The organism is Streptomyces sp. NPDC002785, from assembly GCF_040295565.1.
Taxonomy (GTDB): domain Bacteria; phylum Actinomycetota; class Actinomycetes; order Streptomycetales; family Streptomycetaceae; genus Streptomyces.
In genome coordinates, this window is record NZ_JBEOVN010000024.1 from 1 (window position 1) to 55,296 (window position 55,296).

At 68.1% G+C, this 55,296-nt stretch carries 48 protein-coding genes and 2 pseudogenes; 27 read left to right on the forward strand and 23 right to left on the reverse strand.

The features are described 5' to 3' along the window. The first annotated feature begins 824 nt into the window (after positions 1-824). The 3 genes from ABTZ94_RS37790 to ABTZ94_RS09260 all read left to right on the forward strand — a co-directional run bounded on the left by ABTZ94_RS37790 (position 825) and on the right by ABTZ94_RS09260 (position 2,326). Positions 825-1,478: a DUF6907 domain-containing protein gene (locus tag ABTZ94_RS37790; RefSeq protein WP_502967211.1), complete on the forward strand. Its 654-nt coding sequence runs from the start codon at positions 825-827 to the stop codon at positions 1,476-1,478. A 49-nt stretch (positions 1,479-1,527) separates the two neighbouring features. Next, complete coding sequence (locus ABTZ94_RS09255; protein WP_351199057.1) at positions 1,528-1,842, forward strand: DUF6907 domain-containing protein; 315 nt, start codon at positions 1,528-1,530, stop codon at positions 1,840-1,842. 193 nt (positions 1,843-2,035) lie between these two features. After that, positions 2,036-2,326, forward strand: a complete 291-nt coding sequence (locus tag ABTZ94_RS09260) for a hypothetical protein (protein WP_351199059.1) — start codon at positions 2,036-2,038, stop codon at positions 2,324-2,326. A 552-nt stretch (positions 2,327-2,878) separates the two neighbouring features. On the opposite strand, the gene ABTZ94_RS09265 is transcribed toward ABTZ94_RS09260, so the two are convergent. From ABTZ94_RS09265 to ABTZ94_RS09285, 5 genes are all read right to left on the reverse strand, one after another. Beyond that, entirely contained in the window at positions 2,879-3,082 is a 204-nt protein-coding gene (locus ABTZ94_RS09265) for a cold-shock protein (RefSeq protein ID WP_351199061.1), read from the reverse strand. 259 nt (positions 3,083-3,341) lie between these two features. Then, positions 3,342-5,294 carry a DUF3732 domain-containing protein gene (locus ABTZ94_RS09270; RefSeq protein ID WP_351199063.1) on the reverse strand — a complete coding sequence of 651 codons (1,953 nt, stop codon included), beginning with the start codon at positions 5,292-5,294 and terminating at the stop codon, positions 3,342-3,344. 35 nt (positions 5,295-5,329) lie between these two features. Then, entirely contained in the window at positions 5,330-5,806 is a 477-nt protein-coding gene (locus ABTZ94_RS09275; protein WP_351199065.1) for a three component ABC system middle component, read from the reverse strand. A gap of 2 nt (positions 5,807-5,808) precedes the next feature. Beyond that, the gene (locus ABTZ94_RS09280) at positions 5,809-7,008 is read right to left on the reverse strand and encodes an ABC-three component system protein (protein ID WP_351199067.1); all 1,200 of its coding nucleotides are present in this window, start codon (positions 7,006-7,008) and stop codon (positions 5,809-5,811) included. Positions 7,009-7,459: 451 nt separating this feature from the next. Further along, the gene (locus ABTZ94_RS09285; RefSeq protein ID WP_351199069.1) at positions 7,460-7,945 is read right to left on the reverse strand and encodes an ATP-binding protein; all 486 of its coding nucleotides are present in this window, start codon (positions 7,943-7,945) and stop codon (positions 7,460-7,462) included. 256 nt (positions 7,946-8,201) lie between these two features. On the opposite strand from ABTZ94_RS09285, the gene ABTZ94_RS09290 reads away from it, so the two are divergent. Continuing rightward, a complete protein-coding gene (locus ABTZ94_RS09290) occupies positions 8,202-8,438 on the forward strand; it encodes a DUF397 domain-containing protein (protein ID WP_351199071.1) in 237 nt (78 codons plus the stop codon). Positions 8,439-8,525: 87 nt separating this feature from the next. Next, the gene (locus tag ABTZ94_RS09295) at positions 8,526-9,425 is read left to right on the forward strand and encodes a helix-turn-helix domain-containing protein (protein WP_502967212.1); all 900 of its coding nucleotides are present in this window, start codon (positions 8,526-8,528) and stop codon (positions 9,423-9,425) included. On the opposite strand, the gene ABTZ94_RS09300 is transcribed toward ABTZ94_RS09295, so the two are convergent. The 4 genes from ABTZ94_RS09300 to ABTZ94_RS09315 all read right to left on the reverse strand — a co-directional run bounded on the left by ABTZ94_RS09300 (position 9,422) and on the right by ABTZ94_RS09315 (position 12,415). Beyond that, a complete protein-coding gene (locus tag ABTZ94_RS09300; RefSeq protein ID WP_351199075.1) occupies positions 9,422-10,231 on the reverse strand; it encodes an SAM-dependent methyltransferase in 810 nt (269 codons plus the stop codon). The genes ABTZ94_RS09295 and ABTZ94_RS09300 overlap by 4 nt on opposite strands. A gap of 146 nt (positions 10,232-10,377) precedes the next feature. Further along, positions 10,378-10,905 carry a sigma-70 region 4 domain-containing protein gene (locus ABTZ94_RS09305; protein ID WP_351199077.1) on the reverse strand — a complete coding sequence of 176 codons (528 nt, stop codon included), beginning with the start codon at positions 10,903-10,905 and terminating at the stop codon, positions 10,378-10,380. Beyond that, positions 10,902-11,981 (reverse strand): helix-turn-helix domain-containing protein, encoded by a 1,080-nt coding sequence (locus ABTZ94_RS09310; RefSeq protein WP_351199079.1) that lies wholly within the window; start codon positions 11,979-11,981, stop codon positions 10,902-10,904. Before ABTZ94_RS09310 ends, ABTZ94_RS09305 begins: the two co-directional genes overlap by 4 nt. Positions 11,982-12,142: 161 nt before the next feature. After that, complete coding sequence (locus tag ABTZ94_RS09315) at positions 12,143-12,415, reverse strand: hypothetical protein (protein ID WP_351199081.1); 273 nt, start codon at positions 12,413-12,415, stop codon at positions 12,143-12,145. Positions 12,416-13,432: 1,017 nt separating this feature from the next. On the opposite strand from ABTZ94_RS09315, the gene ABTZ94_RS09320 reads away from it, so the two are divergent. Then, positions 13,433-13,678 carry a hypothetical protein gene (locus ABTZ94_RS09320; RefSeq protein WP_351199082.1) on the forward strand — a complete coding sequence of 82 codons (246 nt, stop codon included), beginning with the start codon at positions 13,433-13,435 and terminating at the stop codon, positions 13,676-13,678. A gap of 1,042 nt (positions 13,679-14,720) precedes the next feature. Here ABTZ94_RS09320 and ABTZ94_RS09325 read toward each other — a convergent pair. Both ABTZ94_RS09325 and ABTZ94_RS09330 read right to left on the reverse strand, forming a co-directional pair. Continuing rightward, positions 14,721-15,215, reverse strand: coding sequence for a hypothetical protein (locus ABTZ94_RS09325; RefSeq protein ID WP_351199084.1), 495 nt, complete (start codon positions 15,213-15,215; stop codon positions 14,721-14,723). A 74-nt stretch (positions 15,216-15,289) separates the two neighbouring features. Then, positions 15,290-15,979 carry a restriction endonuclease gene (locus tag ABTZ94_RS09330; RefSeq protein ID WP_351199086.1) on the reverse strand — a complete coding sequence of 230 codons (690 nt, stop codon included), beginning with the start codon at positions 15,977-15,979 and terminating at the stop codon, positions 15,290-15,292. A gap of 520 nt (positions 15,980-16,499) precedes the next feature. Between ABTZ94_RS09330 and ABTZ94_RS09335 the strand changes: the two genes are divergently transcribed. Continuing rightward, the gene (locus ABTZ94_RS09335) at positions 16,500-16,895 is read left to right on the forward strand and encodes a hypothetical protein (RefSeq protein WP_351199088.1); all 396 of its coding nucleotides are present in this window, start codon (positions 16,500-16,502) and stop codon (positions 16,893-16,895) included. 558 nt (positions 16,896-17,453) lie between these two features. Beyond that, positions 17,454-18,707 carry an IS256 family transposase gene (locus ABTZ94_RS09340; RefSeq protein ID WP_351199090.1) on the forward strand — a complete coding sequence of 418 codons (1,254 nt, stop codon included), beginning with the start codon at positions 17,454-17,456 and terminating at the stop codon, positions 18,705-18,707. A gap of 24 nt (positions 18,708-18,731) precedes the next feature. Here the strand turns inward: ABTZ94_RS09340 and ABTZ94_RS09345 are convergent, their stop codons facing one another. Continuing rightward, the gene (locus ABTZ94_RS09345; RefSeq protein WP_351199092.1) at positions 18,732-19,535 is read right to left on the reverse strand and encodes an aminoglycoside 3'-phosphotransferase; all 804 of its coding nucleotides are present in this window, start codon (positions 19,533-19,535) and stop codon (positions 18,732-18,734) included. Between the two features lie 459 nt (positions 19,536-19,994). On the opposite strand from ABTZ94_RS09345, the gene ABTZ94_RS09350 reads away from it, so the two are divergent. Next, positions 19,995-21,809, forward strand: coding sequence for a tetratricopeptide repeat protein (locus ABTZ94_RS09350; RefSeq protein ID WP_351199094.1), 1,815 nt, complete (start codon positions 19,995-19,997; stop codon positions 21,807-21,809). 200 nt (positions 21,810-22,009) lie between these two features. Here ABTZ94_RS09350 and ABTZ94_RS09355 read toward each other — a convergent pair whose 3' ends face one another. The 4 genes from ABTZ94_RS09355 to ABTZ94_RS09370 all read right to left on the reverse strand — a co-directional run bounded on the left by ABTZ94_RS09355 (position 22,010) and on the right by ABTZ94_RS09370 (position 28,857). Beyond that, complete coding sequence (locus tag ABTZ94_RS09355) at positions 22,010-22,258, reverse strand: hypothetical protein (RefSeq protein ID WP_351199096.1); 249 nt, start codon at positions 22,256-22,258, stop codon at positions 22,010-22,012. Between the two features lie 32 nt (positions 22,259-22,290). Further along, complete coding sequence (locus tag ABTZ94_RS09360; RefSeq protein WP_351199097.1) at positions 22,291-24,558, reverse strand: DEAD/DEAH box helicase; 2,268 nt, start codon at positions 24,556-24,558, stop codon at positions 22,291-22,293. A 115-nt stretch (positions 24,559-24,673) separates the two neighbouring features. Next, complete coding sequence (locus ABTZ94_RS09365) at positions 24,674-27,703, reverse strand: AAA family ATPase (RefSeq protein ID WP_351199099.1); 3,030 nt, start codon at positions 27,701-27,703, stop codon at positions 24,674-24,676. Further along, entirely contained in the window at positions 27,703-28,857 is a 1,155-nt protein-coding gene (locus tag ABTZ94_RS09370; RefSeq protein WP_351199101.1) for an exonuclease SbcCD subunit D, read from the reverse strand. The genes ABTZ94_RS09365 and ABTZ94_RS09370 overlap by 1 nt, the downstream gene beginning before the upstream one ends. A 664-nt stretch (positions 28,858-29,521) precedes the next feature. On the opposite strand from ABTZ94_RS09370, the gene ABTZ94_RS09380 reads away from it, so the two are divergent. From ABTZ94_RS09380 to ABTZ94_RS09400, 5 genes and pseudogenes are all read left to right on the forward strand, one after another. Beyond that, on the forward strand, positions 29,522-29,803 hold the full coding sequence (locus ABTZ94_RS09380; protein WP_351199103.1) for a hypothetical protein: 282 nt from the start codon (positions 29,522-29,524) through the stop codon (positions 29,801-29,803). A 176-nt stretch (positions 29,804-29,979) separates the two neighbouring features. Further along, positions 29,980-30,717 (forward strand): HNH endonuclease family protein, encoded by a 738-nt coding sequence (locus tag ABTZ94_RS09385; protein WP_351199105.1) that lies wholly within the window; start codon positions 29,980-29,982, stop codon positions 30,715-30,717. A 208-nt stretch (positions 30,718-30,925) separates the two neighbouring features. Further along, positions 30,926-31,123 (forward strand): annotated as a pseudogene (locus ABTZ94_RS09390) (IS21 family transposase); the annotation flags it as partial. 160 nt (positions 31,124-31,283) lie between these two features. Further along, the gene (locus ABTZ94_RS09395; RefSeq protein ID WP_351199107.1) at positions 31,284-31,628 is read left to right on the forward strand and encodes a trypco2 family protein; all 345 of its coding nucleotides are present in this window, start codon (positions 31,284-31,286) and stop codon (positions 31,626-31,628) included. A gap of 128 nt (positions 31,629-31,756) precedes the next feature. Beyond that, positions 31,757-35,671, forward strand: a complete 3,915-nt coding sequence (locus tag ABTZ94_RS09400; protein ID WP_351199109.1) for a hypothetical protein — start codon at positions 31,757-31,759, stop codon at positions 35,669-35,671. A gap of 28 nt (positions 35,672-35,699) precedes the next feature. On the opposite strand, the gene ABTZ94_RS09405 is transcribed toward ABTZ94_RS09400, so the two are convergent. Continuing rightward, positions 35,700-36,023, reverse strand: a complete 324-nt coding sequence (locus tag ABTZ94_RS09405; RefSeq protein WP_351199145.1) for an integrase core domain-containing protein — start codon at positions 36,021-36,023, stop codon at positions 35,700-35,702. 12 nt (positions 36,024-36,035) lie between these two features. Further along, positions 36,036-36,641 (reverse strand): annotated as a pseudogene (locus tag ABTZ94_RS09410) (IS6 family transposase); the annotation flags it as partial. On the opposite strand from ABTZ94_RS09410, the gene ABTZ94_RS09415 reads away from it, so the two are divergent. Continuing rightward, positions 36,640-37,044, forward strand: a complete 405-nt coding sequence (locus ABTZ94_RS09415; protein WP_351199111.1) for a transposase family protein — start codon at positions 36,640-36,642, stop codon at positions 37,042-37,044. The pseudogene ABTZ94_RS09410 and the gene ABTZ94_RS09415 sit on opposite strands and share 2 nt — an antisense overlap. Before the next feature lie 14 nt (positions 37,045-37,058). Here ABTZ94_RS09415 and ABTZ94_RS09420 read toward each other — a convergent pair whose 3' ends face one another. Together ABTZ94_RS09420 and ABTZ94_RS09425 are read right to left on the reverse strand one after the other, a co-directional pair. Beyond that, entirely contained in the window at positions 37,059-37,694 is a 636-nt protein-coding gene (locus ABTZ94_RS09420) for a hypothetical protein (RefSeq protein WP_351199113.1), read from the reverse strand. A 142-nt stretch (positions 37,695-37,836) separates the two neighbouring features. Further along, positions 37,837-37,992 (reverse strand): hypothetical protein, encoded by a 156-nt coding sequence (locus tag ABTZ94_RS09425; RefSeq protein ID WP_351199115.1) that lies wholly within the window; start codon positions 37,990-37,992, stop codon positions 37,837-37,839. Between the two features lie 245 nt (positions 37,993-38,237). Between ABTZ94_RS09425 and ABTZ94_RS09430 the strand changes: the two genes are divergently transcribed. Further along, complete coding sequence (locus ABTZ94_RS09430; protein ID WP_351199117.1) at positions 38,238-38,537, forward strand: hypothetical protein; 300 nt, start codon at positions 38,238-38,240, stop codon at positions 38,535-38,537. 976 nt (positions 38,538-39,513) lie between these two features. Here the strand turns inward: ABTZ94_RS09430 and ABTZ94_RS09435 are convergent. After that, the gene (locus ABTZ94_RS09435; RefSeq protein ID WP_351199119.1) at positions 39,514-40,437 is read right to left on the reverse strand and encodes a macrolide 2'-phosphotransferase; all 924 of its coding nucleotides are present in this window, start codon (positions 40,435-40,437) and stop codon (positions 39,514-39,516) included. A 117-nt stretch (positions 40,438-40,554) separates the two neighbouring features. Here ABTZ94_RS09435 and vioD point away from each other — a divergent pair, with 117 nt between their 5' ends. The 10 genes from vioD to ABTZ94_RS09485 all read left to right on the forward strand — a co-directional run bounded on the left by vioD (position 40,555) and on the right by ABTZ94_RS09485 (position 51,421). Continuing rightward, positions 40,555-41,760 (forward strand): capreomycidine synthase, encoded by a 1,206-nt coding sequence (gene vioD / locus ABTZ94_RS09440; RefSeq protein ID WP_351199121.1) that lies wholly within the window; start codon positions 40,555-40,557, stop codon positions 41,758-41,760. Continuing rightward, the gene (locus ABTZ94_RS09445) at positions 41,757-43,580 is read left to right on the forward strand and encodes an amino acid adenylation domain-containing protein (RefSeq protein WP_351199122.1); all 1,824 of its coding nucleotides are present in this window, start codon (positions 41,757-41,759) and stop codon (positions 43,578-43,580) included. The genes vioD and ABTZ94_RS09445 overlap by 4 nt, the downstream gene beginning before the upstream one ends. A 74-nt stretch (positions 43,581-43,654) precedes the next feature. Beyond that, a complete protein-coding gene (vioC, locus tag ABTZ94_RS09450) occupies positions 43,655-44,683 on the forward strand; it encodes an arginine beta-hydroxylase, Fe(II)/alpha-ketoglutarate-dependent (protein ID WP_351199123.1) in 1,029 nt (342 codons plus the stop codon). 6 nt (positions 44,684-44,689) lie between these two features. After that, on the forward strand, positions 44,690-45,445 hold the full coding sequence (locus tag ABTZ94_RS09455) for a hypothetical protein (RefSeq protein ID WP_351199125.1): 756 nt from the start codon (positions 44,690-44,692) through the stop codon (positions 45,443-45,445). A gap of 62 nt (positions 45,446-45,507) precedes the next feature. After that, positions 45,508-46,560, forward strand: coding sequence for a Gfo/Idh/MocA family protein (locus tag ABTZ94_RS09460; RefSeq protein WP_351199127.1), 1,053 nt, complete (start codon positions 45,508-45,510; stop codon positions 46,558-46,560). Next, positions 46,557-47,552, forward strand: a complete 996-nt coding sequence (locus ABTZ94_RS09465) for an NAD-dependent epimerase/dehydratase family protein (protein ID WP_351199129.1) — start codon at positions 46,557-46,559, stop codon at positions 47,550-47,552. The genes ABTZ94_RS09460 and ABTZ94_RS09465 overlap by 4 nt, the downstream gene beginning before the upstream one ends. Further along, entirely contained in the window at positions 47,549-48,217 is a 669-nt protein-coding gene (locus ABTZ94_RS09470; protein WP_351199131.1) for a PIG-L deacetylase family protein, read from the forward strand. Before ABTZ94_RS09465 ends, ABTZ94_RS09470 begins: the two co-directional genes overlap by 4 nt. A gap of 54 nt (positions 48,218-48,271) precedes the next feature. Next, a complete protein-coding gene (locus ABTZ94_RS09475) occupies positions 48,272-49,525 on the forward strand; it encodes an ATP-grasp domain-containing protein (protein ID WP_351199133.1) in 1,254 nt (417 codons plus the stop codon). A 73-nt stretch (positions 49,526-49,598) separates the two neighbouring features. Beyond that, on the forward strand, positions 49,599-50,333 hold the full coding sequence (locus ABTZ94_RS09480; protein WP_351199135.1) for a methyltransferase domain-containing protein: 735 nt from the start codon (positions 49,599-49,601) through the stop codon (positions 50,331-50,333). Between the two features lie 38 nt (positions 50,334-50,371). Further along, positions 50,372-51,421 (forward strand): glycosyltransferase family 2 protein, encoded by a 1,050-nt coding sequence (locus ABTZ94_RS09485; RefSeq protein WP_351199137.1) that lies wholly within the window; start codon positions 50,372-50,374, stop codon positions 51,419-51,421. Here ABTZ94_RS09485 and ABTZ94_RS09490 read toward each other — a convergent pair. Then, entirely contained in the window at positions 51,409-52,290 is an 882-nt protein-coding gene (locus ABTZ94_RS09490) for a GNAT family N-acetyltransferase (RefSeq protein WP_351199139.1), read from the reverse strand. The two genes, ABTZ94_RS09485 and ABTZ94_RS09490, sit on opposite strands and share 13 nt — an antisense overlap. Positions 52,291-52,530: 240 nt before the next feature. Between ABTZ94_RS09490 and ABTZ94_RS09495 the strand changes: the two genes are divergently transcribed. Beyond that, complete coding sequence (locus ABTZ94_RS09495; RefSeq protein WP_351199141.1) at positions 52,531-54,234, forward strand: carbamoyltransferase family protein; 1,704 nt, start codon at positions 52,531-52,533, stop codon at positions 54,232-54,234. On the opposite strand, the gene ABTZ94_RS09500 is transcribed toward ABTZ94_RS09495, so the two are convergent. After that, positions 54,154-55,092 (reverse strand): helix-turn-helix domain-containing protein, encoded by a 939-nt coding sequence (locus ABTZ94_RS09500; protein WP_351199143.1) that lies wholly within the window; start codon positions 55,090-55,092, stop codon positions 54,154-54,156. The two genes, ABTZ94_RS09495 and ABTZ94_RS09500, sit on opposite strands and share 81 nt — an antisense overlap. Between the last annotated feature and the right edge of the window lie 204 nt (positions 55,093-55,296).

Below are 55,296 nucleotides of genomic sequence, written 5' to 3' on the forward strand. Positions count from 1 at the left end.
CAAACGGCCCGCCCCTGGCGTTCGAGTTGGTCGCCCGTTCCGAATGCCTTGTCAGCACTTGCTGAGAAGCGAGGCCTGACAGTGGGTTGGGTTGGTGGGCGGGGGTTTACCCCTGGCGGGGCAAAGGGTTTGTGTTCTGGCCTGGCGGGTTGTGGGGGTGTCATGCCTGACGGCATGACAGTGGGTGGTGTGGTGTTTGCCCCTTCCTTGCCGGTCAGGGGAAGGATTGTGTGTGCGCCTGTCGGCGCTGGTGATGTCATCTTGGTTTTTGGGCAGGAATTTGATTTGGTGTCTCACTCCTGTCGGTCCCTGTGAGGGCTCGTCATGCCCGTGGTGGGGTGGGCGGTTCGGGTTGGCCTGGCGGCCTGCCAACTTCGGGCGTACAAGTACCACGGTTTTGTACGTTGAGTGGTGGTGTGCTGGATTTCCGCCCTGCTCAGGGTGGCCTGGGGTGAGCCTGAGGTTGCGGGGCTACGCCCTCGCGAGTCATGGGATTACTTGTCTTCTGGGCTGTGCTGGCAGGTGTTCGTTGGGGTTCGGGTATATGGCCTCGTCTCCTGCGGTTCGGACTGCTGTGGCTGGCCCCAGTGGTTAGCCCCCTCCTCAAGTCATCCTTTCGGCCGGAAGTCTTCTGATGTCCCTTGCTGTTTCTGAGCCAACTGCCCGTGAAGCGGGCTGTTCTGGATTGACTCTGTACGGCGGGCTGCGTGTGAGCATGGCCGCCCGCTCCTGCCACGTCTGTCTGGTCTGGGCGTGCGTCTGTGCCGTGTGCTGCCGGGGGTGGGTGGCATGCCGGGGATGGTGCTTCGTCTGGACGAGGAGCAATGGGTTCTCGTCCTTTCCCCTCTCATCTTTGTGCCGAGGATCAGGAGCGGGTTGTGTCCGCTCTCTTCGCGAAGGAGCTGGGGGTGGACGCTGAGCGTCCGCTGGTAATCGTTCGTCGTGAAGCCAGCTTCCAGGGCCCTCATCTGACGCGGTGTCCCGCCGGGTATGTCACTGATCATTCGGACGATGTACGGCGGGGAACCTTCCTTGCTGACCTGTCTCACAGCATCGTCGCCGCAGCGACGATGACTCTTGCAGTGTGGGACGCGCAGCAGAGCACGGTGGAAGCTCCGGTCCTCTCTGGGCAGATCGGTGTCGAACCCTATTCCGAGGACCCCGAGCGAGCTGTGCCGCACGTCAGACTTCAGGTGTTCGAGGACGAGTGGATGGAATGCCTCGGGCCGCAGGAGCTGGGTGCGGTGATCACGAAGGTGCGATCACACCTGGCAGCGCTGGAAGGCCTCGCGAGAGACTTGTCGAGGCCCGCGCGAGGGTGCGCTCGTGAACAGCTGTTCCGATGGTTCGTGCCAAGCACTGGGCGGCGCCTGCAAGACAGACCACGTGAAGTACCCCCGGACCGCTCACACCGCGTTCGGGGTCGGTCGCCTTGGAAGAGCGGGACGGGGTGCGGCTGGAAGCGGCCGCGGGCATGAGCAGTTTGCAGGAGGGCATGCACACGCTTTCCTGCAGGGGTTGGCGTCCTTGGCCGAGATGCTCGACAAGGCGCAGGGTGACGGTGGGCCGGCGCTGGCAGAGGGGGTGAGCGATTTCTTCGACCCCGAAAACACGCTTGGTGTGGCCGAGGAGCCGGAGGTGTTGCTGGCGCAGGTGTTCCAAAGCCAGGGCAGCGAGGATCCTCCCGTCGTGTCCTTCCACAGCTCGGGGCTGTCAGCAGACCTGGATGCTGGCCAGACCCGCATGTTCGCCACGAAGCTGCGGCGGATGGCTGATGACGTGGACCGGTTGGCGGCGCGGCTGGACCGGCTCATCGCAGGCAGCGCACCGAGGCGGGGTTGACGGTCTGAGGCAGGGGTGAGATCCGGACAAGTCTGGCGGGGGCTGGGGGAGGCAAGGTGGGACACTTCTGAACCCTTGTGGACAACGACGGACAACGACGACCGGCAACACCCGCCGTCGGGGGCTGGCGGGACCTCGTCGCTTTGCGGTCCTCCTTCGTTTCGGACCGGCGTTAGTGCGCCACACTCCCCGTATGCCGAGCTTTCAGCACAGGAAGGCCGTCGGCGACGCCCACGAGCTGCGCGTCGCCCAAGAACTCACCTGGCGCGGATGGAGCGTCAACGCGTGGGGCCAAGGCATGTTGACCGACCCCGTTCGATTCGCACTCCGGGGAACCGACAGCGCATTGCGCTGGACACCCGACCTGATCGTTGCCAAGGGGCAGCAGGTCGCGGTGATCGACTGCAAGAGCCGAATGACCAGCCGCACCACCGACCGCCATGTCGTGGAGCGGGCCGCTGTCACAGCCGTCCTGAATGCCTGAGTAGATCACCCACATACAAGGCGGTCTGTTCGCAGAGCAGGGGCAACGATTCTGCCCTGCGATGTACAGAAGCTGAAGGAAAGTCCGTGTCGCCTATACCTTCGGATCCAAGAACACGGGGGCGCGGCGAGGAGCCCTCATAGCCCGCAGGGCTCCGCAGCCAGCGGCGGAACCCGGGATGTTGGTGCTGGGCATCCAGCTCGCTGGCACCCCATAGGGTTCATCTGGCATTCCGGAGCGTAAAGGCGATGTGGGCCTCAGTTTCCAAGGCGTCGGGGCGCGGTGAGGCCTTTGGTTCTACTGGCCGAGGCATGGTCTGGGCTGGCGGCAGCAGGAGAGTAAATCGGCTTCCGGAGGCGCAACGGCAGTCCGCCGCCAGGAGCGGGGAGGACTGTTGCCTCCCCTGCCCCGGCGGTTGCGTCTGCTGCTACCGGGCGCGATGAGCGGTCGTTCGCTCCGATCCGTGGCATGGCATGAGTTGTCACGACATGCCGACGGCTCTTGTACATGGTTGTGGACGCCGCGGCGAGGGAGATGAGCAGGGCCGGAGGCTCAGCCGCGGACGATGTTCTCAGCCTGGGGGCCTTTCTGGCCCTGTGTGATGTCGAATGTCACGGCTTCGCCCTCGGTCAGCTCCCGGTAACCGTTGCCCGAGATGTTGGAGTAGTGGGCGAAGACGTCCGGTCCGCCTTCGTCCTGGGCGATGAATCCAAAGCCCTTCTCGGAGTTGAACCACTTCACGGTGCCGCTGGCCATGCTCGTCCCCCTTGATCATATTTGGCAGCCGGTCCGGGGCCGGGGCCCGCTGCAGCGCCCTTCGTCGGGCGTTCACCCCCGTCCTCCCCCTGCCCATCCCCACCTACGCTCACCAGTCCGATCTTGTTACAGCAGCCCTCGGACAGGCTTTGTGCCACTCGGCGCGGCGCTGAAGAGGTACAGGCCACCGTGCCCCGGGTCAGGGTGCGGCATGGGTGTTTTGGGGCCGATGGGCGGGACTTGGTCGGCTGGCGTGGGGTCAGTCGAGCCAGTCGATGGGGATGAGTGCCTGGCGGCGTCCGTCGATAGGCCGCCAGTTCTCCACGATGGCGTCTTGGAACCAGGGCTCGTCGATGAGGTTGGCGTGGTCGCAGACAATGATTTGCAGGGCGCCCTCGTTGAGGTCGGCTACATCGCGCAGGAGTTCGAAGTAAGCCGTGACGGTGTTCCAGTCTGCGTCCTGGACAGTCGTGGCATCTTTGATCTTGGCGGGGAAGAAGGCCTGGGTGGGCTGGTCGAGCATGAGGAACGCGGGGACAGGCCGGTGGTGCAGCCGAAAGTAGGTGTGCAGAGCGAGGTGGGCGACCATGTGGTAGCCGATCCAGTTCTTCGCGCTGCCGATGCGGTTGAGCGGCAGGCGTCCCTGGGGTCGTCGCACCACGACGTTGAGTTGGCTGAGGCTGATGGTGACTTCGTCTGCCGCGGCGGCTTGTCCGAGGTTCAGGCGCCTGGCCCAGGCGGTCATGTTCGCCGCGATGTCGGTGAGACGTCGTTCTGTCTCGGCGGTGACATCATCTTCGTCGATCAAGGCTTGGAGGCCTGCGACGTTCTCCTGGGCCAGGATGAGGCTGTTGCGCAGTTCCCCGATGTTGCCAACGGGTGACCCGGTGCCGGCGGTGAGCGCCTGGTCGATGCGTCCTTGGATCCGGGCGATGCGTACCTGCTGGTCCTGGAGGTTGCGCATGCGTTCGTCGTTGGCGGCAAGTTCTCGCAACTGTGCCCCGTTGACCCGGAGGTGTTCGACGACGGCATCACGCTGAGCCTGCAGGGATCTGCGGTGCTCGTCACGGATCGGCTGGATGGTCTGCGCCTGGTCGAGTTCCTGTGCGAGCTGCTGGGTGAGGGCGAGAATCTCGGCCGCCGGTGCGTCGGGGTATTCCAGCGGGCGTGTGCACATCGGGCAGACGGCACTGTCATGGTCGCGTTCGGGGCCCAGGAGGTTGATGGATTCGAGGCGGCCAAGCTGAAGATGCAGCTCACCGGTGAAAGCCTCTCCTTGTTTCTGCCAGCGGTCCACCAGGGCAATCGCCTCGTCGAGCTGCTGCAGCTGCTCGCGCAGCTCCCGCCGGTCCTCGTTCAGCCCGTGGCGCCGGTCAGGCAGGTCCAGCGGGCCCACGGTCGACACCGTGGCGGTGAGTGCCCGCTCCAGCAGCCCTCGGATCTCTTCAGGGCCCGGGGCTGCGGGGACATCGTTCAGCAGGCCCTCGTTCTGGGCGAGGCGCAGCAGGGCGACGCCGGCGGCGTCCACGGCCTCACGGTGGCGGTGGGCTTCGTCGAGTTTGCGCTGAGCGGCGCGCTGGGTGCGCTGGGCATCGTTCAGGTGGTGGCGATGCAGGGCCTGTTCCGGGCCTGCGGCGCCCAGGAAGTAGGGCAGGGTGTCCTTGAGGGCTTGGTCCATGCCGTTCTCGGTCTGGCGGTGAAAGAGGGCGCTTTTGTCGGCGATCTCGTTCTGGTTCTGCAGGCACAGCAGCGTCGCCTGGGCGACGGAGATATTGAAGGCGGCGCGGGCGGCACCAGGTGGGGGCTGGAAACGGACGTCCTCGATGCCCAGACGGGCGCTGAGCTGGCTGCGCAGTGCGGCAACATTCGAGTTAGGTGCCAGTTCGTCGGCGCGGGGCAGGTCGAGGCTGTCGCCGCCGGTGCGGATCATGGCCTGGATTGTCGAGGTACCGGTGGGCCGCGGCCGGGCCAGTAGCATGCGGCTGTCGCGGAAGGCAACGAGAAGTGCGTACCAGCCGACGGTCTGATCGATGGGCTCATCGGGCAGGTTGGGAGTGCTTCGGCCCAGGCAGTAGTCGACGATGTCGAGGATCTCGGACTTCCCGGTCTCGGACTCGCCGGTGAGGATGTTGAGCGCCCCGGGGCGGAACCGCACGACCCTGGGGGTGGGCCTGCCGTCTCGGTGGTAGAGGGCCAGGGCGAGTAGCTGCATGGTGGTTCGCGAACTCCTTCGAGGAGAAAGGGGGATCAGGGACGGACGCCGAGGAGGTTGAAGGCCAGGGAAGGGTCCGCGACGGCGAGCCAGCGGCCTACCAGGCCCGCGCGGCGGGCGCAGTCTGCTACTTCTTCGCTCGGGGCTGCCGAGGCGGGTTTCGGTGTGCGCGGAGTTCGCAGTCCCGCCCCGGTGACGGTGAGGGCGTGGTGACGGACGGCGGTGCGCAGGCTGGCTCGGGTGTAGTCGGCAAGGGCGGTGGCGCGGTGCGCGAAGACCGCCTGGTGCTGCGGGTGCTCGGTCAGCCAGGCGGACATGGAGTGGACTGCCTGGGTGGGCAGATCTTTGCGGGTGTCGGCGGGCAGCACGAACGGCAGCACGAGGAAGGCGCTGGGCCACGGCAGGGGGCGACCGGCCTTCTTGGTGGCGGCGTGGACACTGGTGGCCAGGAGATAGGCGCCGAAGGCGGTATTGAGCAGGGCCTGGGCTTCGGGGACACGGTGGTTGGTCATGGTCACGCGTCCCGTGATTCGTGGTGGCTTTGGCGCAGGTCGGGGTAGTCAGGGTGCCAGCCGACGGATTCGTCGTCCTCTGCGGTGTGGCGGCCGGCAAGGCTATGCATGGTGCCGCGGCCGATCCAGCCTTCGGTGATACTGCCCGGACGGGCGGGCAGGTCGGCGACCTTGTCCATGGTGTCGTTCAGGACGCGCGTGCCAGCGGCCTTGCGTTCCGCGTCGGGGGTGTCGTCCTCGATGGTGTCGGTGTGCCGGGTGAAGACGTGGTCCCACTCGTCCCACAGGAGCCGGTCGTAGTCTTCCAGCCCCTCTTCGGTGATCTTGAAGGTGCGCAGCCACTGGGAGCGCTGGGCCCGCGCGTGGTGGTAGTCGCGCAGGTGGGTAGCGATGGTGCGGTCTTTCAGACCGATCCACTCCATTTGTGCGACGACCAGGTCGTCCTTGTAGGCGGCGATCTCGGCGGTGGTGAGGCGGCGCGATGTCTCGGTGATCGGCAAGTTCTTTCCAGCGAACCGGTCGGTGATCTCCTCCAGGCGGCACTGCAGTTCCTGGGCGGTGACCGAGGCCCGCGTCCGGCTCTTGTCCAGCAACTCGACGGCCATGCCGTACCACCACCCCTTGACATCGTCGAGGATGGCGCGGGCGTGCTGGCCAGGCCTGATCCCCAGTATCCGGGCCAGACTAGAGTCGAGGTCTGACATCAGCGGGGACGCGTCGCTGATCTCGATGGCGGCAACCAGCCGGTAGCGCTGCGCGGGCGTGAGGTCGGCAAACTTCTTACGGTCCTCGGCAGTGTTGGCGGGCTCGGTGGCCTGGGCGACCTGTTCCATGCGAGTCAGAGCGTCGGCAACGGAGCGCTCGGGGCCGGGGCGGAGCTGGTGGAGGAAGGTGCCTTCGGCCGCAACCTGGGTGGTGACCAGCCGCAGCAGCGGCATTGTCCCGGCGGACAGACATCCGAGTGCGGTCAGCGCGTCGATCCACGAGGCCACGGAGCGCCAGACGTCCTTGCCCGTCTCGCTCAACCGCCCGGCCTTTTCCCGGTGCTTGGACTGCAGCAGCTCATGTGGATCGGCCGTGGCCCCGTATAGGAACTCGATGTCATCGAGGACTTCCATACGGACTTCGACGGTGATGTCGTCCCAGCTGCGACGGGCCAGTTCCAGCAGGGCCAGTTCGCTCTGGTAGAGGTATCCGGTCATCTGGCCTGCCGCCGAATGCGACCCTGCTTGCGCCACGTTCCCCACTTGCGGTCGAGCCTGTACCTGACAGCGGTCTTCTCTCGTGCCGGACGTGACAGCCGCAACGGCGCACGCGGGGGCGACGCCTCACCTGCCGCCTCGGCATTCCCCCTGCTTGCGCAACCTAGCACCACCCCTCAGTAAGCACCCGGCGTTCGAGTGATCAAGTCCCCTCGAACCCCTGTCAGCTGCTGCAGTGCCGCCAGGCGCTGCAGTTGACCGCAGTGATCCACCCCTTTTCGGTGGCCGGACGTCATCTGTTCCCTCGCCCGGCTGTCACAGCCGTCCCGCTCCTGCCTGTCGTCATGCGGCACCACCTGCAGCACACCGTCCCCTACCGCAGAAGCGACGGACTCGGTGTCTACGCGGCTTGCGCAGAGGCCGGCTTGCCGACCAGCGGCGTACCGCCCCTTCACCATGACGGTGTGGGTACGCGTGCCCACACCGTCTTGGTGCCGGCTGGGCTGAGCGACCATCCCCACGCTGTGCTGAGTCGGGTGACGAGGAGCAGCCCGCGGCCGGTTTCGTCGAGCAGCTTGTAGGGCTGGCGTTGTGGGAGCGAAGGGCTGGGGTCGGTGACGGCGCAGACGACAGCGCCGTCTTTGCGGACGAGCCCCAGCCATGCCTTTCTCCGCGTGTGGCCGGTTGATGTCCGCAGTGCGTGCTGGATGGCGTTGGCGGCGAGTTCCCAGGCTACGGCGAGGATCTCGTCACGGCCTTGGCGTCTGGTCACGTCCCATTCGGACAGTGTCGCGTAGGTGAACTTCCGTACGTGGGAGCGGGCATCGAGGGTGTCGGTGAATGTGCTGGCGGCGAACCGTGCGGTGCTGACACCGAGTGCCAGGCCCCAGTCCGGGGGGTGGGAAACGGCGAGGTTACCGATTTCGAGTGGGATCATTTCGGCCAGACCGGACTGGATCCGGTCACTACTTTCGCAGCAGTGTGTAACCGGTGCTGGTGCGCGCACTGTTCATCCCCCGATAGGCGCTCAGTTGCTCGGATCCCTCGCGGCCTGCCGGTCGCTAGTATCCAGTCCACTCCCCTCTCGTGCAATTGCATGGACGATTTCTGCGCAAAAGAGAGACGGGGCCCCCTTGTGACGGCCTTCAGGCCTCAGCAGGGGGATTGGAGCAACAGAAGAGGGGTTATCCGTCATGGGCATCTTCCACAATGGGATTTCCGCTGATTCACTCGAAGGAGTGGACTGGAGGAAGAGTAGGCGCAGTGGACCGCAGGGGAACTGCGTAGAGTTGGCGGCGTTGCCTGATGGGGACATCGCCCTGCGCAATTCCCGTGATCCACAGGGGCCGGCGTTGATCTACTCACGTGAGGAGATTGATGCCTTCCTCGGTGGCGCCAAGGACGGCGAGTTCGACCTCCTCGGCACGTAACAGGCCTGGCCGGTAGGGCGTGTTGCCCTTACCCGCAGGCTTCCGCATGGGATAATCCGAATTAAGTGACGTCCCGCAGGAGCCCGCATGTCGGCTGTCCCCAGTGATCAGTTCCCGCAACCCCCGCTCGGACGTTATTTGTCCCTGCGGGGGTTCAGTCCTACCGCGCTGAGTATGGCGCTGGGGGCGAGGCTTCGGGCCTTGCGTACGGCAGCTGGCGTGAGTGCGAAGGAAGCTGCCACAGAGATCGGCTGTTCCGAGGCCAAGATCAGCCGGCTCGAGCGGGGGCAGTCTCCTCCCCAGGCCGGCGATGTGAGCTGCCTGATGCGGCGTTACGGCGTGGCCGACGAGATCGAGGACGCATGCGAGCTGGCCAGGAGGGCAAACCAGCCGGGCTGGTGGGAGGAGTTCAGTGCGGTTGTCCCTCCGTGGTTCGACAAGTTTCTCGGCTTGCAGGAGGCTGCGGATCTGATCCGCACCTATGAAGTGCAGTTGGTGCCGGGGCTGTTGCAGACCGAGGAGTACGCCCGCGCCGTGACCATGAGCGGTGTGCCACTGGCCGGACCGGAAGAGATCCAGGCCAGGGTCGGCCTGCGCAAGCGCCGCCAGGATTTGCTGCACAGGGAGTTCAGCCCGAAGCTGTGGGCAGTGGTTGACTGGCCGGTGCTGCACAGGCCTCTCGGCAGCTCAGGGCTGATGTGCCGCCAACTGGAGCACCTCATCGAGATGTCGCACTCACCCAACATCAAGCTCCAGGTGCTGCCGCCGGACTGTCTGGCCATCGGCACCCCGGTGACGTTGCTGCGGTTCGGGCTGCCGGATTTGCCGGACGTCGTCTACCTGGAGCATCCGACCGGGGCGAATTACATCGACAAGCCTGAGGACACAGCGCAGTACCGGTCCATGCTGGATCAGCTGTCCATGAAGGCGCTCTCGCCGGCTCAGACTCTTGCCGAGCTGAAGAAGACGGTTCTCCGTATCCGCTAGCCAGTCTTCTGACCGATTCCGCCAACCTCGTGCAGAGGTCCGGGAACAGGCCTGCCCTGCAGGTCGTCGGGCCGCCACAGGGACACGTCCGTCACGCCGGGTTCGAGCAGCTTCAAACCGTGGAAGAACGTTCCGGCCTCGAGGGCGGAGCGCACGTGTCCCCATTGTCCGCCCGTCACGTCATGCATTACTGCATCGATCCTGCTCGCCAGTTCCGGTTCATGGCTGGTGAGTTGACTGGCAACCAAGAAGCTCCCGACCGGCAGGGCATCGATCAGACGGGCCATGGCTCTCTGGCCCGCCTTGTCGGGAAGGGTGTGCAGGAGCGAAACTGCGAGTACGGCCACGGGCTTGGTGAGGTCAACCAGGCTGGTGACGTCCGGGTGTCCGAGGATCCCGGGCGCTTCCGTCAGGTCCCCCTGGACCACCGCAGTGCCGGCCTCTTCCAATAACGCCCGCCCGTGGGCAACCACCATCGGATCACGGTCCACGTAGACGAATTTGCTCGTGGACCGCGCACGGCGGGCGGCCGTGTGTGTGTTCTCCCACGACGGCAGTCCACACCCGAACTCGACGAACTGGTCGATTCCATGAGTGAGCGCCAGGGCACGGACGGCTCGAAGCCGGAACTGGCGCTGGGCGCGGGCTAAGAGCTGGGTCTGCGGAGCCTGGTCTAGCAGGCGTCGGCACGCCTCCCGGTCGGCGGGGTAGTGGTCCTTGCCGCCCAGAAAGTAGTCGTACATGCGGGGGACGCTCGCCACGTTGAGATCGATTACTTCCGGCAGGAACCCGCGTCCTCGCACCATAAAAACTCTCACCCGTAGCTGTGCATCATCTACCCGGTAACGAGCATGTCACGAACAGCTACCGCGGCGTGGGGCAAGTTGGATGCCGTGGCGGTCCGCAGCTCAACTTCCACATGCCTTTGGCATATGTCGGTGGAGTCTGATGGTCAGCGGAAAACCGGTGTGGCGTCCAGGCGGTGACGGTCCTGGGTCTGCAGGCTGTTGATGGCCTTCGCCAGCTCCAAGGCCACCTCGCTTTCCTTCATGCCCATCAACTCCGCTGTTTCGGCGCGGCTCAGGCAGAGCCGGTAGCGCAGGAGGACAAGATCGGCCTGCCCTTGAGGCAGTGCAAGGTGCGCAGCATCGCCGGGCCAGCGTCGGCGTGCCTGGTCGTCGTCGTTCAGTGCCCATGCCACCTGGTCGGTGAGCATCTTCCACGCCACGCGAGAGGGCCGGTCGCTGGCGATCACGCTGGGCCAGACGACGACCAGTGCGCTGAGCACCGACTCGACGGTCTGCCGGGCTCGGCCGGCGTCCAGTGACCTGGCCTGTGCGTAGCTCAGGTAGCGCTCCTGGTAGCGCAGGCAGAACGCGGTGAATTCGACGGGCAGAGTGAGGGTCAGGGGCGGGCGGGGATGGGTACCGGAGCCGTCGGCTGAGGCGGGAACTGGTGCGGGCCAGGTCAGCGGGCTCACTGCGGATCCTCGCAGTCGTATCGCACACCGTCCTTGCGGATCGGTTCGGGGTCGCAGGCATTGAGGAATGCGGTATAGACCGCTTCCCACAAGGGGCGGATGTCCGCGGGGCATCCGCCGACGGCGGTGACGAAGCGGCCTGTCTTTTCCCAGGTCGGAATGCGTCCGCCGTCCAGGATGCGCTCTGCGGTCTCGATGTCGATCTCGCCGCCGGACAGTTCGCAGATTCTCTTGGCGTCGGGTCGGCCCGCGACGAGGTGCAGGCCCTGCAGTGCGGCGTACAGGCGGGCGTTGGACTCGAGGAGGTCCTGCGGCGGGGCGGCCATGCCGTTCGCGCTCTCCCACATCGCCCGCAGGGCCATGGGGTCTTCGCCGAATACCTCGACCAGCTGGCACACCACCGGCCAGGAGGGGGTGCGCTGCACCGAGAGGATGCGCGAGACGTAGGAGCGGGAAAGGTCGGTGGAGTCGGCGACCTCCTGGATACTCAGACCGCTGGCCTGGTGCAGGTGGGCCAAGGCCTGGGCGAGCTGGCGGGCAGCGCGGCTCGTGGTAGCGAGAACGGGCTCGGCCTCGCGTACGGCAGAGGTCGGTGAGGTCTGGGCCTGGCGGGCACGCTGACGATCCACGGACCTCTGTGCGATGCGGCGCATCACCTCGCTCTCGCCCCAACGGGTGCGGGCGGTGCTCTCGCTCACGCATGCCGCGCGTGCGATTTCTTCCCAACTGACCCCTCTGCGGCGGGCGTCACAGGCGGCGGCACCCATGTAGTACTCCGCTTCCTTCGTGACTGCCGCGGCACGTGGCAACAGTTCCGCGACTCCTTGCCCCTCGTACTCCGCGTCAAGCAGGTCCGAGGCCAGGGTCAGCAGCTCTTCGGCAATCACCCGCGCCAGTGGCCGCCCTGCGTGAGCAGTCGCTGCGCCGGCAGCGCCCCGCCCGTCGCGGTCTTTCTGGGCCCGCTGCCTGCACGCGGTCGTGCAGTAGATCTTCTTGCGTCCGCGCCCGGCGCGCTGTTCGATGTCCTGTCCGCAGTACTGGCATTGCGAACTCCGTTCGGTCGTCCCGACCGTCATTTCTCTCACCCGCCTGATCGATCCGTTTTCTTTCCTGACTGCGCAATCCACACCCCCGCCGCAAGAGGAATATGTGTTTCCGGTCGGCGAGGAGGGCGGGCGGTCCCGCTGCTGACGGTTGCCGCGCCCCCGCAACAGGGGGCGCGGCAACCGGACTTGGGTCAGGCCAGAGAAAGACGCTGGTAGCGGAGGTAGGAACGACGCGCGCCCATGAAGAGGGCACCGATGAGAGCCGCAGCAGCGGGGTCCCGCCAGGACTCGGTGATCAGGATGACGGCTACGACGGGGACAGCGAGGAAGGCTCCCAGCTGGGCCGTGACATCCCAGGCGACAGCCGTGAGGGTTTCGCCCGCCGTAAAGCGCGGAATGTTAGCGTCGTGACCTGCCGCGAGCTGGGAATTTCTCGCGGCAGCAATGAAGCGGTCGAGGTGCATGATCTTCCTTCTGTGGAGATGCGTACTCGGTCGTGGAACACGAGGGGGCCCCGGAGTTGCTGGGTAGGCGCCTGGGGCCCCGCTCGCGTCACGGAACGCTACAGCCCCACAACAGCCGTTATCCATTTGATCGGCTAAAAGTCGCAAATCCCCGACACAGCGGTATAGAAAATACGGGGCACCCCCGGAACGAACTCCACAAGAATCGATCATTTATCGGTCGCGGTCGTTCACCGTTGCCCATTTTTGACCGTTTCAAAAATTGTTTCGGGGCATCATGCAATTGTGCGGATGCAAGGGCCACTTGCCGGGGGCGAGTGACCAAGATCTCTTACGGCACCCGGTGCCTACGCGGTTCACGCATTCGCAGAACCCTGGCCTGCAGATTCACTATCCGACCGGCACTGCGTGTCTTCACGGACGGCTGCTCGTTAATGCCGTCTTCAACTTATTGGGCGCCTAGCACACATGCGTCGTAGCAACGGGCGGTCGTGACGGCTCAGTCACACGGCCGTCATCGGCCTGAGGCAGGGCACCGACGCCTAGTTGATCAGTCGGGTGCCGGACATGACGGGAAGCCCAGAGGTCCCAGAGCCGCTCCTTCGAGCACGCGGTGAAGCCCTTACGCCCCGACAGGTGCGCCTCGGTACTCCGTCCGCAAGAAACTGAGCCGGACACCGATGGCCAGCACATCAGCCTCCTCGCATCAGTTCCGGAGGTACTGCGGCAGCAGAACTAGCTGGCCACGGACCGGGATGGGCCATCAGCCGCCGCCCCATCCGCCCCCTCCACAGCCGGAGTCGCGGCCGGGTCCTCCATCATCAGCAGCCGACGGGAAACGGGCGCACCCAGGAGTCGCTCCGGGCGCTCGGAGGGCTCCTTTCCGTGCCAGCCTCGAGCCGGGGACGGGTCTGACCACTCCTGTGCTGCGACCGATCCGACATCCCTGTCATCGCCCAGCCTCAGCCCGACTGACTCCTCCCCACCACTCGGCGACATGGCGGTCGTTGGAAAGGTATGACAACGACGGGCTCAGCACGGGTACCCGACGACTTCTCCGACGTGGTCCTCGCACGCTGCCCCGAGATGTCGGAGCGCGACGCGGAACTCCTACGGGCAAAAGTCCGCGAGGCGCTCGAGGGACATCCCGCCGACGAGTGGACCGTCAGGTTCGCCGACGTGATCATCGACCACCGGGAGGAGTCCTTCGCCAAGCCGTTCTTCGAACGGTCCGTCCAGCGGGGAATGACCAGGGATAGTTGAGCGTTCATCTGCATGTGGGTACGGAGGGGACAGTGTCCCCGGGCCTCACCTATAGCTCATGGGGAAGATCGTTCGGCTGAAGCCCCATGGAGCCCTCCGCCGAGAGGCGACCGCCCTCCGCACCCACACCTCTTACCGCCCCGGCTGGCCTCCCCCGACCAGTCGGGGCTTCACCTGCCTCGCGTGCCGTCGGACGGGCGAGAACGCTCCCCTCCGCTTCGACTCCGCGATGATGCGATTGCCAAGCCGATCGGGTACCGGTCGGCGGCTTGGTCACGTCGCCGGAAGAAGGACGGTCGGTGCGTGACGCGCCTCATGGAGCAGGAAGAAACCCATGGACAAGGCGTGGCAGTGCCTTCGAATCTCAGATGTGGGGGCGCGGTGGTGCCTTCGATTCCCGGTGTGGAGGCGGTCTTGGTGGGCTCCTGGGCATTGGGTGGTGGCCTTCCGGGCCCGAGCCCTGAGGCGCCGGTGGGCTTGGTTCTCACCGGCTCCATGAGTGTCGATTGATGCAGCCGTGCTGGTTGTTGCGTCGCCTTGATAGGGCCGCCAGCCGCAGCTCCTCGGCAAGGTGGCGAGCGGTCTCGAGGCGGGTTGGACACGCGCGCTGTTTCTTGGCTGCCGGAAGTGAGGGATGCCGCTCCAGCCAGGGTACGGGGCTCGGGACGGCATCCGGGGAGAGAGGGCGCGTGGGCGGCACCGCTCTTCTCGCGAAAAGACCAGACCGGGAAGAGCTCGCCGACGCGGCATGCAGTCGGTGGGTCAGGGGCCGGTGGCAGGAACGTGTCTGGCGGTCAGTTGCTCGTCTGCTGCAAAGGCCGTTCGGTCATGGGACTGGTGGGAGGAGTCAGGGTCTTCGGCCGGCCCAGCGGATGGCTCTGTCCTGATTGGCTTGGGTCCTGGGGGGGCGGGCTGGCGTAGTGCCGGGCCAGGACGAGGTCGGTGAAGTAGTACGCCCCCTCTTCGCCAGCCAGGAGCCCGCTCTTGCTTGCGGCTGAAAGCGTGTCACTGAGGTGGCGCAACGCCTTGCGGTCGTGACGGTTCAGGTAGATGCGGCCCAGTGGGGGGCGGCCTGTGTGCCCGCGATCACCGTGAGCAAGAGTGCGCTGCCGAGGACGGCGGATGCGGTGACGAGGGTGGTGGCTTCGGAGGTATTGGCCTGGATCGTGGAGAAGATGCAGGTCGGTGCCATACCGAACATGAAAACTGTGGTGAGCACTTCCAGGGTCGGCCATGCGCGTTGATTCTTTCCCCGGTGCAGGCGCGGGCCTTGCGCTGTGCGGTATTGCTTGGTGGCAACATCCGAGTACGCCGCCTTCGCGGGGAAGGCGACAGCGTAGAGGGCGAAGAACGGGCCAAGTGTGGCACTGCTGGGTCCTCCAGTGAGGGTGCTGAGCACCGAGCACAGGACGCAGACGACCGTCGGCGGGTGGCAACCGTTGGCGCGGCTGCCACCCCGCCCCGGCACACGGGAAGCGCTGCCCTGCACGAGTATCGCGTTCCAGCCTGACGCCGAGGGCAAGCCGATCCGGATCATGGTCTAGCTGTTGCAGCGGAGCCCCGGGCGGGAGGCCCCCTCCACTGCCTGTCGGACTGTCGGCCGCGACCGGGCTACCTGCCCTTGCGGGGTGCGGGGATCTTCGGCAGAAGCTCCCACAGAGGGCGTCCACCGCTGGCCCAGGTCGCGAGGGTTCGCCGGTCAGCCAGGTGCATGTGCAGCTGCGCGGCCAGCGGTGCGCAGCGTGTGGAGAACCGGCCGTTGGTGACGACCAGGACCACGTCGGCACCGTAGAGCTGGCGGGCGGTGCCGTTGACCCGCTGGAGGTCCGGGGTGCCGACCGCCGAGCCCTGGTCACCGGCCTTGCGGTGCTTGCACTGGATGACCCAGGTTCTGCCCATCGGGTCGGTGGCAAGGACGTCCGCGCCGTTGTCGCCGGCTCCGCCGATCTGGCGGGCGTCGGTGCAGCCGTCGCGGCGCATCAGGTCGCGTACCGCGTATTCGAAGTCGCGGTGGTGAAGGGCGTCGAGCTGCGGCAGTGCGTAGCGCAGGCCCTGCTGTCGTGCCCGCTCCCACGCCCGTTGCTGCTGGCGTCGGTGTGCCCACCAGGCCCCGCCCACCAGGGCGGCGGCTGTCAGCAGGATGAGGGCCCACGGGTTCGCCGCGAGCCAGGAGACGAGGGCCCAGAGCACCGCGAGGACCGCGGCGCAGCCGCCCGCCAGGACGAGGAGCTGGTTCTCCTGCTGCCGCTTGCTCGGACGCCGCTTTCGGGGCCGCCGTACCGGAGGACGCCGCGCGGTCATCGCTTCCTCTCGGGCGAGGGGAAGCGGATCGGGTAGGACACCGTCGGCTTCGGTAACGGCCGCGGCTTCTCCCACCCGGGGAACTTGACCGGATACACACCAGGCGTCGGCCGCGGAGACGGTTTCCCGTCGGTTCCTTTGGAGGGGGCGGTGTTCCCTCCGGCAAGGACGACGATCGCCACCGCGGCCACGATGGTCATCTCCTTGCGCGCGCCGGCGGCCCACCGGGAATGTCCTTTGACCTGCGTTCCGTCCGCCCGCTGGTACGGCCTGATCCACGGCACCTGTCATCCCCCTCGAAGCGATCCACGGCGACCGCTCATCGTCGCACCAGGCACTGACACCGCATCAGGGAATCGGGGGCCGGAGACCGGAAACGGGCAGATGATTCAGGCCGCGATCGAACAGCAACTCGATTTGAGGTAAAGGGAGTTCGGGGCCGACTGTCAGTGGTGCCGCCTAGCGTGGACGGTCGCCGGGATCCCCCGGCCCCGGCCCTCTCCCGCGAGGAACCCTCACCATGACTCACGTCCGCGCACACTGCCGTGCAGACGGAACCTACGTCCGCGCCCACACCCGGCGCTCCCGCCCCCGCCACGGCACCACGAACGCGGCACCGCGCCGTACCGCCTCCGTCCGCCCCAGCACGGTCCGCAGCATCCCCGTCCCTGCCGGGCCGACCACCCGTGTGCGGTCCTACCGGCGCGCGGACGGAACCTACGTCCGCAGCCACGACCGGGCCCTGTCCAGGTCCACCGTCGTGGCCACCGGCAGCGGGCTCGGCGGCCTGCTTCTCCTCTTACTCGTCCTCGTCGCGCTCTCGGCCGGAGGAGGGCAGGGCGCCCCCAAGGGGCGCTCCGGCCCGTCGAGCCCGGCCGCCCTCTCCCCCGGCATCGGGCCAGGGCACAGCAGGTAGCGCAGCGAATCCGTCACCCCGGTGACCGGTAAAGGGGGGCCCCGCCGCCAGGCCGGGCCCCCTTCTGTCTGCCGTGCGCAGGTCGCAAGACGTCCTACCGCTGCTGTGAGGACTGGCCAGCAGAACCGAACGGATCCAGCTCCGCAGCCGCCGCCAGCCCCGCCGCCGTGCCTCGTGGCCTGGTGCCCGCTTGACTTGACCGGCTGTCCCGCGCTGCCACAGTGAGCCGTTCGGGGCGTCGGACCACGTCAGGTTGATGACGACGTTCTCACCGGTTCTACGAGCGTCGGTTGGTATGGCCGTGCTTGTCGTTGCGTCGCCTTGGTGGCGCCGCCGGCTGCGACGGTTGGGGGGGCGCCACATCGCGGTGTAGTTGTGTGCGGAAGGTTCCCTCGACAGGGACGGCGTGTTGGTGAGAATGGAAGAGCAATGCTCAGGACTTGTGGATCGGTCTCGGGAGGAGTGCTTCGCGATATGCGGAGGGCGTACCTTCCCGAGTGATCGATTGATGGTCACCGAGTAGACCCGCGTTGCCCCGCGGGTTGGGAAGGCACGTCCGTGCTCAGCGTAGTCAACAACGACGGAACCACCGAAACCGGATCCCTGATGGACGAGATCGTCCGCGACGGGGCTCGGCGGATGCTCGCCGCGGCCCTGGAGGCCGAAGTCAACCAGTACATAGCTGAGTTGGCGGGTGAGCGGGACGAGGCCGGCCGCCGTCTGGTGGTCCGCAACGGCCGTCATCGCGCAAGGACGGTGACCACCGCGGCCGGGCCGCTCGCGGTGAAGGCGCCCCGCGTGAACGACAAGCGCGTCGACGTCGAGACCGGTGAGCGCAAGCGGTTCTCGTCGAAGATCCTCGCGCCGTGGTGTCGCAAGTCCCCGAAGATCAGCGAGGTCCTGCCCCTGCTCTACCTCCACGGACTATCCTCCGGGGATTTCGTGCCCGCGATGGAGCAGTTCCTGGGTTCCTCGGCCGGACTCTCGCCGGCGACGGTGACCCGGCTGACGAAGCAGTGGACCGACGACCACACCGCCTTCCAGGCCCGCGACCTGTCGGATTCCGACTACGTCTACGTGTGGGCCGACGGCGTTCACCCCAAGGTCCGCCTCGGGCAGGCCCATTCCTGCGTCCTCGTCCTCATGGGCGTGCGCCCGGATGGCCGCAAGGAGCTCGTCGCGCTGGCCGAGGGGCTGCGTGAGTCGACCGAGTCGTGGGCGGATCTGCTGCGTGACTGCCGCCGACGCGGCATGCGCGATCCCGAACTCGTCGTCGGTGACGGCGCGATGGGCCTGTGGAGGGCTCTCGCAGAGGTGTTTCCGCAGGCCAGGCACCAGAGGTGCTGGGTTCACAAGGTCCGCAATGTCATGAACGCGCTACCGAAGTCGGCTCATCCCGGCGCGAAGAAGGCCCTGCAGGAAATCTACAACGCCGAGGACCGCGACCACGCCGAGAAGGCGATCAAGGACTTCGAGCGCTCCTACGGAGCGAAGTGGCCGAAAGCGACCACGAAGGTCACCGACGAGGTCGACGAGCTTCTCGCGTTCTACGACTTCCCCGCCGAGCACTGGGTGCACCTGCGCACGACAAATCCCATCGAGAGCACTTTCAGCACCGTGAAGCTCCGGACCAAGGTCACCCGCGGGGCCGGCAGCCCGGCCGCGGCCCTGGCGATGGTGTTCAAGCTCGTCGAATCCGCCCAGGCCCGCTGGCGCGCGATCACCGCGCCCCACCTCGTATCACTCGTCCGCAACGGCGCCCGCTTCAAGAACGGTCACCTCGTCGAACGCCCCGAGGCTCAGGCAGCCTGAACCACGTCACCGCCCAATGCGTGCTCAGTCCGACAGTTCCCACAGCAGCCGGTAATACATGATCCGTTCCAGGTCCGGCTCGACTCCGTAGGCTTCGAGTAGTGGCTCTTCCCATCCCGGGCCGTAGTTCCACTGCGTGCTCCATGTGGCGACAGCTAGGTCGGCCCAGCGGTCGGCGACACCGAGCGTGCCGAGGTCGACATGTCCGGTCCACATGCCGTCGTCACCGACCAGCGTGTTGGGAGCGCAGGCGTCGCCATGGCAGACGACGAGCCGGTCGACGGGCGGAATATCAGCGAGCACGTCGAGCGCGCGCTCGACAGTGCCGAAGTGCTTAAGGTCCTCAGGCAAGTCCGCCGGACCGGTCATGCCCGCCGCTTCTCGTGACCGCGCATTCTCCAGGCGCTTCTCGGCCGACCAGTCGAACGGGCAGTCCGTGACGGGCAGCGCGTCATGGAGCGCCCGCAGCCCGGAGCCGACGGCGCGCACCGCGGTGCCGGGATCGCGCTTCCAGCGATCGTCCACCGCCATACGTCCGGGCAGGCCATGGGTGATGATCCAGGACCCCGCTTCGTCAGCGCCCTCACCGAGCACCCGCGGCACCACCGCGAACCTCGCCGCCCACTGCAGACGCGCCACCTCAGCCGCAAGATCGATACCGCTGCCGACCGGCGCCCACTTCACAAACTGCCGCGTATCACCCAAGCCGACTTGGAACGTCAACCCGCCGAGCTCGTTCTTCCATACGGCCCGCACCGGCAGCCCCGCCGCGAGCTCGGTGACGATACGTGGAGGCTCGACAGGTCCTTGGGGCGAAGAGGCGATCATCCGTTCATTCTCACCAAGGCAGCCGGTAGCCAGCCAACCATTTTCAGATACTTCTGTCAGCAGCCCATGCAACCAGCCGCAATTGAGCCCGGCCAATCCACAGGATTTGACAATTCCTCAATGGAAGGCCACGTCACGCAAGGGGGCAGCGTGTCAGCGTATCTTCGGCAAGGTGGCGAGCGGTCTCGCGGATGGCTGAGGTACCTGACAGCAGTGGGGACTGGTGGGGCCGCTGTGGCGCTGTCTGCGATGTGGGCGTCCGGTCCGCTGGCCGCCGGTATCGGTGCGGCCGTCACGACCGTCTACACCCTCGTCACCGACCGTGTGCGGCCGCAGCGTAGCGAGCCGAGTGATGCGGCACTCTTACGCACTGCGTCGGGCAGAATCCCCCGTCTCGATCAGGTGGATCAACCTGAGCTGGCCGGTGTTCATCCCGCAGACGGGCACCCTGATCACCAGTTGGCGCCGCCCTACGTGGTGCGTGACGCCGAGCCTGAGCTGCGGCAGGCCGTGCTGGCGAGCGGTTTCGTCCTCATCGTGGGTGAGTCGACTGCGGGAAAGACCCGGCTCGCGTATGAGGTCGCGCGCTCATGTTTCCCTCGCCATGCCTTTGTGCGTCCTCTGGCCAGGCCGGCGCTCGCGTATGCCGTCAAGGTCACCCGGCGTCGTCGCCGCGCTGTTCTGTGGCTGGATGACCTCGAGAACTATCTGGGTGCCGACGGAGTGACCGCATCCGCGCTCACCGGCCTGCTTCAGGGCCGGCCCGGGCGGGTCGTGGTCCTGGCGACGATGCGGGCCCAGGAATTCCGCCGCTACGACACCCGGGAAGAGAGCCGGCTGACGGGGTCGGACCGGGATGCATGGCGGGTGCAGCGCGAAGTGCTCCACATGGCCGTGCAAGTACGGTTGGAACGCCACTGGTCCGCGGCAGAGCAGGAGCGTGCTGACGCACACCGAGATCCGCGAGTCCAACTGGCTCTGGGCAGCTGCGACCGGTTCGGGCTCGCGGAAGTCCTCGCGGCAGGGCCGGAGTTGTTGGCGGCATGGGAGAACGCCTGGGCGCCGGGAGCTAATCCGCGGGGCGCGGCGATCGTCGCGGCAGCGGTCGACTGCCGTCGGTCGGGATTGCGGCGGCCGGCGAGCAGACAGTGGCTCCAGGACTTCCATCTGCCCTATCTCGCCGAGCGTGGTGGACCAGACCTGCAGCCCGAGCCGTTTGACGAGGCGATGCAGTGGGCGTGCAAGGCCGCATACGCCACCAGCGGACTCCTGATCGGCAACTACAGCCAGGGCTACATAGCCTTCGACTACCTGCTGAACGCCCCACGGCTTCTGCGCGTGCCGGACCATCTGTGGGAGGCGCTTTTATCGCGTGTAGGGGCGGCGGATGCGTACGACATGGGGCTTCTCGCCCATCAGGAAAATCAGCTGTCGCGGGCGACCACAGCCCTGGAGCGGGCTCGGGCCGGAGGTGTGGCGGGAGCGGATTTCCTGCTGGCGATCGCAGTCGGTGACCGCGGCCGGCCACGCGAGGCGGTCAGGAGCTTGGAAGACATTGTGCGGCGCAGGCGGGCCCAACTGGGCCCGCTTCACCCCGACACACTGGCTGCCCTCCACCAGTGGGCGTTCTTCACAGGGGAAGCCGGCGACGTGCAGGCAGCCGCGAATGCATTCGGGGACCTGGTCGTCACAGCGACCGCAGCCCTGGGGCCCGAGCACACCGACACACTCGCCGCCCGACACCAACTCGCCTACTTCACCGGTGAAGCCGGGGACACGCGTTCCGCTGTTCAGCAGCTCAGGAGTCTTCTCGAGGACAGGACACGGCTGGAGGGCCCTGACCACCCCCAGGTTCTCGCCGGCCGGCGCAGCCTCATCTGGTTCTCCGGTATGAACGGAGACTTCGCAACAGCCGAGCAGCAGGTACGGCAGCTCATGGAAGATGCCCAGCGAACGCTTGGGCTTGGTGACCCTCACGTCCTTGCCATACGCAGCACCCAAGCAGCCTTCGCCGCCCGGGCAGGCCGGGCCGTCGAAGCAACCGCGATCTTCACGCAGCTGGTGGCCGAACGCAGCAGAACCCTCGGGCACGACCACCCCCACGCCCTCCACACCCGCCTCCAACGAGCCCAAGGTCTGTTAAGCACAGGCCACAGCGAGCAGGCGCAGCGGGAGTTGACGCAGATCATCAACGACGCCCAGCGTGTCCTGGAACCAGGTCACCGCCATCTCGTCCTCGCACACCGCATGCTCGGCCAGTTGCAGCGGCCCTGAGGCGCAAGCTGTCGTTGAGCCCCGGTCGGCTGGGGCTGTGGCACCCAGGGTGGCTGGGGATGCTTCTGGTGAGCGTGGGTGTAGATCATGTGTGCGATCGAGAGCAGGGCGTCCGCCGTGGCACGGGCTCGGCGCAGGTGCCCGCCGGGGCTCATCCTGTGCGGCCGGGTCGGCCTCGGGCTGAGGCCGGCATGTGATCCCTAGCTGGGCAGGGTTATGCCCAGTTCGTTGAGATACCGTGCTGCCTTGATCTGGGTCGTGAGCCAGTGGCGGCAGACCCTCCTGTACCGCACGAGGGTGCCCGAGGGTTCGCGGAGTACGGCTTCGGCGGCCAGAGGCCGCTGGCATGCTTTCCAGCCGTGGGCGCTGCAGGCGGCGTCAGGGCTCGGTGTGCAGGTGGCGGAGTACGGCCGGATGGACTCGATGTTGGAAAGCATGGGTGCCGTCATGCCGCTGCTTCATACAAAGGCCCGGACCATGGCTACCAGCGCATGTTCAGGGCGTCGAGTGCGCGGATCCGGTCTGCGGGCAGACTTTCCTTGCGACGCCGGGCGTTACTGATCCATTGCCCGAGTCGTACGGGTTCGCCGTCGACGTGCTCGATGTGGCGCTGGGGGACGTCGAGGTGTCCTTCCCTGTGGTGGAAGGCGCGGGCGGCGGCCAGGTTCTGCTCTGGCTTGCGGACAGCCGGCTTCCGCTTCTCTGCGGGCGGCTCGGTGTTCTGGATCAGCCCGAGATCGGCCAAGAGATGCTGCCGGGTGGGGTGCAGGCGCTCGGGGTGGAGGCGCTGATTGTGCAGCCACTCCCCCAGGCGGTGTCCGTCATCGGTGACGTAGTCCTGGGGCACGTCGGGCAGGTGGAGACCGGCTGCGTGGTGTGTGCGGGCAGTGTGATAGGCGCGGTGCCAGGTCAGGGGCCAGGGCGGGTTCCAGTGCGGGTCCAGGTCCTGGAGGGCCTGAGCGCGGGTCGGAGTGAGGTGGTCGGCGCGTTTGCGTTGGGTGGCGAGCCACCGGCCGAGGGCGAAGCCGTCGTGGTGGTGGTCGACAGGAGCTGCGAGGTGACCGTGCAGGGCCGCGTAGGCGGTGGCGTGGGTGAGGCCGCGGTCGAAGGCTTGCTGGCGGAGGTCCCAGATGATGCCGAGGCGTTCGAGGGCGGTGGTGCGGGCGGGGTCGAGGGCTCCGGTGGTGTGGAGATGGCGTTGCCAGGTGAGCCAGCGGCCCAGCGGGTAGCCGTCGCTGTCTTCGTGGGTCTGGGGGGCGTCGAGGTGGTGGTGGGTGCGGTGGTAGCGGCGGGCTGCGGTGAGTCCGCGGCGCCATTCGGCGCTTTTGGGGTTGAGGACGCGCAGGGTGAGGGCGAGGGCGACTTCTTCTTGCTGGGTGGGGCGTTCGAAGTGGAGCCAGGCGCCGGGGTCGTCGGTGGTGTGGGTGGGGCGGTGGGTGCGGGGGTCGGCGAGGCGTGCGGTGAGGCGTTCGTCGTGGGCGCGCAGGGCCTGGACGGTGCGCCACAGGGGGGTGTAGGCGTCGGCGCCGAGGAGGTCGTCGGGGTTTTCGTCGGGGGTGAGGTAGACCGGGACGATCAGGGTGGCCTTTTTGCCGGCGCCGGGGGTCTGTCTGAGGGCGCGGCCGACGGCTTGGACGGTGTCGACGGGGCTGTTCTTGGGGTCGGCGAAGACGACGGCGTCGATGGCGGGGACGTCGATGCCTTCGCCCAGGACGCGTGCGTTGGAAAGGACGGCGGGCTGTTCGGGGTGGGTGTGGGTGGCGAAGTCGAGGAGGATACGGCGGCGGGTGCGGGGTGGGTGGGTGCCGCTGATCCACTGCGCCCACAGGCCTTCGGGCTGCAGGTCTGTGGGGAGGGCGGCTGCGGTGTCGGGGAGGGTGGTGGCGAATGCGCGGGCGTCAGCCACGCGGTGGTGGAAGGTCAGGACGCGGCGCAGCTGGTGGTCGTGGATGGCTCTGAGGACGGCGACCTGATGTCCGGCCAGGCGCAGGCCATCGGCACCGGCGCCTGGGCTGGTGGCGAGCCAGTCGCGCAAGTCGGCGTTCTGGATGACGGGAACGAGGATCTGGTAGTCGGCGAGGATACCGAGATCGATGGCATCGGAAAGTGTGAGACGCCAGGCGACCGGGCCGAAAAGCGCTTCGTCGTCCATGGAGGCCACGGGGATATCGCTGTGGTCGGTGTCAGGGTCCCAGATGCGGGGCGTCGCCGTGAGATAGAGGCGGCGGGCGGCGGGCACCTGTTCGTCGTGGTGGATCCCGGCCCAGGCCTTTCCGAGGCGGCCGGCCGTGCGGTGGGCCTCGTCGACGACGACAAGGTCCCAGGGGGGCAGGTGGTGGTCGCGGTGGGCGCGGATGACGGTGGGTAGGGAGGCGTAGGTGGCGTAGACGGTCACCGGGCCGGTAGGCGGGGCCAGTTCGGACAGCTCGGCCGGCTTCGTCGTCATCGGGAGGTTGCCGGCCGAGGGGTGCTCCATGGCCTGGCGGGCCGAGCACACAGCCATTGCCGGGCCGGTGTGGCCGGCGGTGTGCCAGGAACGCACCGTCTGGGACAGCAGGTCCAGGGTCGGGACCAGGACCAGGACCCGCCCGCGCGGGGCCACACGGGCCGTGGTCCGGGCCGCGATCAGCGTCTTCCCAGTACCGCACGCCGCGATCACACTCGCCCGCCGATAAGTGCGCAGCACTTTGACCGCCGCGGTGACGGCTTCCTTCTGATGGGGGCGGAGCTCGATCGCGGCGGTCGGCATACTCTCCTGGCCGGTTCTTAGTCGGGACGGTGTCTTGTTTCGCGCCGCGGATGCGGCTGCCCCGGTGGGGCGGGGGTGGTGCTGGTGGGTGCTCCCCTGTCCGGTGGCTCTGACGTTACAGATCGGTGCTGATCAACGGGCGCAGTGTGGAGCCGTTGCGGTGTTTCATCACGTTGAGCTGGCTGGGGATGCGGCGGCTGAGTTCGGCGACGTGGCTGACGATGCCCACGGCCCGGTTCCCGGCGCGTAGTTGGTCCAGGACGTCCATGACTTCTTGCAGGTTCTGTTCGTCCAGGGTGCCGAAGCCTTCGTCGATGAACAGGGTTCCCAGCGGGCGGCCGCTGGCTTCCTGGGTGACGACGTCGGCCAGGCCGAGGGCGAGGGCGAGGGAGGCGGTGAAGGTTTCGCCGCCGGAGAGGGTGGAGGTTTCGCGTTCGGTGCCGGTCCAGGTGTCGAGGATTCTCAGCCCCAGGCCGGACTTGAGGCGTCCGCGTCGGCCTGCGTCCTTGTCGGCGCTGTGCTGGAGGAGGTAGCGCTCCGAGGTCATGGCCTGCAGCCGGATGTTGGCTGCGTCGGCGATCTCTTCGAGGCGGGCGGCCAGGACGTAGGCCTCGAGCTCCATGCTGAGGGTGTTGGCGGTGGTGGTGGCGGAGGCGATGCTGGCCAGGCGGTCGGCCAGGGCGTGGCGGGCCTGCAGGGGTTCCAGGTCGCTGAGGTGGCCCTCGAGGGTGGAGATCAGGGCCGTCAGGGCAGTGACACGGTGATCGGCCTGCTGACGGGCAGCTGCGGTCTTCTTCATACGGTCTTCGGCTTCGAGCAGGACTTTGGCCGCGGCTTGTGCGTCGGCGGGGGGCTGAAGGCCGGCCTCCAGCAGGTTCGGGGTTTTCAGGAGGTCGGTGACGACGGCATCGTCCTTGCCCCACTGGTCGAGTTCTTGACTCCACTGTTCAAGGAGCGCTGGGTCCTGGAGGGCGGCGGTGGCCTCGTCGAGGGAGGGGAACCCGGCGTCGCGGGCGGTGTCCGTGGCGGTGGCCGTCGCGTCACAGTGGCGGGCGGCTGCCTCGGCTGCCGTCTGGGCGGCCTCGATGGCGTCGGACAGACGCTCCGCGGCGCGGCCGATTTCGATTGCTCGCTTGCCGAGGGTGGTGGCGGTGCCGCGTGCAGCGGCCAGTGTGTCGGCCAGGGTGCTCTGCTGCTGGGCCAGGGCCTTGGTGCGTGCCTGGCATTCGGTCACACGGTCCTGGGCTTCCTGGTGTTGTTGGGTGCGCGTGTCGTGCTCTGTGCGGAGTCGGGCCAGTGACTCCTGAGCCGAGGGCAGCGCGGCGGCTGCGTCGCATGCGGCCCGGTGGGCTTTCTGGGCCTTTTTGAGCTGTGCCTTGAGCTCGTCACTGGGGGTGGGGCCTGCTTCTCCGGCCGCTTTGGCGTGCTGGGTGGCGAGGTCGTTGCGGTGGCTGCTGGCCTGGGTGTGCAGGGTGTCGGCCTGTTCGTGGAGGGTGCGGGCTTTGTCCTCGTCCTCGCGTGTGGGTTGGTCGGGTTGGCGTTGGGCTGGTTGCGGGTGGTCGGGTGAGCCGCATACCGAGCACGGGGCCCCGTCGGTGAGTTCGGCTGCGAGCTCCCCGGCCATGCCGTCCAGGCGGCGTTCGCGCAGGTCCAGCCACTGCTTTTTGGCCTCGAGGGCTTCAGCGGCGTGGTCGGTTTCCGCTGTTGCGGCTGAGGAGAGCTCGCTGGTGAGGGTGTCGCGGCGGCGTGCGGCTTTGAGGTGGGCGTTGAGTGTCTGAATGTCCTGCTCGTGTTGAGGTACCTGGTCGGCGGCCTTGGTCATGTCGCCGAGTCGGCCGGTGTGTTCGGCCTCCAGGGCAGGCCATGCGGCCAGCCATTGTCCGGCCTCCTCGAGGTCGGCGCTTGCCTGCTCTTCCTTGGTGTGGAGCTCGGTGATCTGGGCGCCGAGCTGTGTGTGGTGCTGTTCGTCGGGCAGCAGCCCTTCGACACGGCCCTTCTCTGCGTGGTGCTGCTCGAGGACGACCCGCAGCTGGGGAATTCCGGCATGACGGTGCTCGTCGGACAGCAGCATGCGGGCATCGTGCTCGGCGGTCGTGGCCGTGCCCAGGGCAAGTGAAGTGTGCTTCACGGTGTTCAGGAGGGGGTGCAGCCGTTCGGCGCGCCGGCCGCTGTCCAGTTGCTCGCGGAGCCGCGGGTGGTCGGTGGCCTTGTCATCGAGAGCTGCACGTCGCGCCTGGGCCTGCGCGTGCTGGGTTTGGTGGTTGGCGAGCTCGTGGGTGCGCTGGTGTTCGGTCTTGGCGTGCTGGTGTTCCGTGTCGCTGCGTTCCTCGGCGGCCACCGCTGCTGCGTGGGCGTTGCGGGCGTGGGTGCGCAGGTGCTGGGCCCAGGGCAGGACGTCAGCAGGGTGCTGGACGTCGGGTCGGGCTGGCTCGTCGGCACCGGTGCCCTCCCGGTGAAGGAGGGGGCCGGCTTCCTGGTGGATGCGTTCGCTGAGCTGCTGCAGGGCGGTAGTGACCTCGTCGAGGTCCTTCCTGGTGGCTTTACTTCGGTTGGTGAGCCATGCCTGCAGTTCTTGGAAGCGTCCGGTGTCAAAAAGCCGGCGCAGCAGCACGGCGCGGTCTTTGGCGTCGGACCGCAGGAAGGTGGCGAAGTCGCCTTGCGGCAGGAGGACGACCTGGCAGAACTGTTCCTTGGACAGTCCCAGGACCGCTTCGATCTCCATGGCGGTGTCCTGGTGGTTGGCGCTGACCGGTTCCCACCCTGCGACACCGTCAGTGGTGCTGGTCCGCTGGTGCAGCTCGACGGTTGCCTCGGCAGTAGCGGTGCCGGTCTTCGCACGTTTGCTGGGGTAGGACTGCTTGGGCTTTCGCGTGATCTTGAGGCGGCGGCCGGCTGCACTGAACTCCAGGATGACGTGGGTGCGGGTGTCGGTGGGGGCGTGGTCGCTGCGCAGGCGGTGGGTGGGGCGGATCCCGGGCACGGTGCCGTAGAGGGCGAAGCAGACGGCGTCCAGGATGCTGGTCTTCCCGGCCCCGGTGTCACCGCGCAGCAGGAAGAGGCCGTTGCTGGTCAGAGCGTCGAAGTCGACGGATTCTGTGCGGGCGAAGGGTCCGAATGCCTGGACGGTCAGGTGGTGGAGGTACATCAGCTGGCCTCTCGTGCGGCGGCTGCGGTGCGGACGCTCTCGAGTCCTTCTTGCAGCAGGTTCTGCTCCGGGACGGTGGCGGGGACGCCGGTGACGTGGTCGAGGAAGCCGAGGGTGATCTCGTGGTCGCTGCGGCCGTTGACGCGGGAGCGGTAGGACTCTTCCTCGGTGGTCTGCTGCTGGGAGAAGCTCAGCTTCAATGCGTGGGGGAAGCGCTGGCGCAGGCGTTCCATGGCCATGTGGGGCCGGTCGGTGTCGGTGAGTGTGATGTGCAGCCAGCATTCTTCGTACTCGGTGTGCTCGGGTTGGGTGAGCAGGTCGTTCAATGTGCCGGTCAGTTGACGCAGGCGACGGGGCACGGGGCAGAGGATTTTGCGGGCCGTCAGGGCGGAGTCGGCGTCCAGGTCGATGAGCCACGTGGCCTTGGGGTGGCCGGCCTCGGAGAAGGAGTAGGCCAGCGGGGATCCGCTGTAGCGGATGCGTTCGCTGATCTGCTGGCAGCGGTGCAGGTGCCCCAGTGCTACGTAGTCGACCCCGGCGAAGACGGAGGCACTGACCGAGGGAACGCCGCCGGCGGTGATGTCGCGCTCGCTGTCGCTGGTGTCCGCTCCGGTGACGAAGGCGTGGGCCAGGATGACGGACCGGGTGTGGTCCGGGCGGGCCGCGAGATCGGTGCGGACCTTGTCCATCGCTGCGCTGATAACCGCGTGGTGGCTGGGCTTCTCCGCCCCGAGATGTGTGTGGACCAGGCCGGGTTCGAGGTAGGGCAGGCCGTAGAAGGCGACCGGTCCGTGTTCGTCGTGCAGGACGGCGGGGCGGGCGCAGTCCTCCACGCTGGTGCGCAGGTGGATCCCGGCGCGCTCGATCAGCCGGGAGTTGACTCCCAGGCGGCGCGGCGAGTCATGGTTCCCGCTGATCATGACGAGCGGCACCTGGAGGTCGGCAAGCTCTCCGAGGACCCAATTGAACAGGTCAATCGCGTCCAGGGGCGGGATGGCGCGGTCGAAAACGTCGCCCGCAACAACCACCGCCTCGACGTGTTCCTGGCGCACCGTGTCCAGCAGGTGCTCAAGGAAGGTGCGCTGCTCCGCGAGGAGGGGCACCCGATGCAGTTGACGGCCCAGATGCCAGTCCGAGGTGTGCAAGATCCGCATAAACGCAGACGGTAACCACCTGGAAGGGTGTTACGGGCGGCTTTCCTGATAAACGAGCTTAGCTATGAAACTGAACAGATAGACGAAGAAAGGTTCTTCTCCCAGTACCGCATGGGGCGGCTGCCGCTGAGTAGCGAGCAGCTGGTGCCGGATGAGTTGTGGGTGCTTCTGCGGCGGCTGTGACGTACTGCCGGCCGGCATGTTGGTACTCGTGGAGGATGCCGCCGAGCCGTTCACGTCTTTGTATGTCGAGGCGAGCGATCTGCTCCGGATCGCTGATCGGGACCGGCGACGGGTACAGAGGGCGGGCGTTGTCGATGCCCTGATGGAGCCGATGGGAGTTGTAGAAGTCCTCGAACTTCGCGTAGGGCGTGCAGCAGGTGCCGCTGATTCAAGATCAAGGTACGGTCCAGCAGCTCAGGCATCACCGCGTTCCAGCGCGGCGCCCAAGACGGTGGCGCATCCTCACCGGATGCGGCCACCCTCCGCACCCTCATAAGCCGAAGTGGTCCACGGGTTCACGGATTCCGTCCCTGCACACGTACGGCTTCACCCACGGCACAACGAACTCCCCCTCCTCCGCCGGGCAGCGCCCCCTTTGCGCAGCCGAGGCCCGCACCCGACCGGGGGCAATGAACCGTCAACCCGGGCCCAGCATGGACACATGACCCCTTCCACCACGCCCCCAGCACTCCCCGCTCTCCTCGGTTGGCTGCGCGCCAACGGCATCGACCCCAACTGCGTACCCGAAGAGTCGCCCCTCAGCATCAGCAAAACTTCCGACGGGCAGCACCTCATCAACTACACCGAGTTCGTTCGCGACCAGGACGGCAACGCCCTCCTCGACGCGACCGATTCCGCCCTCTGCGCGCGGGAAAAGCGAATCGCTCCCTGCGTGGTCGAGCCGGACCCCGAGCTTCGCATCCCGGTCGCCAAGCTGGCGTAGCACTTGCTGTCAGTACCTCGTGCCACGCTGGACGAGCCCGGTGGTGACCTCACCTCGAAGCCGATGCCACCACCGGGCAGCAAGACTTACCACCTGCACATTTGACCGTCTGTCACCACACCATCACTTCTGCGATCATGAGGGCGCATCAGCCCCTGACCAGCTGGAGTACCTCCGTGACAGCACGTCGCCTCGCCCCCGTCGCCCCGATCACTACCGCCCTCCTCATCGCGTCACTCGTCGGGTGCAATCCAGGCGTAGCGAATTCAGGATCCGACTCCAAGCCGTCGGCCCCCGCCTCCCAGTCGGGCAAGGCGTCCGCAGCACCAGGCGCTCCTGCGGGAAGCGACCTGTCTCTGGCCGAGGCCATCGCGAAGATCCCGGCCGGGGATGAGGACCGCACTGGGTACGAGCGCGACAGCTTCCGCCTGTGGGTCGACGCCGACAAGGACAGGTGCGACACCCGAAAGGAAGTCCTGATCGCCGAGGCGGTCAAGGCACCCGACCAGGGAGCACGGTGTGCACTGACCAGGGGCGAGTGGCTGTCGTACTACGACGAGGTCACCGTGGACGCAGCCACCAAGCTCGACATTGATCACGTCGTACCGTTGGCCGAGGCATGGGACTCCGGGGCCTCGAAATGGGATGCGGACCGGCGCGAGCAGTATGCGAACGACCTTGACGCCGACAGGTCGCTGGTCGCCGTCACCGCAAAGACTAACCGGTCCAAGGCAGACCGAGACCCGTCCGAGTGGCTCCCGCCGGCCGCGTCCGCTCAGTGCACCTACGGCGCCGACTGGGTGGGCACCAAGCTGCGGTGGAAGCTCACCGCGGACGACAAGGAACGGGCGGCGCTGGAGAAGCTCGCCAAGGGCTGCTCCGACACCGTCGTGAAGTACGAGGTCGCTCCCTAATTGGGAGTCGGGCGTGGCATCCTCACCGCAGTCGGATCACGGTGAGAATGCCGTGCCGCCCCGACCCGGCCAACACCTCGACGACCATGTCGGTCTCCACCCGCGTGTACGTCTCCCCCTGCGCCCGGCGGTCTCCCACCACAGCCGAATTGGTCAGGGCAGACCCGATACGTGCCGCGAGGACGGGCTCCAGTCCGGCCGACAGCCGGACCAGACCACCCTCCCCCGCTATGTGAAGATGAGGGCGGCCGGGTAGCACCCTGACCAGCGGCGTCACCGGGCGAGGGCGATCGACGACTATCTGTCGAAGATCGAGGAGCTGGTGGTCCGTTCGCAGGGCAAGATCCGTGCGGACGTGGTCCACAAGAGGATCGCCACGATGGGCTTCGCGGGTGGGGAACGGACTGAGGTCCCATACCCCCACCGCGCGGTCGTCGCTGCCGGTGACGGCCAGTCAAACGTAAAGTAGTCTGTCTATCACAGCACTTATGGGCGGTACCCGTGCTTCACGGGTACCGCCCTCGCCGCTGCCCCCGTGACCCGCCGCGCACCGTTGAGGGAGCACGATGGCCGAGGAGATCGAACTAGCGGCAGCGGTGGCGCTCATACGGGATGAGCTGATGCGCGCCGCCGCTGCCGGGGCCGACGACGAGCTGCGGTTCGAAGTCGGGCCCATCGGCATGGAGTTCGCCGTGGAAATGCGCAGGGACGTCGCCGTAAAGGCGGGATTCAGGGCCTGGGTCGTCGCCGCGGACGCGGAGGGCAGAGCCGGGCGGACCCGTACACACAGGGTGACGCTGTCGCTGACCCCGAAACGGGCCGACGGCACGCCGGTGGAGATCTCGCACGACCCTGACGACGATCCCGGAGGCGATGCGGACGCTCCCCTGTTCACCCCGCCCGAGGCATGAACAGAAGCCGCCTCGCCGCCGTTCGCGCGAGCGTCAAGGGCAAGCATTCCCGGGTCAGTTCAGGGTGCGTAATCGGTCCGCGCCTCGTGCTGACGGCCGGACACGCCCTGCAGCCGCGCGGAGCGGCGATGACGCTCTCTGGCGTACAGGTGCGCGTTCAGCTCCTGACATCGAAGCGCACGGTCCCCGCCGAGGTGATCTGGGACGGGCGCAACGCGGGCCTCGACGCCGCCGTGGTCGAGGTGGTCCCCGAACACTGGCCGCGTGACATCGTCGACACCCCCGTACGGTTCGGGCGGTGGGTGACGCTGAAGGCCGGACAACCGGCGCACACCCTCGGCTTCGCGCAGGTGCAGAGCGCGCAGAGGCAGGGCGCAGTTTCCGGCCTGGAGACGGCACAGGTGTCGGGGACGGTCAGCCCCGGCGATCGGATGGTCGAGGGGCGCTGGGTGCTCTCGGCGGACCGGGCGCCCGAGAACCTGGGCGCCTCGCCGTGGAGCGGGCTCTCCGGGGCGGCGCTGTGGGGGGAGGAGTTGCTGTGCGGGGAGGAGTTGCTGTGCGGGGTCGTCGCTGCGGACTCCGCGCACTGGCGGCACGGGAAACTGGAGGCCATACCAGTGCACCGGATCCTCGCCGAGCCGGATCTCCTTGCCGTCCTGGAGTCCCGGCTCGACCACACGCCTGTCGCCGAGGCAGTCGAGCTGACCCCTCTGTGCGAACCGATCGCGCCGAACCGCCCTCCGCAGTCCCCCTCCGAACTGCTGCGCCCGCAGACCGAGGCGGTGCCCTTCGCGGGGCGGGCGGAGCAGCTGCGGGAGTTCCAGGATTGGTGCGCGGGCGGCGGACTCGCCACCCGCCTGGTCACCGGACCCGGCGGTCAGGGCAAGACCCGCTTCGCCCGCGAACTCTCCCACCGCCTCGCCGTCGACGGCTGGGTCACCGCGCAACTGCGCGAGTCCGGCGCCGATCGCGCCGACCTCATCCGCGGGCTCCGCGCCCTCGCGGCCGTTGACCACCGGATGCTGATCGTCCTCGACTACGCAGAGACCAGCCCCGCCCTGGTCGGCGACGTACTGGAGACGCTCACGGCGCGCGCCGGGCCTCATCCGATCCGTCTCGTCCTCATCGCGCGCAGCGCGGGCGAGTGGTGGGAGCAGTTGCCCGGAGCCACTCCGCGCAGCGCCGGGGTCCTCGGCGGGGCGCGCACCGTCGAGCTGCGCGCGCTCGCTCCGACGCGGACGGTGCGCGAGCAGCATTTCCGCGCGGCACTGACCGGACTCGCCCGTCAGCTGCCGCGCCTCGTGGGCTACGAAGCCGTCGGTTGGCCGGCCGTCGCCAGGGCGACCCGGGCCGCGCCGTACCGGGACGACGGGCGGGGCTCCGCGCTCCACCTGCAGATGCGGGCCCTGCTCGACCTCCTGGAAGCGGCCGACGGCACTCCGGGGCCGCACTGCCGGACGGGCGACCGTGATGTCTCCCGGGAACTGCTCGCGCATGAACAGCGGTATTGGACTCGCACCGCCGCCCGGTGGCCCCCGCTCCAGGGGCTTTCGGCAAGTGCGATCGCCGACGCCGTGGCGATGGCCACCCTTACGCGGGCAACCGGTCGCGAGCGCGCCCGGGCACTGCTTTCACTGCTGCCGGCCATCGGCCACGCGGACGGCGAGCGGGCCGCCGCTGCGGCGGAGTGGCTGCACGAGCTGTACCCGGCGACCGAAGGATCATACTGGGGCACGCTGGAGCCCGACGTACTCGGCGAGTACCACGTGGCACGTCAAGTGGAGCGCGGCGAGGGCCTGTTGGAGGAGCTGCTGCCGCACTTGGAAGGTCCGGAGGCCCTGCGGGCCCTCATGGTCCTCGCTCGCGCCGCGGCGCAGCCCCACTGCCCCTGCCCCGATCTCGCGCAGCGTACTGCCCGGCTCATCGCCGCGCACCCTGGCTCACTGGCCGTGCCTGCCGCCCTGGTAGCGGGCCGTGCCGAGAACCCGGACTTCCTGTTGCACGCGCTGCGCCGCCTGGCCGGGCGCAAGGACCTGTCACCGGAAATCCTGGAAGGGCTGCACGCCGCGGTGCCCGACCGCAGCCGGCTCCTGGGCGAGCAAGCCCTCGGCATCGCCGAGCGGATCGCGACCCTGCACCGGCGGCGGGCACGTCTCTCCGGGGCGGACATCGCCCTCGCCCCGGCGCGGGTGCGCGCCAACCTGGCCCGGGCCGAGCACAATCTCGCGGTACGTCTCTCGGCGGTACGGCGCTGGCCCGAGGCCCTGGAGTACAGCGGGCGCGCCGTGCGCCTATACCGGGGTCTCGCACGGCAGGATCCGGCGACGTATCTGCCGCTGCTCACCGAGTCGTTGGCGGTGCGTGCCCCGGCCTTGGGCGAACTGCGGTGCTTCCCCGAGGCGTTGGCGGACTGCGTGGAGGCAGTGCTGGTGGGCCGCCGACTGGTGGCCGCCGAAGTCGACGACGCGCCGACCGTTGATCCAGTGGCTCCCGTGGCAACGCTCGCCCGTGCGCTCAGTAACCTCTCCGTTGTCCTGCACGTGACGGGGCAGCGCATGGAAGCGCACCTCGCCGTCGAGGAGGCCGTGGACCTGCTGCGCCGGGTGGTGAGGGTGCGCCCCAGTCGGCAGCATCTCGCATTGCTCGCCGGGGCGTTGCACAACCTGGCCAACCGGCGTATCCCCGGCGAGTGGAGTCTGGAGGTGAGCACCGAGGCCGTCCTGATCCGGCGCAGGCTCGCCCAGGTCCACCCCGACGCGTATCTGTCAGGCCTCGCGGAGTCGCTGCACAATCAGGCCCTTGATCTGTCGGCGGCGGGACACGGGGAGAGTGCCGTGGAGGTCGTCGACGAGTGCCTGCGGTTGACCTTGCAGCTCGCCGAGGACCAACCTGTCATCTACCGGACACAGTTGGCGCGGGTGGTGCGTACCCGGGCACAGGTTCTGCAACAGGCGGGTCGAAGCAACGAGGCCGCGCGTACCGCCTACCGGGCGCTGCTGCTATACCGGGAGCTGGCTCGCGAGCGACCTGAGGAGTTCGGCGCGGCCGTGGAACACGTGCTGTTCGAGGCCGCGGACAAGATGTGGGACGTCGGGGCAACGGAGCACGGGTGGGCCCTGATGACGGAGTCGGCCGAGCTGGCCGCCGCACGCCGTGAGCGCAAGTGGCAGGCACAGAGGCGGCGACTACGCCAGCTCCGTTTCCGAGCACAGGTGCGCCGAGTGACGGGGATCCGGCTGCACGTGTCACGCGTGCGGCGGGCGAGTGCGTTGGATGGGCGCGGGGCGATGTACGGACCGGCGGACGCCCGCCAGCCGCTGGAGGAGCGTTTGGCGAAGAACGCGCGTGCTGAGAAGACGGGGCGTCGACGGCTGCCCCGTGTCCCTGGGCTGAAAGTGACGCTTGTGGTCCCGAACCTCGAGGAGGTCGTGGTGGAGGACCCCGCTCAGCGGGACCGCCGGGCCTGCCAGGCCATCATGGCGCAGGATGGCATCACCGCGAGTTGGATGGAGATGTTCGGCCCGGAAGGCGCCAGCCTGTTCGGGAAGCTGCTGTGGCACGTCCCCGGGGGGCGGGCCCCGGTCCTGTCCCCGGAGGAGCTCGACAAGCTGAGGGCGCTCGCGACGCGCCTGGTGCCTGGGCCGCCCGCCGTCATGCCGGGCGAGGCCACGGCCACGCCTTCACAGAGATCCGATAGCGTGGAACTGGTGCTATCAGAGATGGGCCGCTTTCCCGACAGCCTTCCTCCTGCCGAGGAGATGGTCCTCATCCATCGACGCTGGGCAGAGGAAAGCTCAGCAGCCAGAGGCCCCCTCGCCCAAGCCCTCGTCCATCTCGCTCAACTGAAGATCGGACTCGGCGACGGATTGGCCGGGGCTCGAGACGAGCTTGTCGAAGCAATCGATATTCTCACCTCCCTGGCTTCTGAGGAAGCGGAGGATTATGCCTATGACTTGCAGGCTGCCGCCAGCTCTAAGGAACTAGTTGACGACGTCTTGGCCCAGCAGCATGAGACGGATGAAAGCAACGACCGAATCGGTTGAGTGAATCGCCCCGGGTTCGGTAGAGATCTCAGATTGTGGTTGTGACCTGGGGTTTCGTGGTGGCGAGGTAGTAGTTGCTCTCGTATTCGACGGGCGGGATGTGCCCTATCTCACCGTGGAGCCGGCGGTGGCAGTACCAGTCGATCCACTCGGCGGTGGCCAGTTCGACCTGGGAGAGCGTCTTCCAGGGGCGCCCGGGCTTGATCAGTTCGGTCTTGAACAGGCCGATCGTGGACTCCATGAGCGCGTTGACACTCCTATAGTTCGTCAAGTCGCTTTTGCGGGTGGTTGCTTGGCCTTGATGTACTGGTAGATCTCGCGGGCCAGGTATCGCTTGAGACGGCGTTGTCATCAGGTGGCGGCGGGGCCGGAAGTGGGGTGAGATGCCGCTGAATGCGGACAGGAACCGCTGCGCGGCGCCCACGCTGTGGAAGCTTTTCATCGGCCGTTCGCGTTGCCGGGTGGGCTGATGACTGTTCTCGGCCCGGTTGTTCAGGCCCTCGTGGGAACGGTGCTCGACGGAGGGCATGACCTCGCGGTGGGCCGCGCCGTAGGAACGGAGCTTGTCCGTGACGGTCACCCGCGGCACCCGGCCCGTCTTCGTCAGCAGCGTGCGGAAGAAGCGCCTGGCCGCAGCTGTGTCCCGGCGGCTCTGCACCAGGATGTCGAGCACGTTGCCGTCCTGGTGCAGAGCCCGCCACAGGTACTTCCGCTCGCCGTTGATCTTGATGAAGACCTCGTCCAGATGCCACTTGTCGCCGGGCTGGGGCCGCCGGCGGCGCAGTCCGTTGGCGTACTGCTGAGCGAACTTCAGGCACCAGCGGCGGACCGTCTCGTACGAGACGATCACGCCGCGCTCCAGCACCAGCTCCTCGACCTCACGGAAACTGAGCGGGAACCGGAAGTACAGCCACACACAGTGCGAGATCACCTCGACCGGATACCGGTGCCCCTTGTACGACAGCGACATGCCCTCCACGGACGACCCCCTCCACCGTGATCAGCCCGAGGATCCTCCCACCCTGTCAGCCAACGTGACAGCGCCCTCGCCCGCGCTTCCGGGTTCCACGCACGACCTGACCGCCGCCCGTGCTCACGGCATCGTCGACGCACTCACCGATGCGCGGCTCAAGTGCTGGGCTGACAAGGCATACCAAGGAGCCGGCGGACCCGTCCGGGTCCCGTTCCGGGGCCGCCGCCTGAAGCAATGGAAGCGCCGGCACAACAGCAGCCACGCCAAGATCCGCTGCCTCGGCGAGCAGGCCATGGCGACTCTCAAGGGCTGGCGCCTCCTGCGGAAGCTCCGCTGCAGCACCAACCGGATCACCGACATCGCGAAAGCCGTCCTCGTCCTTCATCACGCATCAACGTGAGGTTGGAAAAGGCTCTATGTTTCTCCGATTCTAATCGGTTGACTGAGGACAGCCTGGAGCGATTTCTCATACCTATCCCTGAGTGCCTCCCTCACGCGATATCTATTCTTCAGCTCCTCGACCCCTAAACCACTGTGTCCAGGCTTTGCGCACGATTCTCGCAACTTAGGAGTGTCACGCCCAATCGCGTCGAAGTATGCGATCGCCGAAAGATCCATAACGGCATGCCAGTGAGAACGAACCTCTGGAGACGGGAAATATGTGGCGAGTCGGGCTTCCACCGCCTTTCCGGTGGATCGATTCTTCAAGTACTGTTCATCCAGGCTCTGTCGGTAGCTATCCCTTTTGATACCCCTACCCAACTGCCTAGCCGCCGCCATTTCGTAGTGCCGCATAACATAATAGAGCGGACCAGCCGAATCCGCCATCTGTGAAATTAGGTCATGGCGGATTTCTAGTTTTGTGCGGTGAACCAAATATGCACTCTGCTGCTCTGCCCGGAGATTCTGATTCTCCTCCACGATAGCTGCTCGGCTAGATTGATTCTTCTCGGTGACGCTGTGCGCAATCCAGGCTGCCACGCCTCCGGCAAGTGCTGCGCTGATGACCGAACTACCAATCAGTGTTTCCCAGACGGCTGGATCACTCATCCATTCCTCCTCGGCTCACGTCTACAAATATCACCCGTTTTGCATGCGGGCGATTACTGCGATCCGAATGAGGGATCCTCGGATTCCGAACCATTGCGGCTCATCAGCAGTCGTCTCTACCAGCGACGCTGCTCTTCGTCATCTACAGAGCCATGGTGGTGTGGGCGGAGTCGTTGTCCAGCACGACATGGATCGCCCGATGCGGATCGGCGACCGCATCCATCCGGTCCAGGAAGGCGGTGAAGGTCACCGCATCGTTGCGGGCGATGATCTCGGTCAGGACTTCGCCGGTGCCCACGTCAGCGCTGCGACCAGGGACACGCTGCCGCAGCGGCGGCCCGGATGACGGCGGGAGCGAGCCGCAATCGCAGTCTTCTTATCGATCGACAACACCACCGCGTCGAAAAACTGTCTAACCAATGAGCAGCGGGCGCCGCCGGCAGTAACTGGACCAGCCCACTGACCAGGCCACACTCACTGCCAGCCGTCAGCCTGCCCTGGCGCTCCGCATACGCCGGTGTCTGCGCCCGGACCTGAGCGCCTGTGCGACGAGACCACCGCCAGCGGCATCACCGCCGCCACGCTCCTACTCGAGAACTCGCCGTCGTCTTCCACCACGCCGTCCCCGGCGACGACGTCGCAGTCCGCGAGAGCTTCGACCGGCTGGAGCAGCTCACCCGGAACGGTGACTACGCGTACTTCACCGACATCGCCCACCACGTGGCTGGTCTCCCCCTCACCAGCCCCTCGCCAGCGCACTGGCTGGATGCACAGCAGGCCACCCAGCAGCGGTGGCGGGCCCTGGTCACCGCTTGCCGCGATCACCTGAGCACAGCCAGCTGACCTCGCTGTCACCGGGGATAGCCTGCGAGCGAGCACGGTGCCGATACAGAAAGGAGGGCCCGAACTTCCCGGTGATCGGGGTTGGGTGGAGATCTTCTGAGGGTGCCATGCGACCGGGCTGACCTGCACTGTCGCGCTTCGGTGTGCGCGACGGCCCCTGCCGCGCAGTCGAAATCCGCGCTGGTCAGCGAAGCCCGTAGTCGCGGCTCGACTGTTCCGGAGCGGAGGCGCACGCCACGTGGACCTCCGCGATCACGCACCGATGTCAAACCTGCTGGTCACAGGATTCTGATCAACCATCAGAAGATCTGCACCCATCGAACTTCCGCCCGCGTGAACCGCCAGGAAGCCGACGAGGTTGGATAGCTCCATGGTGGGACGAGAGCGCATGAAGAAGAGACGGCCTCCCTTCGGCATGCCGAAAAGCATCGTCCTGCTGGCGACGCCGGAAGGCTGGTGCCACAGTGTTCTCACCGGGGAAGGCGGGATGCTTTGCGGGCGTCTTACCGACGTGTCAGCCAACACCGACCCAGCCGAGGCACGAGCCGCCGTGGCCGCCATGGTGGCGAGACTCGCACACGACTTCCACAAAGCTGACGTCGACGTGACCTGGGATCCGCCTCGGGAACCCGGGTCATGGACAGCTCAGGTCACCGTTGCCGCGACCCCGCCGAACACCTGAAGTTAAACGACAAGCTGAATGCCCGGCCACCCCTGAGCAGCCATCACCCCGAGCAGCTTCGGGGCCAGCTTCGGGGCGTTCAGCTTGCCCTGCGTCCACGGCCCGCCACCAACCAACGCCCACCAAGCCTTCACGGCCTCGTGCCGGTCACTCTGCGGCACCGTCACCGAGCCTTGGACCTGGGACCTTCGTGCCGTTCCTGCCGGGCAGAGGCAGCGGGCTCAGCGGAGGGGGTGCGTATGGTTGGTGGGCTGAGGTGTGCGGGTTCCGTGGTGGGTCGGGGCGGTGGGTCGGTCAGGGTGGTGTCCCGAGTTCGTGGAGCCGGGTTCTGGCTGTTGCCACGAGATGTGGGCGGTCGGTGTGCAGGCCCAGCAGGGCGATCCTGACCCAGAGGAAGTCGCCCAGTTCCACGATGTGGTCGCGCATTCCTTTCCGTATTGTTCCGCCGTGTTGCCGGTATGCGGTGAGCAGTGTGTCCAGGACAGCGGGACCGCCCGCGTGGTATAGGTCCACGAAGTCCGTGGCGGGGTCGTCGACTCGGGCGTTGGTCCAGTCGAGCAGGCCTGTGAGGCGGACCGCGCCGCCCGGCTCGTGGGAGATCAGTGTGTGGCCGGGGTGTACGTCGCCGTGGACGGGCACTGTCGTGGTCGGCCAGCCGTAGTCGTTCTCCAGCCAGTGTGACCAGTGGGCCCGGCGACCGGGGGGCAGTCCGAGGGTGGTCTGGATTTTGTGGAGCTGGCGGGCGATTCGCTCGCGGGGCTGGTCCGGTGTCGTGCCCCGGAGGCCGGCCGTGGCGGGTGGCAGGGCATGCAGTGAGGTCAGCACGCGGGCCAGCGGTCCCAGGTACTGAGCCGCAGGGCCGATCGGGTCGACCGCCCAGTGGTAGCGGAGCGAGCGGGGGTCCTCCGTTCCGGCTGCCGTCCCCGGGAGCCGGGGGTAGGCGGTGAACTCCGGTGTATGTATGTGCCATTCGGGGATCCGGGTCGGCAGCAGGTTGCGCAGTAGTCGCAGGAGCCGGTCCTCCGCCGCCGCGGGCGCGACGACCTGTGTGCGTCGGGGGGAGCGCAGGATCCACTCCCGGCCGTGCTCGTCGCGGCAGTGTACGACGCGGAAGTCCCAGCCGGACTCGTCGATTACCGCGGAGCCGGGGACCACCGCAATGCCGTTCCGGACGGCGCGGTCAACGAGCTGCGGAACGCTGAGCGCTGACGGTTCCATGGCCTCAACCCTGCCCCGGCGATATCCGGGGCGAAACAAGTTTCCACCCGATGGAAGCTGACCCCCTCAAGGACCGGGATTGCTTGCGGACCGCAGTACGCATGGGGTTCGCTTCCGATGAAGCGCAACCGCTGCCCCGCTACCTCCGTTCTCGATCCGGGAGTCCATTTGTCGCCCGTACGCAACGACGGCGCAGTGACCGGTCTGCTGGCTCCACCGGTATTGGAAGAGTGGTACCGACGGCATCTGGACAGGGCCGAACTGGATATCAGTTCCAGCGGGGTCCAGCCGTATTCTTTCGCGGAGCTGCGCCGTATCGCCGGAATCAGCCACGACGAGCTCGACGGCATCGTCATGGACGACAGCACCTCGCAGGGTTCGCCCGAGCTGCGGCAGGCGATCGCCGACCGGTATGACGGGGGGCGCCGCGAGCATGTCATGGTCACTCATGGTTCGAGCGAAGCTATCGCGCTCACCCTGGGGACCCTTCTGGAGCCGGGCGACCGGGTGGTGCTGTCTGATTCGCTCTACCACTCGCTCGGCCACTTCGCGCGAGAGCGCAAGTGTGATATTCGCACCCTGCCACTGGGGGAGCTGTCCGGCGGGGCCTTTCCTGACACCGTACTGCGCGACACGATCGGGCCGGGAACCAAGGCCGTGGTAGTGAACTTCCCGCATAATCCGACTGGTCTCAGCCTTTCCGCCACCGGATACCGTGCTTTCCTCGACCGAGTGGCGGATTCGGGCGCCCTGCTCGTGTGGGACGCGGCTTTCGCGGAAATCACCCATGGCGCCGATCCGCTGCCCAATCCGGAAACGCTGTACCCGCACACCGTCTCGTACGGAACCTTCTCGAAGGTATACGGCCTGCCCGGACTCCGGCTGGGCTGGTGCATCGCCGCGCCGGAACTGATCAGGCGTACGTTCCCGCTGCGCGACCGCACGACGCTCTTCCTCTCGCCCCTCGTCGAACGCATTGCCCTCCACGCGGTGCGCGCCGCACCCGAACTGATCGGACCGCGAGCCGAACAGGCCCGGCGCAACTTGGAGTTGCTGGACGGCTGGATCGAGCGGCACGCCGACGTCGTCGCCTGGGAACGTCCGCACGGCGGCGTCTGCGGGCTTTTGGAACTCCCGCACGTGGCCGATGTCGAGCAGTTCTGCCTGGAGTTGCTCGACCGGACCGGAACACTCCTGGTGCCCGGCACGGCCTTCGGCCTTCGGCACGGGGTGCGGCTCGGATTCGGCGGTGCAGAGGAGGAGTTCGCCGCCGGTCTCGACCGCCTATCCGGTTTCCTGCTCGGCGCGCGGGGCGGGCGATGAACGGGCGGCATACGGACTTCCTCGACCGGTGGGACCAGCAGGTCGCCATCCGCCCCGGGGCGCCGGCCCTGATCGAGGGAACGGCCCGCTGGAGCTATGCCCACACCGAGGCGCGGGCCGGCGCGCTCGCATCGGTGCTTGCCGCGCGGGGCGCCGGACCAGGGAGCGTGGTGGGCCTGACTCTCGACCGGCCCCGGGACGCGGTCCTCGCCATGCTCGCCGTGCTCAAGACCGGCGCCGCCTTCACCGTCCTGGAGTCCGGTCTGCCGCCGGGGGCGCAGAAGGATCTGGTCGCCCGGGTGGGCGCCCTGCTCTGGCTGCACGACAGCACCCGGCAGGGGCCCTTGCCGGATACGCCGTGCCTGGACCTCGCCACCATGGAGACCGGGTCCCCCGCCGCGCCGTGCACCGGTGGCCCGGCCGCCCGCACGCAGTCGGCCTACATCCTGTTCACCTCCGGGTCCACCGGCCGGCCCAAGGGCATCGTGATCGGGCGCGGCGCGCTCGCCGGGTTCGCCGACGCGGTGGCCGAACGGCTGCTCCTCACCCCGGCCGACCGCTGGCTGCAGATCGCCTCACTCGGCTTCGACGTGGTGATCGAGGAGGTCTTCCCCGTCCTGGCGACCGGCGGAGCGGTGGTGTGCAGGCCCGACACCCTGGCGCTGGAACCGCCGGAGCTGCACCGCGTGCTACGGGAGTGCGAGGTCACCGTGGCCGAGCTGTCGACCCAGTACTGGCGCGAGTACGCCCGCTGGCTGGACGCCACCGACGAGACCACCCCCGCCGCGCTCCGGGCGGTCCTCGTGGGCGGCGAGCGGATGGAGCCAGGCGCCTATCGGACCTGGCAGCGCCACCAGCCGGCCGCGCTCGTGCACGTGTACGGGCTGACGGAGTGCACGGTGACCTCCACGATGTACACCGGCCGACTGCCCGCGGACGCCACCGAAGTGCCCATCGGCACACCGCTGTCCCACGCGGCTGTCTCCGTACGGGCCGCCGGGCGGGTGTTGCCGCCCGGCGGGACCGGGGAGATCCACATCGTCGGTCCCTCACTGGCGCGCGGCTATCTGCACGACGAGGAGCAGACCGCACTGCGGTTCTGCCCGGACCCGCATGCGGAGGGAGAGAGGGTCTACGCCACCGGGGACCTGGGCCGGCTGCTGCCGGACGGGTCCCTGGAGTTCCTGGGCCGGATCGACAGCCAGCTGAAGGTGCGCGGCCACCGCCTGGAGGCGGCGTCGGTGGAGCGAGCACTGGAGTCCGCGCCCGCGGTCAGCCAGGCCGTCGTCCTGCTCGACCCCGGTGACGCCACCTCGCTGATCGCCTGCCTGGTCCCGGCCGACCGGGCTCTGGCCCCCGAGGCCGGCACCGCCGCCCGGCTCACCGACGGGCAGCGCCGGGAAGTGGTGGGGCCGGCCGCCGCGGCCTTCCCCGACTGGGCCGTACCGACTCGTCTGTACTGGACGGCCGGACTGCCCAAGAATCCGCACGGGAAGGTGGACACGGCGGCGCTGGCGGCGACCGCCGCGGCCACCGCGCGTACGCAGTCCGAGACCGACGCCGAGCCGGGGGCGGACCGGCCGCCCACCGTGGACGAGCCCCTGCACGTCGTGCTCCACCGGTTCCGCGACGTGCTCGCGGCGCCTGCCCTCGGTCCCGACGACGACTTCTTCGCCCACGGCGGCCAGTCGATCCTGGCGATGCGCCTGGTGAGCGCCTTGCGCACGGACATGCCCGCGGCCGCCGGACTCCGCATCGCCACGCTGTTCGACTGTCCCACACCCCGGCGGCTCGCCAGGCACCTCGGCGACCGCACCTGACGCAGCGTCATACCAACCCGTGTCCACCCGTACGCACCGTTCGCCACCGAGGGCGCCCGAAAGGATCCGCAACCATGGCAACCGGCACCAGCAACGTTCTCGAACTGACCCCACAGGAAGCGCACCGTTCCGCCGACCTGGGCATCGAACTGGCCGGGAAGTACGCCTCGCCCGAGGACCCACAGCTCCTGTTCGACCTGCCGTTCCTCGCGGCCACACTGCCCGAGCGCACTCGAAAGTTCTTGCGTACCTTCGTGCTGGAGGGGGAGCGCGGCCACTGCGTGCTCCGCGGCCACCGGATCGACATCAGCCGCATCGGTCCGACCCCGGAGCACTGGCGGGGCCGTGACCGGCCCGCCGCGGAGTTCCCCGAGGAGATCCTGCTGCTCCTCTACGGCGCCGTCATCGGCGAGCCGTTCGGCTGGTCCACCCAACAGGACGGGCGGCTCGTCCACGACGTGTTCCCGATCCGCAAGCACGAGCACGAGCAGCTCGGCACCGGCAGCTCCGAACTCCTGACCTGGCACACCGAGGACGCCTTCCACCCCTACCGTGGCGACTACCTGCTGCTCTCGGCGCTGCGCAACCCCGACGACGTCGCCACCACCGTCGGCGAACTGGACCTGGGCGCCCTTGCCCCGGAGCACGTGGACGTGCTGTTCGAGAAGCGCTTCCACATCGCCCCCGACGAGTCCCACCTGCCCAAGAACAACTCGGCCGGGGACAACGAGGAGTCCGCCAGGCGCTTCGCCACGATCGAGCGGCTGATCAACGACCGCGAACCGCTCGCACTGCTGTACGGCTCGCGCTCCGCCCCATACATGCGGCTCGACCCCTACTTCATGGAGATACCCGAGGACGACCCGCAGGCCCGTGCGGCACTGGAGGCCGTGACCGAGGTCTTGGACCGGTCGCTGGGCGAAGTCGCCCTGCGGCAGGGCGACGTGCTCTGCGTCAACAACCATCTGGCGGTTCACGGCCGGGTCCCCTTCCAGGCCCGCTACGACGGTAGCGACCGCTGGCTCAAGCGCGTCAACGTCACCAGCGACCTGCGCAAGTCCCGTGATATGCGGGCGCTGGCCGGCTCCCGACTGATTGGCTGACCGGCCGTGCGAGCGAGTACCGACCCGGTTGAGCTGACGGTCAGCCGGCTCAGCGACGCCCCTGGGCTCGCGGACGCCGCGGACCGGCTGGTGGCCGAGAACATGCCCGACTTCATGACGTGGGAGTCCCCGGGGAACTGGCGCTGGCACCACCTGCACAGCCGCTTCGCCGCCCACCAGCTCTGCGTCACCGACGGGCAGGGCACCCTGGTCGCCGCCGCCCACGGCCTGCCCCTCCGCTGGGACGGCACCGCGGGCGGTCTCCCGGAGGGCGCCGACGACGTGCTGGTGGGCGCCGTCGACGGCGATCTCGCGGAGCGGCCGACCGCGCTGTGTCTGCTGTCGGTCTCGGTGGCGGCCTCGCACCGCGGCCGACGCCTGCCGGAGCTCCTGCTGCGCCGGGCCCGCGCCAACGCCTCCGGCGCCGGGCTGCGCGGGCTGGTCATCCCCGTGCGGCCCACCGGCAAGGCCCGCTACCCGCTGGTCCCGATGGTGGAGTACGTCCGCTGGCGAACGCCGGACGGCCTGCCCTTCGACCCCTGGCTCCGCACCCATCTGCGGCTCGGCGCCCAGCGTCTCGCCATCGCCGAGCGGTCCCTGGTGATCCGCCAGCCGGTGGCGCGCTGGGAACACGCCGCGGGCTTCCCGATGCCGGGCCCCGGAGGCTATGTGGTCCCAGGCGCACTCGCCCCCGTACAGGCCGACCCGGACGGCTCGGCCACCTACACCGAGCCCAACGTCTGGCTGTTCCACCCTGCCTGATCGGCCCCCAACCCGCCCATCACGACCCACCCGACATTCCCCGTCATCCGAACGGAGTGCTCATGTCTTCCATACGCCTGGCCGTGATCGGCTGTGGCGCCGCAGCGCGGGCCTGCCATCTGCCCGCGCTGCCCCAGGTCACCGGCGCCCGGCTCACCGCCCTGGTGGACCCCAACGCGACGCACGCCGAAGAGGCGCTCCAGATCTACCGCGAATACGGCGGGAGCGGCTCCCCCCTGCTGGCCACCAGTTGGCAGGAGGCGCTCGGGTCGTTCGACGCGGCGGTGGTCGCCGTGCCGCACACCCGGCACGCCCAGCTCGCCGACGACCTCCTGAGGAACGGCAAGCACGTGCTCATGGAGAAGCCCATGACCACCTCGCCCGCCGACGCCGAAAAGCTGTTGAAGACCGCGGCGGACCACCCTCACACCATGCTGGCCATGGCCCACCCGCGCCGGCTGTTCCCCGCGTACGCCTGGGTGCACCGGCTGATCCGCAACGGCGCGCTGGGCACCGTCAAACGCGTGCACTGGACCGAGGGTCACCCCTACAGCTGGGAGCCGGTCACCTGGTCCATGTTCGACCGCAGGCTGGCCCACGGCGGTGTGCTCACAGACACCGGCTCGCACGTCTTCGACAGCCTGTTCTGGTGGCTGGGCGATGACATGACCCTGATGGACCATCAGGACGACTCCCTGGGCGGCCTGGACAGTGACAGCAGGACCTGGCTGCGGTTCGGCACGGTCGACGTCATCGTCGAACTCAGCCGGCTGCGCCCGCTCGGCACCTCCTGCACCATCACCGGCACCGAGGCCGAGGTGACCATCGGCACCGACTTCCCCGCCGGGGAGTGCACCCTGGTCACCCGCTCCGGTGAGGTCCTGCACCGCGGCGACGTCGCCCCCGTCGCCCCCGCCCAGGGCGAGTGGGAGGCCCTGTTCGTCGCGCAGTTGGAGAACTTCGCCGCAGCCTGCGGCCCGCAGGCCGTCGCGCCCTACTCCACGGCCCAGGACGGCGAACGGGTCGTGAATCTGATCGACGCCTGCTACCACGGCCCGGCCCGGCGCGCCGCGCCCCAGCCGTGGACCGTCAACCGGACGAGGAGCGCGGTATGAGTGAGCTGACGGACATCTCCGGGCCGGCCGGCAGCCGGATCGCGGTCACCGGCGCGAGCGGCTTCATCGGCGGCCGCGTCGTGGAGCGACTGGTCCTGGGCACCGACGCCGAAGTACGCCCGGTGGTGCGCGGCTTCGGACGGGCCGCCAGACTCGCCCCGCTGCCGCAGGACCGTATCGGCTTCCGGATCGCCGACCTCACCGACGCGCCGGCGCTCGGCCGTGCCCTGGACGGTTGCGACACCGTCGTGCACTGCGCTTTCGGCAGCTCCGGCGAGGTTGACGAGCGCTGGGCGGCCACCGTGGACGGCACCGCGCACCTGCTGGCCGCCGCCCGGGACGCAGGGGTACGCCGGGTGGTCCACCTCAGTACCGTCGACGTGTACGCACAGGCCGAGGGGGCGTTCGACGAGGAGGCCCCGGCCCTGGCCTCCGATCCCGCCGACCGCGAGTACGAGCAGCAGAAGCTCGCCGCCGAGCGGCTCGTCCTCGCCGAGGCCGACAAGGGGAGGGACGTCGTCGTCCTCCAGCCCGGCGTGGTGTACGGACCGTGGGGCGGCCAGTGGACCACCGCCCAACTGGAGCGCAACGAGGCCGACTTCGCGGTCCTGCCGTCCGGCGGGGACGGCGGCGTGTGCAACGCGGTCTATGTGGACGACGTCGTCGACGCAGTCCTCGCTGCCTGCCATCGCCCCGACGCCGCCGGCGGGCGGTTCCTCCTCGCGTCTGGGGAACCCACCACCTGGGGCCGGTTCTTCGACCACATCCGGTCGATCCGGGGACTGGCCTCGGCGCCTGCGGACGCCTCCGGGGCCACGGTGCCCGACTGGGAGGCCGAACTGTACCGCGCCACCGGGCGGGTCACCTCCGACCGGGCCGCCCGCGCCCTCGGGGTGCGCTGCGCCACCACCCTGGACGCGGGCATGGCACTGACCGCCGCCTGGGCCGAGTGGATCGGCCTGGGCGGCGCCCGCGAGGGCAGGGCCGCATGACCCGTGTCCTGGTCGTCGCACCGCACCCCGACGACGAGGTCATCGGCTGCGGCGCGTCAATGGCCAAGCATGCCGGCGAGGGTGCCGAGGTGACCGTCGTCATCGTGATCGCAAGGGAGCGGAGCCTGCACGACGGGCAGCGCAGCGACGCCGACTTCACCGACGAGACCCGCAAGGCGTCCGCCGCCCTCGGGGTGCACCGCTGGGAGCTCTGGGACGAGCCGTCGCGGGACTTCCTGCCGACCCGCAAGGCCCATCTGGACCTCGTCCGGCTGATCCGCGAGGTACGGCCCGACATCCTCTACGTACCGCACCGCAAGGACGGTGACGTGGAGCACCGCATGGTGCACCAACTCGCCACCGAGGCACTGTGGATGGCCACCTCCGACTTCTTCGGGGAGACCGGGGAGCCGGCCCCGGTGCCCCGGCTCGTCCTCGGTTACGAGGTGTGGGCGCCGCTGGCGGAGTTCCAGTATGCCGAGGACGTCACCGGGTTCGTCGACCAGAAGGTCGAGGCGATGCGGGCGTACCGATCACAACTGCGCCACGCGGCTTGGGACGACGCGGTGCGCTCGCTCGCCCGGTACCGCGGGGCGGTTGCCACCGGCACCACGCACGCCGAGGTGTTCGAGGTCATCAGCCTGGGTGCCCCGCCCACTTCGTAGTCACCGCCGGGCGGGACACCTTCCCGGCCCTGGACACTGATCGAAGGAGTAGCCATGGCCGAGCGGCTCTTGGTGTGCGGTATCGGCTCCGGCATGGACCGCTCGCTCGCGGCCGTGAAGAAGATGGGGCTTGAGCTCGTGGTCATCACCGACCGGCCGACGGAACGGGTCACCCGGGCGGCGGACCAGGTGCTCGTGGCCGACCCGGGGCGGCACGACGCGGTACGGCGGGCCGTCAGCGCGGCCGGGCTGCGCGATGTCGACGGTGTGCTGTCCCTCGGCTACGACAACCCGCCCGTGGTCGCCAGGCTCGCCCGCCGCTTCGGCTGCCCGGGCGTCGACGAGGAGACCGCTCTGGACTGCCATCTGAAGGACCGTCGGCTGGCGGTGCTGGAACGCGCCGAGCTCCCGGTGCCGCGGAACCGGACCGCCGACGACCTGTCCGGCGCGCTGGGAGCCCTGGCGGACATCGGACTGCCGGCCGTGGTGAAACCGCGCGACCTGTCCGGCTCGGCCGGCGTGGCCAAGCTCGACACACTCAGCACCGCTCCGCAGCGGATCCGCGAGGCACTGCGGCTGAGCAGGACGGGCCGCATCGTCATCGAAGAGTTCCTGGAAGGCACCGAACACACCGTGGCCGGGCTCGTGGCCGGTGGCACCTTCCATGTCACCGGCTTCGCCGACCGCGAGTACGGCCGAAAGGAGGAGTTCGCACCGCATTTCTTCGAGGGCGGCGACACCATGCCGTCGGCGCTCGCCCCGGACACGGTCAAGGACATAGTGGACACGGTGCGGGCCGGGGCCCGAGCCCTCGGACTGCGGGACGCCGTGGTCAACACCGACGTGCTGCGCACCCCGGACGGCCGTACCCACTTGCTGGAGATCACCTGCCGGATGACCGGCGCGCGGATCGCCACCGAGATCATGCCGCTGGGCACCGGGGTCGACCCGCTCCCCAACGCGGTACGGCTGGCCCTCGGCCGCCCCATCGTCCTGGAGGAGTTGGTGCCGGGCGCCGGACAGGCCGTCGTCCAGCGCTTCCTCCCCGCCCACGGCGGGACCGTCGACTGGGTCGGCGACCTCGCCGGCGTCCAGACCCCGGCGCAGGTGTACGACCTGTTCTGGGGTTGCGAGCTGCGGGTGGGCACAACGCTGCCGCCGTACACCGGCGGGGCGGACCCGCTGGCCGGGGTGATCGTGACCGGGACCGACGCGGTCCGTGCCCAGGCCATGGCGTACGAGGTCCTCGACCGGCTGCCGCTCAAACTCAGCGGCACCGTGCAGCCGGTGGGCTCCCGCTTCCGCTGACAGCGCCACCGGGCGCCCGGAGCGCCCGCGCTCGACCGACCGTCCCGCAGGACCGACATCCAGGAGGAAGCCGATGCCGATCGCCTACACCCAGTGGGCCGACACCTACGAACTGTTCGAGGGGGAGACCGCGCAGGAGACTTGGAGGCAGGGGATCGCGGCGGACCTGGCCAAACTCGCCGGCGGGCCGGGCCGGGTCCTCGACCTCGGAGCCGGCACGGGCGTCGGCACCCGCGTACTGGGCAAGCTGCTGCCCCGTCTGGAGGTGACCTCGCTCGACCGGTCCCCGGAGATGCTCAACTGGGGAAAGGTACCGAAGGACCGCCAGATCGTCGGCGACATGGCGGACTTCCGGGCCGGCCAGGACGTCACAGGTGATGCCTTCGACTTCGTCGTATCGGGGTTCGACGCCCTCAACTACCTGCCCCCCGAGGCGCTGGCGAGCTGCCTGGCCGGTGTGGCCGACGTGCTGCGCCCCGGCGGCCACATGGTCTTCGACTACTCCACGCGCAAGGTGCTCTCCGCGGACTGGGCGGCGCTGGAGTATTCCCAGGACAAGGACGGCTACACGCTGCACCGCCGGCACGCCTGGGAGAGGGCGTACGACCGAAGCCGGACGGTGCTCACCCTGAGCCGCAGCGGCGAGGTCCTCTGGCGCGAGACCCACATTCAATACGTGGTGGACCCCTTCACCCTGGAGGAGATCGCCCGCGCCCACGGCCTGCACACCGTCGCCGTACGGAACATCGAGAGCGACACGTACTCCCCGAGCCACACCACACACGTCTACGTGCTGCGCAGGAAATGACCGCGCGGCGGGAACAACGAGCAGGAGAGAGGGAGAGGATGACCGTCACCGAGGCGGAACTCACCGCAGGCCTCGCCAGGACCAGTATCGTCATCGCACTCAAGGACGACGTCAGGATCGTCGAAGCGATCGCGTCGGTGGACGAGCCGGAGGTGGAGATCGTGCTGGCGCTCAACGGCGCCTCGGACGAGATCCGCCGCATCGCGTCCGACCACCCGCGCCCGCTCGTGGTGACCGAGATCCCCGACGCGGGCAACCTTGGGGCCGCCTACAACGCGGGCGCCGAGGCGGCGAGCGGGCAGTACCTGCTCTACATGGACTCCGATTGCGTCTTCGCCCCGGGCGTGGTGCGGATGATGGTCCGCTCGGTGCTCGAACACCCGGTGGTCAAGGGCCAGGTGGTGTACGGGGTAGGGGGCGGGGTGCTGAGCCTGCTCACCGCCCGGGTCCGCGAGTACGACGAGGGGGACTACGTCAGCGCCCTCTCCCCACCGCTGATCTATGACCGGCGGGTCGCCGACTACATCGGCGGATACCACTACGACCCGCTGGTCCACTGGTGCGAGGACCGGGAGTTCGACTTCCGGCTCCAGCTCGCCGAGATCCCCGTGGTCCACCTGCCCGACGCGGTCATCCACCACGACGCCCAGCACGGCCTGCAGAACCTTCGCAGCTACTGGCGCTACGGCATCGGCGAGGGCATCGGCCAGCAACTGGGCGTCTTCACCACACCGGCCGTTCCCGTGCTGTGGCGGCTGTACGACTCGGCTCGGACGCTGCTCGGCTGCGCGCGGGCCAAGGGGCCGCTCGCAGCGGCCTTCTACGCGCTGCTTCAGGCCACTTATCACACGGGGACGCTCTACCACCTGCTTCGGGACCCGTTCGAGGTGGGCCACCGGATGCCTGCGGCCGCGCGCCGCATCCGTATGCTGCGCGCCGTTCCCGAGCACTGTCCGGAACTGACCCCGGCACAGCGGAGCCGGTTGCGGCGGGCCCACCGTCGGCGGGGGCGAGTCATCGAGCCCGTGGCCGACCTGTCGGTCTTCCATACGCCCGTGCCCGCCCCGCGTTCCGTTCAGCGGGAGTAGGTGGCGTACCGGAACTCCGATCCGCCGAAGCCGAGTTTGAAGCGGTTGATCAGCCGGGTTTTCTCGCTCGTCTCTCCCGTGTCGATACCGCTCAGATCAAGATGTCGCAGCCCACGCTCGGCCGCCCATTTCATGGCCTGGAAGTGTACGAAGTTCAGTGCCGCCTGGGAACGGTACGCGGGATTGGTCGCGACATAGCGGGACTCCACGGCGTCGCCGTTCACCAGGCACACTGAACCCGCCGCCATCTCCATGCCGTACACGGCTCCGAACAGATGGACGCGTTCCAACTTCAGCAGCTCCCGCAGATACTCCAGTTCGGCGAAGTCGGGCGAGTCCGCGTTGTGCATGGCCGCGGTGTAGATCGGGTGGAACCGATCCAGCAGTCCGGGGTCGTCGGTGAAGGTGAAGCCGTGACGCAGCGCCCGCCGGACCCGGCCACGGGTGCTCGGGCGCATCCGGGCGAGAATCTGTTCGTCGGTTCCGGTGGCGTCGACGAGCAGTGTGTTGAACTCCGCGCCCGGCCGGAAACCGTGCTCGGCCAGTACTCCGGGCAGCGCCCACGCGGGCTGGAGCACGAGGGTCACCCGCGGCAAGCGGGCGATGTCAGTGAGGAGCCTGCCCAGGACCTCCGGGTCGGGCACACCGGTCGGACCCTTCCACATGAACCAGGACCCGTCGGTCTCCTCCAGCAGCATGGTGGCCAGGCACCGGGTGTCATCCCAGACCTCGGTGAAGCGCACGGCGACCCCTTGCCGGCGCAGGAAAAGCAGACGCTCCCAGTCCTGATGGAAGTCGTCCGGCTTATTTCGGCCGGTATCCGCGATATTTATCAGCGGTTCATCGACGGCGTTTCGAACGTGCAGCATCCGGAAGACCTCCCGGTCCGACGAGATCGAATCGAAGAAACGAGACAGGCATCCTGACACCTCTCTTGACAGGAGGGTGATGCCCGCTCAAAGTGAGAAACCGATTCCAGTAAGGAATGGGATGGAAAACCCGCCAGGGATGAATTCTCCATTCTGCTGGCGCTTTCCTAAGTTTTGACACGGGGGCGGGTCGCTGTCAATAGCGAAACCCCACGGCTATCACTCAGAGGAGAGTATTTCATGCGTATTCTTGGTGTGAATGGATGGCCGGGAGCGAGCCACGACGCGTCGGCCTGCCTGCTCATCGACGGGGAGGTCGTCGCCTTCGCCGAGGAGGAGCGCTTCACCCGCTCCAAGCATTCCTACGGCCAGGCCCCGCACCACGCCGTTGCCTGGTGCCTGGCCGAGGCGGGGCTGTCCATCGAGGACATCGACTTCGTGGCCCATGGGTGGGAGATGCCCGAACTGCTCGCCCGGCGCGGTCTGGAGTGGTTTCCCACCCCGGGAGAGGCACTGGACTTCCTGCTGCCGCGCGATGTCTTCCCCAGGCGCCGGGACCCCCGGCTCATCTTCGTCGAGCACCACATGGCCCACGCAGCGAGCGCCTACTACTTGTCGGGCCGGGACAGCGGGGCCGTGCTGATCCTCGACGGGCAGGGCGAGAACGAGAGCGCCACCCTGGCCGTCGGCGTCGGCGGCGAACTCAAGCTGCTCCGGTCGATCTCGCCGGGGTGGTCGCTGGGGTACTTCTACGCCGCGGTCTGCGAGTACGCCGGTCTGGGTGCCGACGCCGCCGGCAAGCTCATGGGCCTCGCCCCGTACGGGACGCCGGGGGACACCACCTTCGGCGGCGCGCTGCAGGTGCACGGGGACGGCTACAGCGTCGACGCTGTGCCGGAGGACCTGCTCTCGCGCGGCCGCACCGACGAGGAGGACGACACGATCCGGCTGTGGATGAACCGGCTGGAGAAGACGCTGACCCTGCCGCCCAACGCCGTGTCCCGCCACTTCGATCCGGTGCTCGGCCGCTACACCAAGCGGACCGCGCGTGACCCGTACGACTACCGCGACCTGGCAGCCACCGCGCAGGAGGCGCTGGAGCAGTGCGTGCTCGCCCTGGTGCGCGGACTGCTGCGTGACAGCGGTGAGTCGACCCTGCTGGTGGCCGGCGGTGTGGGCTTCAACGCGACGCTCAACGGCAAACTGATGCGGCTGCCGGAGGTGGAGGACCTCTTCGTCCAGCCGCTCGCGGGTGATCAGGGGGTGAGCCTGGGCGCCGCCAGTTGGGTCGCCGTCCAGGCCGGGGAACGGGTCCGGCCCATGACGGGCACGGTCGCGTGGGGGCCGCAGTGGGGTCCCGACGCCGTCCGGCAGGTGCTGGACGCGACCGGGACGCGCTACACCGAACCGGCCGACATCGCGGTGGCTACGGCGGACGTGCTCGCCGGCGGGGGGATCGTGGGCTGGCACCAGGGGCGCAGTGAGGGCGGCCCCCGGGCGCTCGGGCACCGCAGCATCCTCGCCGTGCCGTACCCGGCCGAACAGCAGGACCGGATTAACCTGACCATCAAGGACCGTGAGCGGTGGCGTCCGTTCGCGCCCAGCCTGCGTGAGGAATCGGCGGCCGAACTCCTCGAGCTGGACCGGCCGTTGCCGTACATGATCGTGACCACTCCGGTTCCCGAGCGGCACCGGCGGTACCTAGCGGCAGCCACCCATGTGGACGGCACCACCCGTCCTCAGACCGTCTCGGCGGAGGCGAACCCGCTCTACCACCGGCTGCTGGGACAGGTGGAGGAGCGCACCGGGCGGGCGGTGGTGCTGAACACTTCCTTCAACGGCAACGCCGAACCCGTGGTCTGCTCACCCCGCGATGCCCTGGCCACCTTCGCCCGCGCACCGCTCGATGCCCTGGCCCTGGGGCCGTTTCTGGTTCAGAGGTAGGCGAGCGCGGTCCCGGCCCTCCACCGGGCCGGGGTGGCAGCCCGGCCCGGTGGGCATGAGCGTCACAAAGCTCAGGTCCCTGGCGTGCATGACGTTCGCCGCGAGGACGGTGAACTCCACGCGCCCGCGCGCCGGGTCGTCGATGCTCAGCGTCGTGCCGTCGGGGTGGGTGGGGAGGGCGCCGATCTCCGCGTCCCAGAGCTCCTTCACCACCGGGTCGGCCAGCAGACTGTCCAGAAGGGCCATCAGGTCCTGGCTGTCGGGATTGGCCGCGATCGCGGCGCGCAGCTCACCGAGTACCGGCACCGCCCAACTGTCGCGCCAGTCGACCAGCCGTTCGGTGCGAAAGGCCTCGTTCAGCAGGCACCAGCGCAGCACGTTACGGTCGGGCATCTCGGCCACGCTTTTGGTCCTCACCCCGAAGACGAGATCGAGATAGCCAGGGTTGGCGACGACCAGGTCCCAGCACCGGGTGTAGATGCAGGCCGGGTAGGGCTGGCGCTCGACCAGTTGGGCCCAGCGGGGATGGAGCGTGCAGTGGGCCCGGTCGGCGGCCGGGGAGAGCTCTCCGGTGACGTAGAGGAACAGGAACTGGCGCTCCTGATCATTCATCTGCAGGACTGCGGCCACACTTTCCAGGAATTCCGGAGTCGCATTCTTCATACGTCCGGACTCCAGCGTCGCGTACCATCGCGTGGAACAGCCGAGGAGGGTGGCTGTAGTTTCCTGGGAAATTCCCTGGCGGCGCCTCTTGGTGCGAAAATTGCCGGGATCAGCTACGGCCCGGGCGCGGCATTTCCGCAACAGTCGGCCAAGGTGCTTCCTTACCTCGTCTATACCCGAGTGTCCTGCCTTCAAGGCCTTCCCTCCAGATCGGATCCTAAGCTGCCACGGCCGCCGCGATCAGGCCTCGATGGGCGATTTTTCGTCAACTCGCCCCCCTTAGTACGTACCGATGGAAAGGAGACTAGTGTCTCGTGATCCCGTCAGCGTTACGTGATCTTGTGTGTCTCGTTGGTGCTGGCATGGAGCTTTCCGTGGAACAGGCCGCCGAGTTGCGGG

Excerpts from the sequence above, each read along its gene's own strand:
- ABTZ94_RS09330 (WP_351199086.1), bottom strand. The coding sequence starts at position 15,979 with ATGACCGCGCGGCGTCCTCCGGTACGGCGGCCCCGAAAGCGGCGTCCG.
- ABTZ94_RS09310 (WP_351199079.1), bottom strand. The coding sequence starts at position 11,981 with ATGACGGTCGGGACGACCGAACGGAGTTCGCAATGCCAGTACTGCGGA.
- ABTZ94_RS09260 (WP_351199059.1), top strand. The coding sequence starts at position 2,036 with ATGCCGAGCTTTCAGCACAGGAAGGCCGTCGGCGACGCCCACGAGCTG.
- ABTZ94_RS09365 (WP_351199099.1), bottom strand. The coding sequence starts at position 27,703 with ATGTACCTCCACCACCTGACCGTCCAGGCATTCGGACCCTTCGCCCGC.
- ABTZ94_RS09325 (WP_351199084.1), bottom strand. The coding sequence starts at position 15,215 with ATGATCCGGATCGGCTTGCCCTCGGCGTCAGGCTGGAACGCGATACTC.
- ABTZ94_RS09275 (WP_351199065.1), bottom strand. The coding sequence starts at position 5,806 with ATGACCAACCACCGTGTCCCCGAAGCCCAGGCCCTGCTCAATACCGCC.
- ABTZ94_RS09265 (WP_351199061.1), bottom strand. The coding sequence starts at position 3,082 with ATGGCCAGCGGCACCGTGAAGTGGTTCAACTCCGAGAAGGGCTTTGGA.
- ABTZ94_RS09335 (WP_351199088.1), top strand. The coding sequence starts at position 16,500 with ATGACTCACGTCCGCGCACACTGCCGTGCAGACGGAACCTACGTCCGC.
- ABTZ94_RS09445 (WP_351199122.1), top strand. The coding sequence starts at position 41,757 with ATGAACGGGCGGCATACGGACTTCCTCGACCGGTGGGACCAGCAGGTC.
- ABTZ94_RS09460 (WP_351199127.1), top strand. The coding sequence starts at position 45,508 with ATGTCTTCCATACGCCTGGCCGTGATCGGCTGTGGCGCCGCAGCGCGG.
- ABTZ94_RS09465 (WP_351199129.1), top strand. The coding sequence starts at position 46,557 with ATGAGTGAGCTGACGGACATCTCCGGGCCGGCCGGCAGCCGGATCGCG.
- ABTZ94_RS09420 (WP_351199113.1), bottom strand. The coding sequence starts at position 37,694 with ATGAGTGATCCAGCCGTCTGGGAAACACTGATTGGTAGTTCGGTCATC.
- ABTZ94_RS09285 (WP_351199069.1), bottom strand. The coding sequence starts at position 7,945 with ATGATCCCACTCGAAATCGGTAACCTCGCCGTTTCCCACCCCCCGGAC.
- ABTZ94_RS09315 (WP_351199081.1), bottom strand. The coding sequence starts at position 12,415 with ATGCACCTCGACCGCTTCATTGCTGCCGCGAGAAATTCCCAGCTCGCG.
- ABTZ94_RS09345 (WP_351199092.1), bottom strand. The coding sequence starts at position 19,535 with ATGATCGCCTCTTCGCCCCAAGGACCTGTCGAGCCTCCACGTATCGTC.
- ABTZ94_RS09395 (WP_351199107.1), top strand. The coding sequence starts at position 31,284 with ATGGCCGAGGAGATCGAACTAGCGGCAGCGGTGGCGCTCATACGGGAT.
- ABTZ94_RS09405 (WP_351199145.1), bottom strand. The coding sequence starts at position 36,023 with ATGACAACGCCGTCTCAAGCGATACCTGGCCCGCGAGATCTACCAGTA.
- vioC (WP_351199123.1), top strand. The coding sequence starts at position 43,655 with ATGGCAACCGGCACCAGCAACGTTCTCGAACTGACCCCACAGGAAGCG.
- ABTZ94_RS09495 (WP_351199141.1), top strand. The coding sequence starts at position 52,531 with ATGCGTATTCTTGGTGTGAATGGATGGCCGGGAGCGAGCCACGACGCG.
- ABTZ94_RS09470 (WP_351199131.1), top strand. The coding sequence starts at position 47,549 with ATGACCCGTGTCCTGGTCGTCGCACCGCACCCCGACGACGAGGTCATC.
- ABTZ94_RS09415 (WP_351199111.1), top strand. The coding sequence starts at position 36,640 with ATGCCCTCCACGGACGACCCCCTCCACCGTGATCAGCCCGAGGATCCT.
- ABTZ94_RS09380 (WP_351199103.1), top strand. The coding sequence starts at position 29,522 with ATGACCCCTTCCACCACGCCCCCAGCACTCCCCGCTCTCCTCGGTTGG.
- ABTZ94_RS09360 (WP_351199097.1), bottom strand. The coding sequence starts at position 24,558 with ATGCCGACCGCCGCGATCGAGCTCCGCCCCCATCAGAAGGAAGCCGTC.
- ABTZ94_RS09475 (WP_351199133.1), top strand. The coding sequence starts at position 48,272 with ATGGCCGAGCGGCTCTTGGTGTGCGGTATCGGCTCCGGCATGGACCGC.
- ABTZ94_RS09355 (WP_351199096.1), bottom strand. The coding sequence starts at position 22,258 with ATGACGGCACCCATGCTTTCCAACATCGAGTCCATCCGGCCGTACTCC.
- vioD (WP_351199121.1), top strand. The coding sequence starts at position 40,555 with ATGAAGCGCAACCGCTGCCCCGCTACCTCCGTTCTCGATCCGGGAGTC.
- ABTZ94_RS09270 (WP_351199063.1), bottom strand. The coding sequence starts at position 5,294 with ATGCAGCTACTCGCCCTGGCCCTCTACCACCGAGACGGCAGGCCCACC.
- ABTZ94_RS09400 (WP_351199109.1), top strand. The coding sequence starts at position 31,757 with ATGACGCTCTCTGGCGTACAGGTGCGCGTTCAGCTCCTGACATCGAAG.
- ABTZ94_RS37790 (WP_502967211.1), top strand. The coding sequence starts at position 825 with ATGGGTTCTCGTCCTTTCCCCTCTCATCTTTGTGCCGAGGATCAGGAG.
- ABTZ94_RS09435 (WP_351199119.1), bottom strand. The coding sequence starts at position 40,437 with ATGGAACCGTCAGCGCTCAGCGTTCCGCAGCTCGTTGACCGCGCCGTC.
- ABTZ94_RS09295 (WP_502967212.1), top strand. The coding sequence starts at position 8,526 with ATGTCGGCTGTCCCCAGTGATCAGTTCCCGCAACCCCCGCTCGGACGT.
- ABTZ94_RS09370 (WP_351199101.1), bottom strand. The coding sequence starts at position 28,857 with ATGCGGATCTTGCACACCTCGGACTGGCATCTGGGCCGTCAACTGCAT.
- ABTZ94_RS09280 (WP_351199067.1), bottom strand. The coding sequence starts at position 7,008 with ATGACCGGATACCTCTACCAGAGCGAACTGGCCCTGCTGGAACTGGCC.
- ABTZ94_RS09480 (WP_351199135.1), top strand. The coding sequence starts at position 49,599 with ATGCCGATCGCCTACACCCAGTGGGCCGACACCTACGAACTGTTCGAG.
- ABTZ94_RS09485 (WP_351199137.1), top strand. The coding sequence starts at position 50,372 with ATGACCGTCACCGAGGCGGAACTCACCGCAGGCCTCGCCAGGACCAGT.
- ABTZ94_RS09490 (WP_351199139.1), bottom strand. The coding sequence starts at position 52,290 with ATGCTGCACGTTCGAAACGCCGTCGATGAACCGCTGATAAATATCGCG.
- ABTZ94_RS09290 (WP_351199071.1), top strand. The coding sequence starts at position 8,202 with ATGGGCATCTTCCACAATGGGATTTCCGCTGATTCACTCGAAGGAGTG.
- ABTZ94_RS09300 (WP_351199075.1), bottom strand. The coding sequence starts at position 10,231 with ATGGTGCGAGGACGCGGGTTCCTGCCGGAAGTAATCGATCTCAACGTG.
- ABTZ94_RS09320 (WP_351199082.1), top strand. The coding sequence starts at position 13,433 with ATGACAACGACGGGCTCAGCACGGGTACCCGACGACTTCTCCGACGTG.